Raw genomic sequence first — 57,671 nt, 5'->3', positions numbered from 1 at the left:
ACCACTCCCAGCGGCTCCTGAATCGTGCAGGCAAAGGTTTTAGGGTCAATCGCAGGAACGGTTTCGCCTGAGATCCGGTTAGCCTCTCCGCTGAAGTGCTTCAGAGCCTGAACCGTAGCCTCCACTTCCTTTCGGGCTGCCTCGATCGTTTTGCCGACTTCCTTCGTAATGATTTCTGCTAATTCCTCTTTTTCCTGCTGGATGAGAAAGATCAGTTTAAAAAGGATGTCCCCACGGCTGATTGGAGATGTATTTTTCCATTTGGGAAAAGCCCTCTTTGCACTCTCGATTGCTTTTTGCACATCAATCTCATTCGACTTCTGAAAGTAACCCAGTACCCCATCTGTATTGGCTGGATTCACACTCGGATACGTCTCCCCTGTCACAGAAGGAACCCATTCCCCGCCAATATAATTGTAAAAAGTTTCTGCACCAGCATTGACGACCTCAGTTTTCTGGCTATTAACCTCTGTACTCATCTAATCTCTCCTTATCATATCAAGTTTAGGTTATTATAATATTTAGAATATTCTATGTACATGTGCCAACAGCCAAATAACTCTTCCTTTCTTTGTGACTAGCACCAATTAGGGGTTTAAAAAGTCAAAGACCTGGAATGCAAGGACCACTGTGATCCAATCTTCATTCCGGGAAAAATCCAGCTGCAGCTCGCTCTCGATTTTTTTCAGCCGGTAGGCAAGGGTATTGGGATGAATATGCATCACTTCTGCTGTTTGTTTATGACTTTGATTATGTTCCAGAAAGGCTTGCATCGTTTTTAGGTATTCAGGCTCCATTTTTAAAAGAGAACCTAATTTATCGGAGACAAATTTGTTCAGCAAGCTGCGATCGGTGTTGAGCCACAGTCTTTCAGCACCAAGCTCAGAATAAGTGATAAAGGTTTTGTGCTGATGGCTTTTTGCAAATGATAAGGCTTCGGCAGCTTCCTGGTAGGTATCTGTCATATCTGTTAAAGCAACCTCTCTGCCCAAACCAATGACAGCTCTGTTCACTTTTCTCTGAATATCATCAGCTAGACAATGGTCATACTTTTTCCGTCCATTCATCATGAGTGCTATGATTTGGTTTGATTTCGCAAAAACAATCGGAGTTTCACAGTATTTCATGGTGATCTGCTCGATCGCTCGGATGAGTTTTTCTTTTTGAAGGATGGAGGCTTCATCCCATAGAAAACCAGACTTGCAGTCCACCATCATACAGGCGATGCTGCTTTTCTCATTCAAGCGGAACTTTTCCAGAATCCTTGGATCCAGACGTCCGCCATTGATCAAATCATGAAAGGCCTCTTCCCTTAGATACATCTCTTTTTCAAAAAGCGTATTCTGCCTGACAAACTCCAGTGACAAAGCCGTTGAAGCATGCTCAAGAGCGGCCTTCTGGATATTCGTCAAACGTTCAACTGGCTCATCCAGAAGGAAATATCCGAAAAGTTCGTTGGAGTTTATGATCGGAAAAGAACTGGATGGATTTATTGGTGACTCTGCAAAGATGACTGGGAAGCCCAAAATGTGACTGATGGTCTCCAGGATATACGAAGTCCCCCTTCCCTCCAGCAGAATCTTCGTGAATTTCCGGTGGATATCAAGTGATTGGCTCAGTTCCTCATTTTTTCGCCTTACTTCTTCGTAAAGCTTCGAGTTCATGATGGCAATAGCCGCCTGGTCTGCCACCACCTCCAGCACTTGAAAGTCAGCTTCAGTAAACTGTACATCCTTGTCGAAGTTATCCACCACAAGTACACCGATGCAATTCTCCTTATAAACCAATGGGACAACGATGCCGCTCTTCACTTCACGCCGATAGACTCCATTAAAAAAATGCATATAATTTATCTCAGACATACGGCTCATATGCTCCCTGAACTCATGTCCTGACGCAATGACGCCCTTTTTAGTCAGAAATACCTGTCCCGTCAAGGATTCACCAGGCTCAAACTTCACCTGGCTCATAAAGCCTGTCTCCACCCCAACCCCGCTGGAAAAATGTAATAATCCATTTTCCTTTAACGTGTAAAGAATGGTCGTATCAGCATGGTCTACTAAATCAAAGGCAGCTTGTACGAGCCGCTTCAGAATCTCCTCCAGTTCAAGAGACTGGGTTAAACTGCGATTTATTTCCAGAAGGCTTGAGATTTTGTCCTGCATGATGGTCATGGCTGCTCTCCTTTCTAATGAGGCTTCCAGCTTGGTGAAGTTCTCAAAGTCATTACAATCTCTTATTGCTGCAAATTATCTATTTTTCTGCGAAACTCCCACCCTTATTCCTTCTTTTCCTGACTTCATCCATTTTCCCGTAAAAACTATCCTCCAGGTCAATACCAAAGAAGTTATAGAATTTAATCAGATAGGCCAGGCAGTCTGCGAGTTCTTTGCCAAGCTCTTCTTTTACCTGATCACTAGCTAATTGAAAGGCCAGTTCTTCATCCATTCCTTCTTTTGTATAATCGCTGACAAGGTTAAAGGCCTTGCGCAGCTCTTCAGCAACCTCTGCAACTTCGGTTGTCAGCAGCATATAGTTATTTAAAAGGGAATCGCGGCTCCTGGCATAATTCTCACCGCTGATTTCCCAGCCCATCTCTTTTTGATACTTTCTCATAAAGCATTGCAATTCATTCAATCTATTAACACCTCTTCTGATATATTCGAGAAATTCCGGGTGGTGCCAGTCACCATTTATCTTTCTATTGTCCGGGCAAATACCGCCCCGGCAAGGAGTCCCCAAACGGGTGCGCTGATATGGAGAAAGCTCACGCCTGATAAGGTGACAATGAAGGCAGCGAGCGCGCTTAGCCGGTAGCGGTTTTCGGAGAAGCCCATTTGCAGGCTGGAATGCAGGACGCCGATCAGGGCGAACCCAGCCAGCAATGAAATGAATGCCTGCGGAAGCGACTGGATAAAGGGCACGATTTTCCAGGCAAAAATGCCGAAGACGATCGTAATCGCGCCTGAAACAACAGCTCCCATATACCGCTTTTCCTTAGGCCCTGAATCCGGTCCGGCACAGATGGCGCTCATCATGCCGGCGATATTGGCACACTGGCCGCCAAAGAAGCTGGTGATTACGGAGAAGAAGCCGCTTGATGAGACAATTTTACGGATAGGCGGCTTGAAATCCTCACTTTCAAGGGCCCCGATTCCCGGTGCAGCGTCATTGCTCAGTATCAGCATCGCGAGCGGCAGGGCAATCGTCACAAGACCCATCCAGCTGAATTCCGGCACTTGAATAGATGGCAGGAAATAAGCAATCTCTTTAGCCGGATTTAAATCAGCTGTCAAATACAATATCGCAAAGGCAATTGCGACGGCCGCGAGCACGGGCGGGAACTTCTTCACATATCTCGTAAAAAGCAGAAAACTGATTAAAGCCGCTCCTCCGACAACAGGCATTTCCTGGATGGCCGGTACGAGCTTCACGACATAGCCGGCAACCAATCCGCCAAGCATGGAGGCGATGACTTCTTTCGGCACCCAGCCAATGATTTTTGTAAACAGCCCTGAAATGCCGACCAGAAAAATCAGTAGCCCTGACATCACATAACCGCCGATCAGTTCCGGATACGAATATTGCGCAGTCACAGTCGCCAAAAAGGCCGCTCCAGTAATCGAATGCCCTCCTGTGATGGGAATCCTATATAGAAGCGGCAAGAGGATGCTGTATACACCCCCGAAAAAATAAACCGCAAACATCCAGTTAATCGTCTGCTGATCAGTAAATCCCCCTGCTGAGGCAGCCTGTAAAATGATCAGAGCCGGCCCCGTCATAACCAGTGTGCTTGCAATGATTCCAGATGAAATGTTTTCTGCTGTCAGATCCTTTATAAACGAACCCTTCTGTACTTCTTGACTGTATCCGCTATGCCTTTCCTTCGGCAAACCCATTTTTCCTGCCCCCGAATTCCGATTATTTTACTTACTATCATGATTTTAAATGAGTTAATTGTCAAACTATTTCGCATTCGGAAGTTTTGACAAAAAAAGACCTCCTAAGAGGCCCCTAACTCATTCCGATTAAAGTAGACATTTAATACTTGCTTCAGGGATTGATCGATCTGCACCCATTCATCCAGCTTATAGTTATTCAGCATTTTTGCCAGGTTTGGCTTAATGCCAATCAATTTGATGATGCTGCCGGTCATGAAGTTCAGCGTTTTAATCAGCTGGGTGAATTTCTCAATTCCTTTTCCTTCAATTTCCCCAACCGCTGTCAGATCAAAGAGAATTTCTTCAAATTCGCCGGCAAAAACGGCTTTCAGACAGCTTTCGGAAATAACGTTTATTTTATCTGCTGTTATATCCCCAAATAAAGGAATCATGCACAGCGTTTCCGACAGCGGAATAAACGGCCCGGACAGCTGATTCAAGCGGATGAGCACCTGCTCAAGCTCTTCTTTTTTCTCCAGAAGTTCAAAGTCGGTAGAGGACAGGCGCTGCTGCAGCTGCATCAGCTTATCCATCAATCCTTCATTAGAGCTGTCTTTTGGCAGAAATAGCATATTGGCAAAATCCTCGCTGTCCCATTGAATATGGACCTCAAATAAAGATAGCGATGTTTCCCTGGTCTTCATATTCAGTTCCAGTTTTACAGGATCCAATCTGGGATCCCAGCTGTATTGAATCAGCTTTTCAATGCTTTCCTCATCAATGATTCCTTTTAAATGCTCCTCGCTCAGGTCAAAGTGTTCCCATGCTAAGGTGGAGTAGCTTACTAGTTTTCCGTTCCTGTCAGCTTTTAAAAACGCAAGCGGAAGCGGCTGATCAAAATATTGCATTTTGCTGTCCTCCCGCTTCATAGTTTTGCAGCCATTCCTTTGTTTCCGGCAAATCCCTTAGAATGACTGTATGATCGGAGCAATAAGGAAGCAGGTCATACTTCCCTGCTAAACGCCCGCCAAGAAGAACAGCCGGCTTATGCGGCAGTTTGGCAAATGCTTCGGCGTATTCCTTCAGCTTCGGCAGATGATAGACAATGCTGACCGATAGACCGATTACACTCGGCTTCCAGTCTTTTGCCGTTTTCAGCGCATATTCCAAAGGCAGGCTCGGGCCAAAATACTTCGTCTCCCAGCCGTGCTCTTCAAAAAGGCTGTTGACCATTTTCAGGCCAATATAATGCTGTTCCCCATCCAGGCAGAGAAACATGGCTTTTTGGCTTGATTGTCTTTTTTCCCGCTGGTAAGTGAGTTTTGACAGCACAAAATCACAGGTAGCTGTTGCCAAATGTTCGTCTGCGACTGTGATCTGATTTGTCTCCCATAGGTGGCCAATGTGCTGCATCGCAGGTGTAATCAGATTTTGAAAAACTTCAAGGCGCGATAGCTGCGGATGCTTTTGAATGTTCTCCCAAACTTTCGCAGAATTGCCTTCCAGCAGCAGTGAAGCGAGTGTTTCAGCCTGTTTCATCTTACACTCCTCCCTTCACTGGTTCACCTTTCAAAACAGCAATGGATTCTGCAAGATAAAGATTAAATTTCTCTGTCTTTTCAGCAGTATCTGTATCATCAGCCAGCACAGCCTGAATGATTTCGAAATTGTCGATCAGATGCTGGGTCTTCATCCCGTGCTTATTTAAAATGCCAGCAAGCCAAACGGCATAATCAGTGAAAAAAGCAGATTGGTTCAGCTCATACGCTGTCTCGAGATGCTTCATATGATGATGGTTATCTTCGCGGCACTTCTCTTTTCCTTGTTCGCCAAACCGCTCCAGCAGGAATGGCTCGCGTTCATAGATTACTTCGGTAACACGGTTTACGATCTTTTCAAAATTCACTTAGCCACCACCTTGTATTGCGAAACCTTTGGAACCACTGCAGCCAGTTCCTGATCAGGATACTTTTTCTCTAAATCATGGATTCTCTTAAAATCCTCACTGCGAACCCAATTTAAATAGTTTTCTTTTGTATCAAAGATGAGCTGCACCGTCAATTCGCCAGGGCGCTTATCATTCTGCAGCAGCAGAAAATCGATAAACCCCTCCGCCTGATCGACCGACCGCGAGCGATTTTTATATATGCTAATGACTTCCTCCGACTTTTCATCGGGTACGTCAAATGTTGAAAAGACTGTATACATGAACTCTCCTCCAATCTTGGGAGTTTTCTGTTTTTTTCAGTATAACATACTGATTGGGGTTGTCATTTTGGAAGGGTTATGGGCAATGGTTGAAGTTTTTTTGTTTGCTGGAGGAATAACTGCAGTTTCTATATGAATCTTTTTTGTCATTATTTTGGACGATTAACTGCCATTTTCTCTCTTCCCCCCACTTTTCGTCTTTAATTTCCATCCCCTCTCTCTAAGCCTTAAGACTGATACCAAGATATGTCTCTGGCTCGTTATGGCTCTTGTTAATCCCGGTTAAGATAGAATCTGTAAGAATTGTTAAGTTTTACCTGTAAACAAGATCATATTTTGGCGAATTAGGTCGGATGAATTATTGGAAAATTATTTAAAAATTAGTTATTTGTACCTAATTCCCTCTGTATAATTAGGTCTTGGGTGCAAATTTCCATTATTAGGGAGCAAGGAGAATGTTTATGAAATTACTAAAAATGATTGTGCAGAGAAAGATTTTGGTCGCCCTTATGACGGTGCTGATTTTGGCCATCGGCAGCTTTTCCATTATCGAATTAGATAAGGAGCTGATGCCGCCGGTAACGATGGATGGTGCTTATGTTGAGGTCAGTGCCGGTGAAATGGCAGCTATTGAAGTGGAACGATCGATCACCAACCCCCTGGAGCAGCAAATCAGGGGGATTGAGGGAGTGGACTCGGTTGTCTCCACATCCGCAATTGGACGGAGCTCACTTCAAATTACGTTTGAACAGGGCCGGGGCGATGAACTTTTTAAAGAAGTAGAAACGGCTGCAAACGCCGCTAAAGGCGAGAATGCCGCGATCACGGATGTCACGTCTGGGCAGTATGGGACCACGCAAAGCTATGAATTCTATATGGATGTATCCGGCGGCAGTATGGAGGAGATGACCACTTTTGCCAAAAAGGTCCTTGAACCGCGCCTGGAAGCATTGCCGGAAGTCCGCGACGTATCGCTTGCAGGGGTTCAGGAGCACGAGGTAATCATTGAATTGGACCGCAGCAAATTGGCAGAAAAAGGGGTGGATTCTGCAGCTGTGATGGGTGCGATTCAGCAGGTTAACAGCGAAGCCACACTGGGAGAACTCAGCAGTGATGCCAATTCTCCTTCCCTCCGCTGGAATACGAAGCTTGAAAATGTGGAGGATGTACAGAATATTAAAATCCCATCACAAAATGGATTTGTTGATTTGAAAGATGTTGCAGATGTTCAATTTCAGCCGATTAAAAGTTCATCGTTCGTCTGGAAGAATGGCACGAAGGATTTTATTTTTGTCCAGGTTGGCCGTGCTGCAGGTGCCACACAAATTGACATGGCAGCTGCGGTCCGCGATGAAGTGAAAAACATCCGCGAAGACGGACTGGTGAAAGGCTTTGAACTGAACGAAATGGTGGCACAGGCAGATTATGTACAGGAATCAATTGAAGGTGTGACCGGCAACATTTTAATCGGCGGCGTCATTGCCATTGCCATTCTGCTGTTATTTTTAAGGAATGTAAGGGCCACCTTTATCATCGGCCTGTCAATCCCCACTTCCATCCTGCTGACGTTTACGGCGATGTGGGTTTTTGATTACAGCTTTAATATCCTGACCCTGATTGGGCTTGGCCTTGGGATCGGGATGATGGTGGATTCTTCGATTGTTATCATTGAATCCATCTATCGAAAGAAAGAACAGGGACTTGGCAAGCTTGAGTCCGTTTTGGAAGGAACGAAAGAGGTTTCATCAGCAGTTATTGCTTCGATGCTCACTACAATCGTGGTATTCCTGCCAATCGGCCTTATTGGCGGCGATGTGGGCACATTCATGATCATGCTGTCTGCTGTTGTAGCCATTACACTCATAAGTTCGGTTATTGTCTCATTTACTTTAATCCCTTCGCTTTCAGAAAAATTGCTGAAGCTGCGCAAGCCGAAGAAGGAGCGCAAAGAAGGGCCGATTATGCACCTTTATAGCCGGATTGTGGCCTGGACCATCCGGAAAAAGCGTTACAGTTTTGCGGTCATAGCGATTTTCTTCCTGATGTTTGCCGGCTCATTAACACTTGTGACGAAAATTCCAATGACAATTATGCCCGATATGTTTAACCGCTACACAGAGCTGATGGTTGACCTGGAAACAGGTATTTCGATTGAAGATAAAGAAGACATCGCTCAGGGGATTAATCAGAAACTTCAATCAATTGAAGATGTAGAATCCAATTATGTCATGGACACCGGCGGAATGTTCTATGCGATCATCAATATGACAAAAGGAGATGACATAACAAGAGAGCAAAAAGATGTCAATGAAGATATAATGAAACAGCTTCGAAGCCTATCGGATTCCCTCCCGGTTAAAAATGTCCAGAGTGCAATGTCGGCTGGCAGCGGATCACCGGTCCAGGTGAATATTACAGGCGAAGATTTCGCAGATCTGCAGAAGCTTACCGGTGATTTTTCTGAGGAGCTCGAAAAGATTGACGGCATCGTCGGTGTGACCAACACGATGGAGCGCACTTCAGAGGAGCAGGTTGTTGTTTTAAAAGAAGAAGCAATTGAAACGGCAGGCTTAACCCAGCTGCAAATCAGGCAGTTTATTGAGCAGACATTCATGGAAATGCCTGTCGGGGAAATGGCCATGAATGAAGAAAATGTACCGCTTGCCTTGAAATGGGCTGAGAAAACTGATTCCAGGTCAGATCTGCTGGATTTAAAAGTTCCAACTGCCCAGGGCGAGAAAGCATTATCTTCCTTCATTGAATTCAAGAGTGTAGATTCACCTAATGATATTTCCCATCATGACGGGGAGCGCTTCATCTCCATTTCGGCTGATATTGAAGGCAAGGACCTTGGTGCCGTAAACCGGGATGTCCAAAAGCTGATCAATGATTTTGAAGCCCCTGCTGGCTATAGTGTGGCAGCTGCCGGGGATCTTGAACAGCAGCAGGAATTAATCATGGATATGGTGTTTGTTTTAGCGATTGCGATTTTCCTTGTGTATTTGGTGATGGCGGTCCAATTTAACCACCTTGGCCATCCGCTGATCGTCATGTCTGTCATACCGATGACCATCATCGGCGTCATTCTCGGTTTGTTCCTCACGCAGATGGAGCTTAGTGTAATGTCAGGAATGGGAATTGTCATGCTGATAGGGATTGTGCTCAATAATGCCATTCTGCTGATTGACCGTACGAATCAGCTCCGCCTGGAAGGATTCTCTGTTGAAGAGGCACTTCTGGAAGCAGGCAAAAACCGGATCCGGCCGATATTCATGACTACTCTTACTACGGTTGGCGGAATGCTGCCCCTTGCCCTGGCATCGGGAACTTCCGGCAACTATCAGGCGCCGATGGCAATGGTCATAATTTCTGGCCTGCTGTTTGCGACCTTTATCACACTGCTGCTGATCCCGGCAGTTTACCGATTGTTCACCACATCCAGCCTCCGTTTTGGCTGGATGAAGAAAAAGCAAAAAAAGAAAAGCAGTGATGCTAAAGTGATTCCGGAGACGGTTAAGTAACATAGTTCCGCCCTCTCAAAAACCGAGGGGGCTTTTGCGGATTTTCAAGCACTATGGACAAGGGCTCTTTCCTTCTGTTTTTTCCTTCATATATTAGTAGGAGAGAAAGGAGTGAATCCCATGTGCCAATATTGTGTTGAAGAATATTACTACAAGAAAGTCTGCTGCAAAAAGAAGGACAAACATGAACATCACGGCTGCAGGAAATGCACGAGTGATTTTAAACCTCACTGTTCCTGTAAAAAATGCTCTGATGAGCATAAAAGATGTTCCTGCAAAAAATGCTCACCGGAAATTCATCATTGCCCTTGCAAGAAATGCTCATTCGAACACCGACATTTTTGCTGCTGTAAAAAATGTTCCCATAGCTCTGACTATTAATCCAGTAAAACAGCGGCCAGCTTTGCTGACCGCTTATTTTATTTTTTCAGCCGTACGCTTTAAGGACTGCATTAAAAGGCGTACGCCAAGAAAAAAGATGATAAAACCGATAAAGGAATAGGTGTGTTTCCAGTTAATAAGGACAAACATATTCAAAAAGCTGAATAACGGTTCAAAGATAAAAGCAAACAGGATTCCAAGGCCTACCGCTGCAGCTGCATAGCTTTTCCACGTGTTAAAATACTGATAAATAAGCATTCCCGAAATGGGTATCACCACAAAATCTGCAGGCACTAACGGCGGAATAAAGTAGAACAGCTTATCCGGATATCCCCACAAAAGAAAGTTTAATCCCACAACATCAAGAAAACAGGCGAAGATCGCACATAGCAGCCCGAAAGCAAGTATCTCAAAGAGCCGCCCCTTATCCACCAGCCTCCACCAAATAAAAAACGGCAAAATGCTGGCAGCCAGCAGCAGCCACCAATTAAAGCTGAACAAATCCTCCTTCAGCCAATGTTCAAGTGAAACATCTCTTAACTTTTCCCTAAGGTTTTGCTCATCTGTAAATGAAGGAATACGGCTCATCTCATCACCTGCCTGCCCGAGTTGGTATCATGTTATTCATCTTTCCCCATGCGATGAGTTACATACAGTAAGCCGATGGTTCTAGTGAAATATTGGGGGGTGGCGGGATTGCACAAATATTCTGCTGGTGGGCACAATTATGGTGGGGATGGCGCAATTGTTGATTGAAATGGCGTATATTTGGTTTGATGGCGCATTTACAGGTGTTGTTAACCCATTTTATAGGCGAACGGCGCAATCATGATGCAGAACAGCACAATGATCCACCAAAACAACGCAATCAGCAGCAGCAGCGGCGCATAAAGTTTTCACACAAAAAAGCAGCTGGCAGAGCCAGCCGCTTTCATTCCTATTTCTGTCCAGTATAAATGTTAATCGCATCTCTTAAAAACTCGGCCGCACCTGGGCGGATTTTATCATAATACGCTTTAAACCTTTCATCTGCCACATACATTTCTGCCAGGCCGGCGTGGGCCTCTTGGCTGTATTCACTCCAATAGAAAGTGATCCACTGCTTGTGCAGGTCGGCTGCTTTTTGTGCAAGCTCACCTGCCGGATCGCCAGTTTGCATGGCTTCGGCTAGAGTGGTGTTCACCTCTTCAGCCAGTTTTGTTACGGCCTCATGCTCCTCCTGGGTCATGTTCATGAGTTTGGCATTAGATTTTTCAACCGTTTCATCGCCATATTTCTCACGGATTTCTTTTCCGTATTGTTTTTCATTATCTTCAATCATTTTCTTTTTGAATCCTTCAAACTTCTCTTTGTCTGACATGGTCGTTCTCCCTTCAGCTGACGCTATGGTTTTTTCAACATTCGTAATAAGCAGATCGAGCTGCTTTCTTTTCTCAAGGAGTTTCTCGCGGTGCTCCTTCAGTGCGTCCGCAGCATCGAAAGCGGGTGCTGTGATAATTTCCTTAATTTGATCAAGGCAGATGCCAAGTTCTCTGTAAAACAGAATCTGCTGCAGACTGTCAACTTCCTGCTGACCATAAATCCGGTATCCTGACGAATTGGTTCTTGCCGGCTTAAGAATGCCAATTTCATCATAATACCTGAGGGTTCTCGAGCTGACCCCAGCCAGCTGCGCAAGCTTCTGCACTGTGTATTCCATGCGATAGGCCTCCTTTCAAGAAAAGCGGAAGCGCCTCCAGATGAACTTCAACTAAAAACCGCCACGTCCTGTGGCGAACGTTGAAGTCAGCACATCCTGTGCAAGCCCGACAGGCATAAGACGAATCACGCAGGAAACCTCCCAAAGCAAGCTTTGGTCGGGCGATGATCGCTGCCGAAGCTTTCCTTTCCTGATTTCTGGAGTGATTTGGCTTATGACCCCGAGGGGCTAGGCGCTGCAGCTAGACATTGAAAAATCTAGAAAGTACTTTCTGTTTATTACGATACACCTTTACGCAGCGTGAAGGTCAAACACTTTTGATAAAAAAATTAATCCAGCTTTTTAATCAGGAGAGCTGCGGTTGTCTTGGAAATTCTGCATCCTTCCAGATCCGCCTCCTTAATCAATCCCAGATCCACAGCAGATTTTATTTTCCCTTCGTCAGGCCGCTTTTGAATCAGGTCGAGAAGATTCAGCTCCTCCAGTTTGCTGACAGTCGGAGCGGGGTCGAATTTTTCTGTCCTTCTAATCTGCCTCTGCAATTTGTAGCTGTCAATCTTCACTTCTCCTTTTTCATTCTGTCCCACTGCTGTATCGAAATACTGGTGGAACATGTCTTTGAGTTTATCGAGTTCGGCTTCCAAATCCTTTTTCCTGCGGTTCAGCTCATCAAAACGGACCAGCATCTCTTTTGTAATCATGTGTGGATCGCCTCTTTTCTTGGATGATACTTCATCTTATTTTGGAAGCTGCGGTTTTATGCATCATTAAAGAACGTATGTTCTAATTCAAACACCAATGATTTGGTATAAAATGGAATTAACTAAGAGGGGACATGATGCTTTTAAACATTTTTTGGGGAATACTCGGACTATATGTATTACTATCTCTCCTGATCCTGCCGATGCAATACCGCTTTTTAATCGCTTTAAAAAAAGAAGAAGCCCAAAATAAAGCAAAGGGGAAAACACATGGAAAAATGTATGACAATATGAGAGCAGGCGAGCTGGTTCTACATGAGAACATTCAGGGAAACCCTGTCTTTTTTCTGGCTAATTTCCTGGCATCGATTATCTATCGGATTAAGCATTAACCGGTTTCACGGAAAAGTTAAATTTCGAAGTTATATTGAGATTTTTAAAGGATATATTTATTTTTTTTGTAAATCTTCGCGGTTCTGTGATTAAAATAGCCTGGCGTGCTTCCGCCAGGCATCTCTTTTTACTGCAATTCTTCCAGCGCAATTTTCTGATACGCTTTAAAAAAGGAATCACAAAACACATCCCACTCTTCAGCCGCTTCCATGGAGGCTTCGCTGACTTCCCCGCACACCGGGCGCTGCAGCAGATCTGTCAGCTGCTCGGCAAATCGATCAATCGTTTCCTGTGAAGCTCCTTCAAGCACATTCGCTACAAAATCAGCTGACGGATACCAGTCTGTCACTCTCTGAATATCGCGGTATATTTGCGTCAGCAGCAGATTGCGCGGGCCTTCCCACTGTTCATTGACGACAATATCGCGGAAAATGCGCGGCAGTGAAGAGAATTCCTCCATGACACCATGGCCAGCAAAGACGGAGATGGCATCGCGCAGCACCTCTGCTCCCTCGTTTGTTGCACAGATTTTCTGCAGAAGCACAAGCTCCCTAAGGTTAAACAGCTGCTTTCTCAGTTCAATTGGCTGATCAACCGGAATACCCGCATTCAGCGGCTGATCAAGAAACAGGAATTGATGATAGATTTTAAAAGCTCCTGCCGTTGTGCGGTGTGCGGCATCTTCAATTTTCTTCAGTGTTCTCACTGATAGCGGGTAATCTTTTACCTTTTTGCCAAAAACAGTCCGGAAATTGCCATAGAGACTGGCTTCACGTGCTGCTCGGAGCATGAATCCTGCGCAGGCAATGCCAATTTCAAGGCGGGATAGTGTTAGGACGATGCCGGCTGCAATGGCCACCCCTTTTCCTGCCGGCCCAACCGGGTAAGCAAGAGCCCCATTATACTGAAATTCCCCTGTCGGCAGCTCGGCCGTGCCCATTTTCCACTTGATCCGGTTGATTTCATACCCATTGCGCTTTTCTTTATCTTTATCTCCCGAAAGCCAGGAAGGAACGATGAATGTCGATACTTTATCAGTGCCTGAAATTTTCGCCGTGACCACCGAATAGTCGGCATGGGCAACCGAACAGAAAAATTTATTGCCGAAGAGGCGATAGTATTTTCCATCTGGAACAGCTTCAAGCACATTGGCCGGCAAATCCGATCCTCCCTGGATTTCTGTCATGAATTGGGCACCAATCGCAAAGTCCCCCTCCAGCCCCTCTTTCGTATGCTGTAAAATTTGCTCCAGCTCTGGAATATCTTCATTCGGATATTGTTCAAGGAGTGCAATTAATCCAATCGTGCATGTCAGCGGGCAGGCGACACCTGCTTCCCCCAGCTGATGAATCAGCATCCGCTTTGCAAAACTTTCCCAGGCTGGCATTTTGCTTGAAAAGAGACCTGCACCGAACACTTCTTTTTCCAGCTGATGCGTTTCCATTGGACGGACGACACGGTCAATGCGGTGATTGAAGGCATCAAAATGAAGCATAGACGGACGGGCTTCCGGCCTTGCCGCTCTTTCTGCAAGGGGGTTCCATCTGGAAGAAACAGCAGAAGAAAAATGCTGCAGTTCATTATGTATCTGTTCATATTTCGCGCCTGCATATTTCTTTAAGGCCTTTTGCAAAATTGGATCATTCTTATACCAATCCAGACTGCTGCGCTTCTCTAAAAACTCATCAAATGTGTATGAATTCTTTCCTCTTACCTTTTGGTCCTGGGAAGTTATCGTCATGGAAAAATCACTCCTTTTTTTAATTGACAAATACTAATTTTCAGAATTATTATAAAACTAGGTTAACGTTTACGTCAACTAGGAGGATGCATAATGACAGAAGAAAAAGTTTTTACCATCAGCGAGCTCGCGACGATGTTTGACATCAGCTCCAGGACGATCCGCTATTACGAGGAAATTGGAATGCTGTTTTCGGAAAATCGGGACAGCCTGACCAAGCAGCGCACCTATACGAATCGTGAGCGCCGCCGCCTTAAGATGATTCTGCGCGGAAAAAAGCTCGGCTTCAGCCTTCAGGAAATCAAGGAGATGATTGGTCTTTATGAATCAAATCCGGAAGGTGAAGCGGAAAAAAGCAGGATTATTGCCTTCGCTGACAGCAAGCTAAAGGAAATTGAAGAGCAGATCATGCAGCTGCAAATGCTGCGGGAAGACATTCTGACTTACAAAGAAAAGTATGAAAACAGCCGGGTGAAAACATAAAATTCATTTTAAAAGGGGCTGAGCTAAGTGGGAACAACGATTCACGGAGTATTGGAGAGAAACGCAAGGAAGTTTCCTGAAAAGGACGCCTTTATTACGGCGTCGAACCGCCTTACATACGGTGACATGAACCGCACATGCAACAGGCTCGCAAGATATCTTCAGGATGAAGGGGTCCGACACGGCGACCGGATTGCAGTGATGTCGCGCAATAATGAACACTTCTTTTTTGCTTTTTTTGCCTGCATGAAGATCGGCGCCATTCCGATGCCGATAAATATCCGTCTGACACCGAAGGAATTGGGGGCTATTTTTCAAAATGCGAGCGCTGCAGGGATTCTGTATGAGGATGAGCTTGCTGAAACGGTGACCTCGTTAAAAGAAAATTTGAATTACTATTTTTCGATTCAGGATGTTGTTGGGGCTTCAGCTCATTTTTCTGAAGGCAATCTACATGTGCCGATTGATTCGCGGGATGTCTGCGAGATTCTTTTTACATCCGGAACAACCGGTATGCCAAAGGGAGTTGTGTTTAACCATGAACGCATTCTTGCGATTGCCGCCGCGGTTTCGGTTAATTTCAGCTTGACCCATCGAGATTCCATGCTTACCCTGATGCCGCTCTCCCACTCTGCTCCACTGAATACATTTTTCATGAGCGGATTTTATTGCGGAGCAACCCATGTGATCAGCGACTTTACACCAAAAGGATTCCTGAACTGGATTCAGCAGGAAAAGACGACCTTCTCATTTGCGGCACCAGTCGCCTATTTGCTTGCGGCCAAGGATCCGGATTTAGCTTCTTATGATTTATCGAGCATGCGTGTTTTTGCGTATGGCGGCGGTCCGCTGGCACTGGCCTCCTATCACCATGTGAAAAAAGCATTCCAGAATGAAAATTTCTATCAGGTTTACGGGCTGACGGAAGCGGGCCCGAATGGAATTTTGCTATATCCGGAGGAGCATCTGGACAAGGCCGGAAGCATCGGCAAAAATCCGACTGTTAATATGGAAATCCGGGTCGTCCGGCCGGATGGCACTGATACGGATCCGAATGAATATGGCGAGATTCTCCTGACAGGTGACAGCCTCATGCTGGAGTATGACAATAACCTGGAAGAAACGAATGCCGCGATAAAGGATGGCTGGCTCTATACTGGCGACATTGCCTATCGGGATGAGGATGGCTACTTTTACATCGTCGACCGCAAAAAGGATGTCATCATTTCGGGCGGCGTCAACATTTATCCGCGTGAAGTCGAAGAAGTACTCGCAAAGCATGACGCGGTTTTGGAATCCTGTGTGGTCGGTGTGCCGCATGAAGATTGGGGCGAAACCGTTAAGGCTGTTGTCGTGCTTAAGGGAGATGCTTCAGAGGAGGAATTGCGCGCATTTGCCGCTGAACATCTGGCTGAGTTTAAATGTCCGCGGATTTATTCCTTTGTGGATGAACTGCCGCGGAATGCAAGCGGGAAGATTTTGAAGCAGCAGGTAAAGTTGGTGCATTCTTAATTGGAAGGGGGAAAGGCGCCTGGTTCTTTTTGTTTATGGAGGTTTTATAGCGACCGCTTTTCTGGCTCTGGTTTCTTTTTCGGCTTCATGAAGGCTTCAAATTATTTAATCTCAAGGTATAACAACGAAAAGGGAGATCCATTCTTAAAGAATAATCGGTAATCCGTGCTATTAACGACCAAATAAGGGATACAGCAGAAATATTAAAGCACTTCCCTCCAACTCAGTTGCCCTTTTTCGGGTTTATAATAAAAATAACAGGAATTCCCCCCTAAAAAAAGTATCTTAATAGTATAACCAAACAATCCAGGAGGCCACATGAAGTCAAGAACCGAAACCGAGATGATGAATCTGATTGTATCAACAGCCCGGGAAGATGAGCGGGTGCGCGCAGTTATTCTGAGTGGTTCGCGCGCGAATCCGAATGTGAGGAAGGATATTTTTCAGGATTACGATATTGTGTACGTAGTTAGGGAAATGGAGTCCTTTACCTGTGATCATAGCTGGGTGAATGTATTTGGTGAGCGGGTTATGATGCAGATGCCGGAGGAGAAGGTGCTGCCGCCTGCCGATGGGCATGGACGCTTCCCTTATCTGATGCAGTTTATGGACGGGAACCGGATTGATCTGACTTTGATTCCGGCTGAAAAGATAGATGAACTGCTGGAGCCCGACAGTCTGAGTGTGCTGCTTCTTGATAAGGATGGGCTGATTGGGTACCTGCCGCCAGCCAGTGATCGGGATTATCTTATCAAGAAACCGAGTGCGCAGGAATTTGCGGATCTCTGTAATGAATTTTGGTGGATCACGATGAATATCAGCAAAGGGATTTGGCGCAGGGAGCTTACTTACGCAATGTTTATGCATGAGCAGATTAACCGCCATGTGATGATTACAATGCTGGAATGGAAGGTCGGCATCACAGACGATTTTACAAAAAGCTCAGGCAAAGCAGGCAAGTATCTGCCCGATTTTCTTCCTGCCAAGGTATGGGAGCAGTTCAAATCCACCTATTCAGACGCCGATTTTAATCACATATGGGAAGCCCTCTTCACAATGTGCTCCCTTTTCAGAAATACAGCCGTCGAGGTCGCAGAAAAACTTGGCTTCGAGTACCCATTTGAAGATGATAAGCGTGTAACTGCATTTTTAAAGCATGTCCGAACCCTGCCTGCCGATGCATCATCCATCTATTAAAAAATCCCCTTCACAGGGGATTTTTCTAATTATTCTTTAACTCCAGCTGTTCGAACGCAGACCAGTTCACCATTTTTTCAAGAAGAATGGAGATCAGGACGCCCATCAAAAGCCCGTTGGATAGGAATGGCTGAATCAAAACCGGCAATTCCGCGAATACCGCAGCAGGTGTATTCATTAAACTGATGCCGATTAGAACGGGTGCGGCTAAACGGAAGATTGTGTCTGAGTTGAACACTTTTCCGCTTAAGCTGTTGAAAGCAGTCCCGAACAGCTGCAGGTACGCGACAAACAGCACGGCGTTTCCGACTGTTACCGGCATGCCGGCCAGCCATGAACCCAGGTGCGGGATCAGGCCAATGACCGTCAGGAGCGCGCCTCCAATGAAGAATGGTGTTCTCATCAATATCCTCGTGCTTTGCAGAAATCCGATCGATGAGGTGAATGGAGTATACGGCACGAGGCCAAACCCGCTTCCCATCACTGTAAATACTGCGGTGATAAAAATCGATCCGCGGTACTCGCGTTTCCCGGATTCTTTTTTAAATAAGCGGTCACTGGAGCTGATGGAAGCGACTGTGTTGCTCAGGTTCATCAGACTGGCAAAAAAGGCGACGGCTACAATTCCGATTTCGAGGTTAGGCTGTCCCAGCGGAAACAGCGTAAAGCTTAACTCTCCGGACGCTGTCCCCTGCATTGCTTGACCGGCAAACAGGAGATCATAGCCGATCCATCCTGCCAGCAACCCTATTAAAATAGAAAAATTGCTGATGACGGCGTTCCCTTTTAATTTTAATAAACTCACAAAAATGACGAGTGCAAAGGAATAAAGGGTGATGGGAACATCAATGGTGCCCTGTTCACTAACCTTCATCATGCCTTTAAAAAAGATAAAAATCAGCTGGAAGGTTAATAGGAACAGGTAAACGGACATCACCATAGGGCTGAATATCGATTTTAGCAGTGAGATGCCGTTGAAGGCTGCTAGAATTAGGGTAACAGCCGAAGCGAGCAGGACGCCTGTCGCAATTCCGCCCCCGATTTCCGTATAGCTCATGCCAAGGGACGATGCCGACAGGCCAAGGTTTAGGATGACTCCCCACAGCAAGCCGGAATGGCCTTCCATGAGCGGATAGCGATGCCCTTTCCAGCCTTGAAAAATGGTTGCCAGCCCCGTAAAGATAAGCGAGGCTCTCAGCATCATCGCAATCGTTTCTCCCGGCAGCCCGAAGACTGTTCCAACCGATATCGGGACCATCACAGTATTTGCAAAAATAAAAAATAGCCATTGAACAGAAGAAAATATCGTTACGGTACCAAACCGTTTATCCAAGGTATCAACACCGCTTTCTATTATTTCGTTTCTCTAAAAATAAACCAGCTATTATTATAGTACAAATCATGAAAAATATCTTTGGATTTTTCTTGAAGAAGGATGGAATTTGGGAGAAAGAGGAGCTGGAGTCTGGAATATCAGCGGCTGACCGATATAATAAGAAGCTGACGATAAAAGTGAAATTATGACCGATTTTAATTTTTAATTGACCGATATACTAGAGATGTTAACCGATGTGAAGGGCATGCAAAAGGACAAGCCCGCAAAAAATCCATTGCGGGCGCAGCTCCACGTTTACATAAACCCGGAAAACCACAGTCCTAGCGCGGTTCCGACGTAGTTCCCGATGATATAGCCTAGTGTTCCGACAACGAGTATCGGCCCGATCAGATCCTTCCAGCCTTTGGCGATGGCCATGGCGGCAGCGGTGGTCGGGCCGCCGACATTGGCATTGCTTGCCAAAAGGATTTCTTCGAGGTCATATTTTAATAGTTTGCCTGCTGTTAAAGATACGGTCAGGTTCACTACGACGATAATGAACACAAACACCAGCAGCAGAGGGGCATTTTCGATAATCAGCGGGATCGATGCGGGGATGCCGATTACGACAAAGAACAGGTATATCAGGAATGTGCCGATTTCCTGGCTTCCGTTAATAGACTCGAAGTATCTCGGAAACATGGCCAAAACCAGGAACGTCAGAGTGGTCAGCATCAAATACTTGTCTCCAAACAGCCCGTTTACGAGATTGATAAAAAAAGAAACGTCATCCCCTGAAGGAATGGCTGCGTCCAGGAATTCAGCGACTTTAAACGAAACTACCACCAGCAAAAAGGCTGTTCCGACGGATAACGCGATATCCTTTAAGGAGATGTCCTTTCGCTTCCAAAAGCTCTCCGCAAGTGTCTTCCCCTCTTCTCCTATACTACCGCTTTCCACCTGATCAACATGCGGCGTTTTAAACTGGCGCCGAAAAAAGCCAATGGCCGGTACCGTCATCAGAGCGACGAAGTAAATGGCCATCATTAAATTATCGGCGACAACTGCTGCTGATACCATTTCTCCTGGCGTCTCGAACTTTGCCGCCATGGCCGCGAAGTTTACCCCGCCGCCAATATAGGACGCGGTGAGCATCGCGCCCAGTTTATCAAGGACAGGTATATGATCTTTCAGCAAGAAGAAGCTGATGATTACCCCTGCCACTGTCCCGATGGAGCTGATCAGAAAGATAATCAGCAGCCGGCCGCTTTCCTGCCAGATTCTTTTAATCTTCACATGGAAAAGAAGCAATGGGATCGCAAGCGGAATGATAAAAGTCCAGACTGCATCATATACAGGCGATGCTGTCGGAATAATGCCGGTATTGGATAGAATAATGGCGCCAATCAGGGCAACAATCGCCCCTGAAATTTTTGCTGCCCAGCTGTATCGCTGCTCCAGATAGATGCTTGCCGATGCCCACACCACAATAATTCCCCATAGTGTTACATAATCATCGGCTTTAATAAGTGTCTGCTCCAATAGCATTTCCTCCTTTTTTACAGTGTCACTACTACTCATATTAGCCCTATCTCTTTTAAAATTCAAAATATTCAAACCACACGAAAATGATTCGACAAATTGGGCGGCGCCTGTCACCAAAAATTATTTTATATTTTTTTGAAGCCGAAAGTGCTGTTTCGTACGTCTAGATTGCAGACACTTTTTTAGAAGGAAGGTTATTGTGTGATTGAAGTTAGAGAATTAAGCCATGCTTTTGAGATTGGCAAAAAAGAAAAGAAGACGGTTATTCCTGTATTGGTGGATGTTTCTTTTTCGGTGGAAAAAGGCGAGATTGTCACGATTGTGGGCAGGAGCGGATCCGGGAAGTCAACGCTTTTGAATATCATCAGCGGTTTTATTAAGCCAAAGCATGGAGAGGTCTGGATTCATGGTGAAAAGGTCAGTGACTATAACGAAGGCAAATTCGCTGATTTCCGCCTGGCGTATCTCGGATTCATTTTCCAGAGTTTTCAGCTGATTCCAAGCATGACAGCTTACCAAAATGTTGAGCTCCCTCTCATTCTCAAAGGGATGACTGAAAAGGAAAGACAGCAGAAGACGGAAGAGACGTTAAAGCGGGTAGGCCTTATCGAATATAAAGATCATTATCCAAGTGAGCTTTCCGGCGGACAGCAGCAGCGCGTCAGCATCGCCCGGGCGCTTGTCGTGAATCCTCCCCTCATTCTCGCTGATGAACCGACAGGAAGCCTGGACAGCGAAACAGAAAACGAGCTGCTGCAGTTTATTCAAGAGCTGAACCGTGATCTGGGCATTACGTTTCTGATTATTACGCACGACGAAAAAGTGGCAGCAATCGGCCATAAGACAATTGAAATCACAGATGGAAGGGTTATGGAGGGTGTATTGGCATGAATTTAAAAGATCAATTCAGATTTGTAAGGCAAAATATGAAAAAGAATAAAACAAGGCTGTTTATGACGATTTTAGCCACAGCGATTGGATGTACCTTTCTGATTGTGCTGGCATCAGTCGGATTCGGGCTTCATAAATCGATCATCCAGGATGTAATGGAAGACAGCCTCGTAACGGAAATCCAGGTTCACGGCAAAGAAGCGGGTGAAGGGAATTTCCAGGGCATCAAAGATGAAGATATCCAACATTTTCGAGAAATCACAGGGGTAAAAGCAGTCACCCGCAGGCAATCTTTGCAGCAAAGCCCGATCTTTAAAACTGAGGATTATACCGCTCAATCAGAAGCCGTTTCAGCCTATTTTCCGGAAGAAGTGAAAGCAGGATTCGAGCTGTCTGAAGGAAGACTCCCAGAAAAAGAGAATGAAGTGGTGGTTGGCTCCTCCTTTGCGGATGGTCTGTCTCTGGAGCCGAAAGAAGGAGAAAACGCCTTTAATGAAGATGGTTCAATAAAAGAAGAATACGCCTACAAGGGTGAGTTAGTCGGAAAGACAATTGAAATGGAAGTTATCAAAATGGAGGATGGCAAAGAGATCAAGAAGTCCATTCCCCTGACCATAACCGGGGTTACGAAAAAGCCTTCTAAAGAATGGATGCAGATCCGCACGGTCTTCATTTCCGAAGATATCTTTAAGGAAGTGGAAGCATTCACCGGTACACCTGGCGGCAGTCCGGAGCAAGTGGAAGGAGCTTCCGGGGATACCGGCCGAATTTACGATAGGGTCAGCCTTTACGCTAAAGATGTTGAGGCTGTCACAGGCATCAATGACCAATTGAAAGACGGCAATTATATGGTTTATTCTATCGTGAACGAGATGAAGCAGATCAATATGGTTTTTACGATTCTAAAAATCGGCCTTCTCTTCATAGGAACCATTGCTTTGATCATTGCCTCCATCGGCATTTATAATACGATGACGATGGCTGTTACGGAGCGCGCCCCTGATATCGGCATCATGAAAGCGATCGGTGCCCATCCGAAAACGATTAAGCGGATCTTTGTCCTTGAAAGCAGCTATATCGGACTGCTTGGAGCCCTGTTTGGCACGATTGTTGCTTATGGAATAAGCTATGCGGTCAACCTGGCCCTTCCGCTCGTGCTGGAAAGGGTATTTGAGGAAGCCCCGCCTGAGGGCCTCATGCTTTCCTATATTCCATGGTCCCTTACTCTGATCAGTGTGGCGATTTGTCTGACTGTCACCATCTTCTCCGGCTGGCGTCCGGCCAAGAGAGCCACACAAGTCGATGTGCTGAAGGCGATGAGGCGGGAAGTTTAATAGATAAAACATCGCTGGTATAACCAACGATGTTTTTTATTATAGCTTGAATGCTTCTTCGCGAACCTTCTGCAAAAATTCCTCAACCACTTTCAGGTTGTTTTTGTCGCCGCCAAGCTTCAGCATGGCCCTTCCAACGAAGTTGACCCCTTTATTTTCCCCTTCATAAATAAACCTGGTGAGGGAGTCATCGATTTTAATCAGCGTAAATGCGAGGGTGATTTCAAAGGCCTTTCCCAATACAAAATGGATCTGCTTATGCTTTTTAACCTCTGAATCCTCATAAGCCAGTGTTTCGACAATATAGGTCTCCAGGCGCTTGCCTTCTCTGTAGGTTTGCCTGTGCTTTGCCCCTGTTTCATTTTCTCTTTTTTCAATCAGGGTATGCCCTTCGACCTTAGGCATGATTTTCTTTATGTGCTGGTCGGAAAACAAGCTCCACACCTTTTCAATATTCCTTTCAATCATGATTTCTTCTTTCCATTGAATCACGATTCTTCCTCCTTCCCCGATTCCAAAAAGGCATCGATTTCTTCCATTTGACCTTGAAGCTCCTCCACCTGCTTCTTGATCAGCTTTCTTTTTTGCATCAGCAATCCTTCCAGATTGGCGAATGATTCATCCTCCATCACGGAAATCATTTCCTGAATGGTGAAGCCTAATCTTCTTAGCTTTAGTAAAAGGATAGCCAAAAAGTAGCTGCCGTCATCGTAATACCGGTAATGATTAGCAGGGTCAATAAAAGCGGGCTCCAGCAGCTTCACTTCCGCGTAGTAACGCAATGTTTCCTTCGTTAACCCGGTCATTTCCGCAAACTCGCTAATCTTGTACATCGCTTCCTCCCTTATATCTTAAACTGTGGGGTGCACCACACGGTCAATGTGTTATTTTCAGTGTACATGAAAAAAGCCTTAAAGGCATTTTCCGTTAAGGCTCCTGGTCATTATGGGTTCAGCACAAATCTCAATGCATGCGGTCATAGATTGAGATCAGCTTTCCTGATGGATAAAAAGGGATTTCCTTTTTAGAAGGGAAGGCATTCTTCTCGATTTTAAGCCCGCCTGTACCGCTGTCGAGGAAGATATCGAAACGGAATATATACAGTTCAAGGGCTCGCGGAGAATCTGCTGTCATTTCAAAAGTGAACTCCGGCGGAATCCAATATCCCTTATTCTCCTTAATCCGAAAGCGGTCCTTTTCAATCGTTAAATCTCCCGTTCCGTTCACAACGGAAAGCAAAATATGCTGATTGGTAAACTGATGCTCCAGCTGCCACTGCATTTCTTCTTTTATGTATTCTATTTTTCTCAGCCTGAATATCAGGTCTTCTAATCCAAAGCAATCTGTATTCATCTCTAACAATCCTGTTTCATCCTATCAACAATGATAATCATTATCACTGTATAAAACAAGAGCATAAAAAAACATCGCCTTCTAGTGGCGATGCTTTCCTGGATTACCCATTTAAAAATAAGGTAGCTGTTACATATTTCTTTGTCAGCGACTTGTAATAGGCCGATAAAACAGTCAGTGAAGCCGTTACAAGAATATTGGAAACGATGTCTTTCTGCTGATCAGTAAAATCCTGAAAACTCTCCAATGTTTTCAATGCCTCTTTTTTAATGCATTGTTCTGTCTGATCGTACATGCTTTTTTCGGTACTATTGTGATGATGGGCTTTTTCAAAAATGGCCGCGTATGCAGCATAAAAAGGGATCGGCTCAATCAGGTCGTCTGAGCGGTCATCCAGATCATTAAAAAGGAGAGCAAGAATTTTACGGATCGAATTGAAATCAAGCGTCGCTTTCAGATCCTCCACGATAAAAAGCATGGCAGCCTGGTCGGCCGAATATTTCTTGCCGAGCTGCGGACTGCCAATCAGGTCCTTCACATCCCGCTTTACCCAATTTTGCACGGCAGTCGAAGATAGATGGGTAAATTCGATCTGGTTTCCCAGTGCGACGATTTCATTGATGGAAAAGCCGATTTTCTGCAAATCTGCCCGCAGCAATTTTTCAAATATAGCCGGCATTTTGGTATCCAGAAAAGCTTCCGTTGATATTCCTTTCTTTTCATGAGCGGCCGCCCATGCCTGCTGAAGGATTTGTTTGGGCGAATGCCCCCCTTCCCCCTTCAGCGACAGAAGGAAATCAGCCATGCTTTTCCTCGATAGCTGGAATAATTCCAAGATAATCAGCCCCTGCGTTCTCTTTTCGATGCTTTCATCCTAATAGTTTCAAGGATAACAGTCAACGTCTATTTCCTTACCGTCTAGTTTTTACTTGTCATTTCAATTGAAAAATTATATTATATAGTCAGATGACAAGTTCATATGAACTCAAAATAGATTAAAGGGTGAGGAAATGGGTAAACGTATATTTTACTTTTTATTGACGAACGTGCTGGTTCTATTGACGATCAGCATTATTTTCTCGCTGATTGGCGGAGGTAATTACATCAATGCCCAAGGCGGTATTAATTTTGGCTCATTGCTTGTGGTCAGTGCCGTGATTGGTTTCACTGGCTCCTTCATTTCCCTTTGGATGTCCCGCTGGATGGCCAAGAGAATGATGAATGTCCAGGTGCTGGATCCAAATAGTTCCCTTTCAGCAGCCGAACGTGACATCGTGGAAAAAGTTCATCGCCTATCAAGAGCAGCAGGTTTAACACATATGCCTGAAGTGGGAATCTACCATTCCCCTGAAGTGAACGCTTTTGCAACCGGTCCTTCGAAGAAACGCTCTCTTGTGGCGGTTTCAACTGGATTGCTGCAGGAAATGGATGACGATGCCATTGAAGGCGTCATCGCCCATGAAGTGGCACACATCGCGAACGGAGACATGGTCACCATGACCCTTCTTCAGGGGGTTGTCAACACATTCGTTGTCTTCCTTGCACGAATTGCAGCCTGGGTGGCATCCCGATTTGTCAGAGAAGAAATGGCGCCGATAGTACACTTTATAGCTGTAATCGTGTTCCAAATCGCCTTTTCAATCCTTGGAAGCCTTGTGGTCTTCGCCTACTCCCGCCACCGCGAGTTCCACGCCGACCGCGGAGGTGCAGATCTGGCAGGCAAGGACAAAATGACACATGCCCTGCAGATGCTGAAGGCCTACTCCAGCCGCATTAAGGGTGAAGAACAGACAGCAATCTCCACTTTAAAAATTAATAACAGAAGCAAAGCTTCGCTGTTCTCGACCCATCCTGATTTGGATGAGCGTATTAGACGTTTGAGTGCGAAGTAAGCAGAAAAGCGCAAGCTCCTGTCCATCCCCGACACCTCCGAGAGGGGAGGCCCCGGAGCTAGACATGTAAAAGGGTGCCCTGAAATGGGCACCCTTTTCATATTTTTTTCATCTCCAACTCTCTGAAAATTGTTTGCCCCCCCAATATCCGGGTAATCTTCTAATAGACAGCAGGAAAAGCATCGGTACTATGGCTGGGACGGTTTGTCCCGATGCAGCACCCTGGTAAATTAATTAACACGAGGAGAGGATATGAACATGAACGGTTTCCAGCGCATTGCACTTGTACTGACAATCATTGGAGCCATCAATTGGGGGCTGATTGGGTTTTTCCAATTTGATTTAGTTGCCAGCTTATTCGGAGGACAGGATGCAGTTTTATCAAGAGTAGTCTATGGTTTAGTGGGAATTGCCGGATTGATCAATCTAGGTCTCCTCTTTAAAGCGAGCCGTGAATATGAAAGAGAACCGGAATCAAGGCCTGTTCGGTAAAAGGAATGCCCCACACAATATGGCTGGAGGGGTTTCAATCAAACGTTTGATTAAACCGATAGACCAAAAAACGCTCACTTTCGTTGCCCTGGAGGACCACCTCTTTTATCAGCTCAAATGGGGTACTGTTTTCCAGATAAAAAATATAATCTTCTGAAGGGTAATATAAGATGATGTCCATTTTGCGCGGGTTCTCTTCCGCTGAGAGCAGGATGCTGTTGACGACTTTTATAAAAATCTGCACCGAAAACGGATTGAAAAAGTAAAAATGGCTGTCCTGCGGTGTTATTTCATACTCCTGAGCCAGGATGCACTGAAAGCTGATTCTGTCTTTTTCCCCTTGGTAAGTCTGCAGATTTTCCAGTGCCTCACGGTAAAAGGTTTCACTCATCTCGACGCCGGCAGCAGATGCCCGAAATGTATAGTGAATATAAAATGGCAGCCGGCCTTTGCCGCAGCCGAAATCCACCAGGCGATCACTGCTTCTTAGCCCGTATTCGCTGAACAGTTTTTCCAGGCCCTGATATGGAGTGGGCTCGTAGCGGTGGTAATGGAATGATTTATGGAAACCTTTTTGGTCACCGTTTGTATGAATGTTGAGCATTTCATCAAAATTTTTCATGCTGATCTCCTTTGCTGAAAAAAGGCCTGCCACCATCCAAAAAGGACAGCGACAGGCACGTAAATATCTGTTCTTAATTCGGTTCGATCACTAAATATTCCCGTAAGGTCTGCTGCAATGTTCCCTTTGTTTCTGCCTGGCTCTCGAATGTTACACCGGCGTGGATCATTTTACGGACAAGTTCAGCACGCAGGCCTGTAAGGACTGCATCGCATCCCATCATTTTGATGCCGCTCAGGATCTTTTTAAAGTGAACAATAACGTCAATTTCCATATCGGCTATTCCGGAAAGGTCCATAATTAAAGTTTGGATTTTAATGGATGAGATATCCATCAGAACTTTCTCTTCAATCGTCTGAATTCGGTAAGAATCAATCATGCCAATCAGCGGCAGTACAGCGACAGAAGTGCTGATCGGAATAATCGGCACCGACAAATGCTCAACCAGTTTGCGCTGTGATTTAAGCATTTCATCTTTATAATCAGAATAGCTGATGAAGAAGTTATTCAAAAATTGGTCAACATGATCATTGACTTCCTTTTCCATATTATAAAATTCATCACCTACGGTCTGCTGCCCTTTGACTTTGTCAAACTGGTATAAAAAGTACCACAGAGTGCGTCGGATGGCCTGTACCCATTCCAGCTTAAATGAAAGCGTCAGGGAATGCTCCGCCCAGGCAACGCCTTCCTGTCTGGCAAAAGCAATCAGCTCTTCTTCTTTGTTTTCAGCCACATATAAAGCCAATATCTCGGCATTTTTTAAAAGATCGATATTACCTCTTTGGAGGATTTCATTGATCTTGGAGGCCACATTCACAGCCTCGGATAATAATTTTCGCTGAAAATTCTCACGATTTGCGACAATAAATCCTGCTATATCCTTGGTTTCTTTGTAAGCTGCTTCCATTTTAAGCACCCGCCCCTTGGTTTATATATTATACACTTTCGTTTCTATCACGAAAAATCCTTCTCTTGAACTTAAATATTGAAGATATCATCCTCATCCTTCCGAACCCCTATCACTTAATACCCTTTCTATTTTGCCCATAAACCTCGAATTTGATTTTTTTAGTGAACCCTGTGCTCTAACAAGTAAAAAAGCGCCGGGATGGCGCTTTTTTCAAAAAATTCCCGATATACTTATAAACACAACAACAATCGTAGCAGGAACCAATACTTTCATCAGGATGCTCCAGGCTGTGTACATGGCTGGCGAAACATTGCTGCCGAGCATAAATTCCTCTTTTACAAGCTCTTTATCCATTCTTAAAGAAATAAACAGGGCAATCAGCAGGCAGCCTAGTGGAAGCAGGATGTTGCTGACAAGGTAGTCGGTTGCATCAAATATATTTTTCCCGAAAATGGTGAAATCCCCCAGCAGGCTGAACGACAGAGCAGCAGGAATCCCGGCGGCGAACATGACAATGCCGGAGATCCAGGAGATTTTTTTCCGGGAATGCTTTCCGTTTTCGATGAATGCAGAGACGATGATTTCCAGCATGCTGAACGATGACGTCAAGGTGGCAAATAAGAAAAGCAGCAGGAAGATCGCCAGGAACACTTCCCCTAATGGGATCTGTGAAAAGACGGCCGGCAGGACCATGAACAGCAGACCCGGGCCTTCCGCCGGTTCAAATCCGAATGCAAACACAACCGGGAAAATCGCCAATCCGGCCAAAACAGAGATAATAATGTTCATGATGACAACAGAGCCCGCTGAATTTGGGATGCTGACTTTTTTGTCCAGATACGAGCTGTAAGTGACCATACATGAGAAGCCGACAGCCAGTGCAAAGAATGACTGTCCCAATGCATAAAGGGCCGATTCCGCTGTGATTTTGCTGAAGTCCGGATTCAGGAAGAACTTGACTCCTTCCATCGCTCCATCCAGTGTCAGTGCGCGCACCACAAGCACAATAAAAAAGATAAATAATAGCGGCATCATATATTTGCTTGCAGCTTCTATCCCATTTTGGATTCCGAATGTGATGACCACAATGTTAATAAGCAGAAAAACTGCCAGCCCTATAAGAGTCCAGCTTGGCGTGGATGTGATCATGCCAAACAGTTCCGGATAGGCTGCACCAGGCGTGATGATTTGGCCGCCAATCGACAGGACTGTATAAATCAGCACCCAGCCCCCAACAACCGAATAAAAACTAAGCAGCAGGAAGCAGCCAACAACGCCAAGCTTGCCGGTAACGGTCCACGGACTGTTGGGCGCCAGTTTATAATAGGCAGACACCGCTTCTTTCTGTGCCCCGCGCCCGATAATAAATTCTGAAATGAGCATCGGAAGACCAATCAAAATCGTAAATGCGATAAACATCAGCAAAAAGGCGCCCCCGCCGCTCGTTCCGGCTACATACGGGAACTTCCAGATCGCCCCCAGGCCAATCGCAGCACCGGCAGAAGACATGATAAAGCCGAATTTAGAAGACCATTGTTCTCGATTTGTACTCATAGTACCCCCCTGTTTTCTTTTTTTATGTAAAGGCCCGATTCAGGAAGACTTTCGGACCCCGATTCCCCATTTAAATCCTAGATTACAGCTCCGTGCGAATATCCCAAAGTTCAGGGAAGAAGCGCTGATCCAATACTTTTTTCAAATAGCCGACGCCGGATGAACCGCCTGTTCCCATTTTAAAGCCGATGATCCGTTCCACCGTTTTCATATGGCGGAAGCGCCACTGCTGCAGCCAATCTTCGATATCCACAAGTTTTTCCGCAAGCTCGTATAACTCCCAGTACGTTTCAGGATTTTTATACACCGTCATCCAGGCTGCACGGACTGAATCATTTTCTTTGTATGTTCTGGTTACATCTCTGTTCAGAATGTCTTCATCAACCGGCAGGCCTGCTTTGTGAAGCGCGCGGATGGCTACATCGTATAGGCCTGGCTTTTCGAACGCTTCCGTTAACTTCGCATGCAGATCCGGATCTTTTTGGTAGATTTTCAGTACATGTTCGGTTTTATAGCCTAACGCAAATTCTACCATACGATACTGGTAGGATTGGAAGCCAGATGCCTGGCCGAGTGAATCGCGGAACTCCATATACTCGGACGGCGTTAATGTGGACAGCACATCCCATGCCTGAATAATCTGCGATTGCGTCTTCGAAACGCGCGCTAATCGCTTCTGTGCTGTGGATAAATCATTGTTTTCAATCGATTCGATGGCTGCACCCATTTCATGAAGAATCAGCTTCATCCACAGCTCGCTCACCTGGTGGATGACGATGAACAGCATCTCATCATGATGTCCGGAAAGCCTATTTTGTGCGGATAGGATTTTGTCGAGCTGCAGGTATTCTCCATATGTCATGTTGTTGGTGAAATCTGTATGTATGCTCTTTTCAGCGGTTGTCGCGTTTACGTCCTGGTGTTTTTCGTTGCTCATGTGGATTCCTCCTTGGAATTGGTTCTTGTCGTTCCTGATTCGGGCTGGTTCTGAGGCCCGGTACATCAGCGACTGACCGATATATCTGGAAAGTGACCGATATATTAGAAAATCTGACTGATATTGTTATGTGATTGACCGATATAAAAAAACTTTGACCGATATGTTACTTTTTTGGCCGATAAACCTGCTGCGGGTTGCAGTCGATCTTTATTTGGCCGGTAAATCCTGCAGTTTGGCCTGTATTTTAATAAAATTGGCTGGAATTTATACTGTTTTGGCCGTTATTTCCTTCAAAACGGCCGGTAAAGGCTAGTTCTGCTGGCTGCTGCGATTCCAGCAGGGCTGAAATTTAGCGTTGGCCGGTAAACCTGACCGTTTGGCCGTTAAATAGGCTAGTTTGACCGATAAGTCATCCATATTGGCCGATAAATTCGAATGTTTTGGCCGTTATCCAGCTTTAAATCGGCCGAATAACCGCCCGCACCGGGCTGCCGTCTCCTTCTTTTATTGGAAGCGGCAAGGCAATTAGCTCGTAATTTCCTTCTTCCACCTCATCCAGCATGATATTTTCCAGAATATGAATGCCATTTCGATATAAAGCATGGTGTGTTTCCATCTCTTTGCTGTCGAGCGCATCGACGGATGGGACATCTACTCCGAGCAGACGCACACCTTTACTGCCGAGGTAGTCCGCCATATCCACGGTCAGTTCAGGGATCCGATTCGGAAACACTTCCGAATTATTCGGAAGCGCGGTCCTGAGCAGGACACGTGCCACGCCTTCGAGATCAAATCGGTTCAGAACTTCCGAATCAACCGTTTCATAGGCAGATACATCAATCACACGCGCCGGCCCGATATACAGCTCGATGTCCAGGTCTAAGATCTTTTCGCCCTCGTCATTAAAATGGAATGGCGCATCGACATGTGTGCCGGTATGCAGGCTGGTCGTAATCCTGCCAATATTGACAGAGCCGGTTTGTTCTTTTGTAAAAGCTGTTTCATAACTGAATGGCGTATCTCCTGGCCAGTGGGCAATGCTATTAGTCAGCGGCTGTGAAATATCGATCCAACCTTTTTTCATCATGCTACGACTCCCCGTTTATTTTCGAATTGCTTGTATTTTTCTTCTTCCATAATGCCTTTAAGGATTTGAACTGTTTTCCAGACATCTTCAAACGTATTGTACAGCGCCACCGGTGCCAGACGGATTCCGTTTGGGGCACGGAAATCCGGGATAACTCCTTCTGCCTTCAGCGCCTTGCAGATCCTTGCTGCTTCCTGGTGCTCGAGATAAATATGGCCGCCTCGCTTCTTTTCATCAAGCGGGTTGCGCAGGATAAATCCGTGTCCGTCAAGCTCATGCTGAATTAGTTCAATCATATAGCCAGTCAGTTTAAGAGATTTTTCACGGATTCTTTCAAGGCCAGCTTCATTAAATATGCTGAGTGATCCAATAATTGGTGCCATGCTAAAGATATTCGGTGTTCCAATCTGATATGCGCCTGCATCCTCTGCTGCTGTCAGCACATGTTCCATATCGAACTGCTTATCCTTGCGGGAGCTGAACCAGCCGGCAAGTCCCGGGACCTGGCCAAAATGGCGCTTGTTCACAAATAATCCGCCTGTTGATCCTGGTCCTCCATTCAGATGCTTATAGTTGCACCAGAACGCGAAATCCACATCCCAATCACTCAGAGAATGCGGGACGGATCCAACCGAATGACATAGGTCAAAGCCGATCTCAATCCCGCGCTTATGTGCTTCTGCAGTCAGATACTCCATATCCAGGACCTGGCCGCTTCGGTATAAAACACCCGGCAGGACAATCAGCGCGATTTCGTCTGTCATCGCCGCGACAATGTCTTCTTCCCTCAGCGTATGGCCATCCGCGCTTTTCACCTGGACTAGATGATCATCAGGATCATAGCCCTTCAGCTTGACTTGGCTTTGCAGCGCATAAATATCGCTTGGAAAATTCAATTCATCAGCCAGTATCTTCGTTCTTTTTCCTTCCGGCTTATAAAAGGTCGAGACAAGCTGGTGCAGGTTAACGGTAGTGGAACCGCTTACAATCACTTCTCTCGGATTTGCTCCCACGATTGGCGCCAATTCTTTTCCTAGTTTTTCAGATAGATAGAACCAGGGATTGTCCCCTTCTGTCCAGCCGTCAATAGCATGGTGCTTCCAGGAATCCAGCAGATCAAGGAGTGACTTTTCCGCACGCTTTGAAAGCAGTCCAAGTGAATTGCCATCCAGATAAATTCCGTCTTCTTTTATATAAAACTCTTCCCGGTAGGACAGGTCACTGCCAGTATCCAGTCCGATTGCATACTCTCTTGTAAAATCCATAGATTTCCAACCTTTCAGAATATTTATTATTTACGAAAATTATATTGTTTGATTGACACTATGTCAATGATATAATGTCAGTATAGTTGCCAGAAAATGAACAAAGGAATGAAATAAATGAAGAACCCGATAGATCATTTGCCGGCAAGGCAGCAGCAGGCCCTGAAAACACGCCAAAGGCTTCTCCAGGCCGGAAAAGAAGTTTTTCTCGAAAGCGGCTTCCAGAAAGCAACCATCTCCCAAGTAATCAAAAAAGCAAAAACTGGCTACGGAACGGCGTACGTCTATTTTAAAAATAAGGATGAGCTTTTCATTACCTTAATGGAAGATCTCATGAACCAATTTTACGAAGTGGCAGAGATGCCCTTTAAGCCGCAGGCCAAAGAAGAGGCCTATGAAAATATTAAGAATCAGGTCAGGCTGTTCCTGCAGCTGGCTTTGGACGAGCGGGACATGATGAAGGTCGTAAAAGAGGCAATCGGCGTCTCACCTGAGATAGAGGGTAAATGGTATAGAATCCGCGAACGCTTCATCGAGCGGATTTCAGTCGATATCCGCTATGCCCAGGCGCAAAAGCTCGCCAAAGAGCACCTCGATCCGGCCCTCACCGCGAGATGCTGGTTTTATTCGAATGAGATGTTCATGTGGGAGCTGGTGATGAATGAGGAGAAGTATCAGATGGATGACGTGATTGTGAATCTGACGAGCATGTATACGGGCGGGCTGTACGAATAAAGAATCATGTGCCACTTTTTCATTTTACGATCCAACTTTGCTTTATTTAATTGCCACTCTTCGATTATAGGGGCCACTTCCATTCCAGTGTCTTTTTTAAAGTCAAAAAAGGTGCCTTCTCCGTCAGGAAAAGGCATCTTTTTTCAATTCGAAACAAGCTCAGGTTCATTCGCTGTTACCGTAATACTCCCTTTCGAAAGCTTCACAACCACATCCGAATCTCCCGCAATGTCGGGATCGTGCGTAACAACGATCACGCATTTCCCTTCTTCGTGGGCCAGTGCCCGTAAAAGCCCGACAATCTCCAAGGCCGTCTCTTCGTCCAGGTTGCCGGTCGGTTCGTCCGCCACAATGAGCTCGGCGTCACAGCACAAAGCCCGGGCAATGGACACACGCTGCTGCTGGCCGCCGCTTAAAGTAAGCACTTTTTGCCGGGCCTGGATTTCAGAAATCCCGACCCGCTTCAGCATCTCCACAGCAACCGCCTTTTTATTTTTCGCAGTAGAACCTGTAATTTCCATCGCCGTTAATACATTCTGAAGAGCCGTCATATACGGAAGCAGATTATAAGATTGAAAAACAATCGAGACATATTTGTTCCGGAACCGCGTAAGCCCGATTTTTCGGATATCCTTTCCTTCGTAAAGAACTTCTCCTCCTTTCGGAACATCCAGGGCACTGGCCAGAGCAAGAAATGTCGTTTTCCCGGATCCGGACGGCCCGATTATACTGTAAAAATTCCCTTTTTCGAAACTCACATTTATATTTTTCAAGATATCGTGTTTTTTATTTTCGTGTTTATACCAGTAGCTGATATCTTTAAATTCCAGCAATGAATTCATTTTTCCATCTCCTTTTAATCCTGCTTGCTTAGAATGGCTTTTGGCTGAAGGCGCAATACGGATAAGGAAGGCAATAATGCCGACAATGCCGCAATCACGAGGCCTATTAGCGCAAGGAATCCAAGATCTTCCCCCGTCACCTGGACATTCATTTCATCTACCCTCTCCACTGATTCCTGAGCCTGCATCATTTCCGGTCCAAAGCCGCCCATGCCCCTTCCTCTGAAGGATTCCGGTGTATTCGTCTGTTCTGCTGATGCCAATTCCTGATCCAGGAGCTGGTCGCCAAGCTGGCTCGCCACCACATTGCCGCTCGCTGTGGCTATGCCGAGCGATAAAACAGCCACGACTAAAATTTCCGCTATAAACTGGCCTGCGAGCTTCCACCTTTTTTCCCCGATCGCCAGCAGGACGCCCATTTCATACTTCCGCTCACGGATCGACATCATAACGATCAGACCCAATATGACCGCTCCGGCAATGGTCACCAAGTACACAATATTTTTCGAAAATCCGGCTACATTCTCAATCGGGCCGACCATCTGCTGATAAATCTGGTCATCGGCATCAAGCTTGAACGTTTCGAAATCGATGCTGCTCTCTGCTTTTGCCTGATCGATAAAGCTCTGCATATCGGCAGGATCATCTATGTAGTAGATGGCGCTATCGATTGTATTTTCATAGTCAGATCCCTTTAGTGCTGCAGCAGCAGTGTATGGAACGTACAGCTTGTTATAAGGGTTCAGTGCTGTAAAATCCATCGCCTGATCAGATCCGGCAGAACCTGTTTGATAGATTCCGATCACTTCAAGCTCCATTTCAGCCGTTTCATCACGCGGGTTCGTGACGGTAATCTTATCGCCAACTCCCAGCTCGTTTTCTTCCGCCAATGTCTGTTCAATCAGCGTGACATTTTTACCGATATGCTCCTCTGTGATTCCGGTTCCTTCAACAATCGAGGAGGTTCCATCCATAAACTCCGCAACCGAGTCTGTAAATGCAACCCCCTGCAGGCTCACATCCCCCTGCATCATTCCGCCCGGCATGCCTCTCCCAGGCTCCTGCCCTTCACTGCTTTCCTCAGATGTGTCAGAGGCAGCCGAGTCACTTTCAATCGGATCAAAACCGGAGGCAAGCCCAGTGGTGGATGAGTAGAAATTATAGCCTTTTATCTGGTCATAAGAAGCCAGTTCCTCTGCAGCATCAAGCGGGACAGGCACTGACTGGAAACGTACCCGCTCCCCTCCGCTTCCCTGCTCGGACATCGCCTGTTCTCTCAGTTTTTCCATATCTGCCTGCAGGGTGACATCCGCCCCCAGCTTCTGGCGAGCAAGATCTCCCGACTTTTCGGCGGCTGTCTGGATCGATAGTCCAGCCAGCACTAATACACAAATCAGGGTAAATACGAAGATCTGCAGAATGCTTTTCCCTTTTCTGGCCTTCACGCTTAAAAACGCTCGTTTTAAAAAATTCATCTTAAAATTCCCCTCAGCCCTCTAAATAATTCCTAATCTCATACTCTTCAAATTTCTCTTCCAGCCATGCTGTGTATTCAGTCTGCATCTCTGTTTCAAATAATGTATTTCTAACCTCTTCTTTCACATCTTCATAAACTGCTTCTTTGGCTTCCTGCTTTTCTGCTACCCTGATGACATGATAGCCATATTCCGTTTTAACGGGTTTACTGATTTTGCCAGGCTCGAGTGCGAAGGCAACTTCCTCAAATTCTTCGACCATGTCTCCCCTCCCGAAAAAGCCGAGGTCTCCGCCAGCATCTTTGTTGCTTTCATCGGTCGAGTATTCAGCCGCCAGCTCTGCAAAATCGCCGCCATCATCCAGTTTCCCGATGACTTCCTTTGCTGTTTCCTCATCCTCTACTAAAATATGGCTCGCTGATACTTGTTCCTCCTGGGCAAAGCTTTCTTTGTTTTCGTCAAAATAGGTTTTCATATCTTCTTCTGAAATCTTAATCCTTGGTTCCAGAAGCTTCTTCGTTGCGAGGTAGGATTCGATATCCTCCTCAAAATCAGCCATCGAGAGGCCGTTTGATTCGAGCGTCTGCTTTAAAGCATCCTCCCCACCGTATGACTCTGCATATACAGCCTTTTCCTCATCTATTTCTTCCTGTGTCACTTTCACATTTTCCTTCTTCGCTTCCTGATCAATCACTTTCTCGGTGATCAGCGAATCGAGAAGCTCCTGCCCGTACTGGTCAACGAGACGCTCATGCAGCTCATCCCTGCTGATTTCTTCCCCGTTTACGGTCGCAGCAGCATCATCCTCCTTTATTGTAAAAAAGATGGCTGCCGCTGCTCCGATTGTTAATACACTGCCTAAAATCCAATAGAAAACTTTCTTATTCTTCATCCTATTCCCATCTCCTAATTCGCTTTCTGATTGCTTGTCAGCGTGACTTCCGCCGTTTTCAATTCGCCCCCGCGGTAAAATTCGATTTTCACCTTATCGCCAATCGAAAAACCGCTGTATAAATGCTTGCGCAAATCTCCGGAATTCGTAATTTGCTTTCCGCCAATGCTGACCAGAATGTCCTCTACCTGAAGTCCGGCTTTGGCAGCGGCCGAATCCGGATCCACATTCGCCACAATCGCTCCGCTAGTCACCCCATCAGGAAGATTGCGCAAATATTGAGGCGGCACTTCATCAAAGCTTGCCAATCCAACGCCAAGATACGGTCGGATCACTTGTCCATTTTTAATCAGCTGATCAATCAGTGTTTTGACTTCGTTGCTTGGGATTGCAAACCCAAGGCCTTCCACTCCGCTATCCGCGATTTTCAGACTGTTGATCCCGACCAGCTGGCCGGCTGTATTCATCAATGCGCCGCCGCTGTTGCCCGGGTTAATCGCTGCATCGGTTTGAATAACATTCAAGTTCCATTCCCCTGCAGAAGTGCTCACTTCAATCGAGCGGTCCACTGCACTCACAATACCCTGTGTCACCGTTCTCGATAAATCCAGGCCAAGCGGATTGCCGATCGCCAGCACCTGATCGCCGGCTCTCAGCTTGGAAGAATCGCCAAACGTCATGGCTGCAGCGTCTACTTCCCCTTTGATTTTCAGCACCGCAATGTCTGTCAGGGCATCGGTTCCAATCAATTCTGCAGTTGCCTTCTCCCCATCATGCAATGTCACCTGAATCTCACTCGCACTTTCAATCACATGGTTATTGGTCACAATGTACGCCGCATCATCAGTCTTTTTAAAAATAACCCCCGAACCCGTGCCGCTTTCTGAAGCTTCACTCGACTGGCTGAACGGATTATTGTTTTGCTGCTGCATATTCACAACGCCGACAATCGCTTTCGATGCCTGCTCAATGGTATCCGCCAGGGAATTGGATGAGGAGGATACTGGCGTCACATCGAGATTGGATGAGCTTTCAGCTTGTCCAGCTTCTTCTGGAACTTTTGCCTGCGGCGTATCATCCTGGAAATACGGAACGGCTGTCAGCGTAAGCGCCGAACCTAGCACACCAGCCGCCACTGTTGACAGGAACCCTTTCCATACCGGTTTTTTCGCCGTCCGATTTTCCGTTCTGCTTTCTTCGTTAAACTCTGTCATGATTAAAACACTTCCTTCTTATCTATTTTGAATTTGAAATAGTTTTCGTTTGCCTTACAAGTCATACTTTAAAGGCCCAATGTGTCAGGAGAATGTCAAAGGGGATTTTTTTTCAAAAAAGACCCCATCCTCCATAATAAGAAAGGATTCCCCCCCCCTCGAAAATCAGGTGCCCTTAAAGTCACTGACGGCTGCCTGTATCAAAAGGTAAGGAACCCGATTCCACAAAAAAATGCCCAGAGAAAATTTCTCTGCGCATGTCATGAATCCTTTTCAATCCCAAATCGTACTATAATTTAACTAACTAAAAAGTGAGGTGCGGAGAATGTTTATTAGACTTTTTGATAAATCTGGCCGCACAGGGAAAATCGCCATTCTAGCAAGTACCATCCTTTTATTAATAGGCGGGTTGACTGCACTTTTCTAGGATGGACTCCCCCCTATTTTCAAGCTTTTCAGGATGGATTTAGGCACTGTCCGCAAATAAGCTTCTTTTATCAAGCCTTCTGCCTCAACCCAATCTAATTTATGATCACCTAGAATCGAGGTCCAGCCATGCTGCCCAATATAGGGTGTCTTAAAAAAACGGCTGCCTTCCTGCACTAAAAATTCCTGTGTTTCTTTCGATGTTTTCATAGCAATGGACGGAATGCCCTCTTCGTTTTCTCCCAAAATAACAAAAGGCTTATCTTTTATCCTAAATGAAGTATGGCCAAACTTATCTATATGCTCGGCGGTTTCAGGAAAACCAATGGCAATCTCCCTTATCTTTGTCAGAATCTCTATGCTTTTTTGTGATTTTAATTGTTTATGGATCATTTTAAATCTCCCTTGTCTATTCTTTAATGACAATATTCAACACTATACTTAGAAATCCTTGTCTAAAAAAGAAAGTTTCTGTCTGTTATGACAGCTTTTTGCCAAAACCTTTTTTCAAAACTTCATTCATTTCTCACATTCCCCTTTTAAGATATGAAAAGAAGATGGACGAAGAGGAGCTTTGATGACATGGAAATGGTTAAAGAAACGACTGATATACAGAAACCGCCGCAGACTAACACATCTCTTTACAGAACGGTTTGGAGATGGCACTTTTATGCGGGCATTATTTTTGCGCCATTTCTCTTTATTCTGGCGGTAACCGGAGCAATCTATTTATTTAAGCCGCAAATCGAGGCAGTCCTTTATCAGGACTACTACGATGTGACCCCTCAAGGTGAAAAGATTCCCGCTTCCCAGCAAATTGAAGAAGTGAAGAAGCTTTATCCGGATGCAGCAGTGACGGTGTACCGTCCCGGGGAAAGCGCAAATCGTTCCAGTGAAGTCGGAATTGCGAATAACGATGAATCACTTACTATTTTTATCAATCCTTATACAGGTGAGTCCCTCGGGGAATTAAACAGCGAAGACCGGATTATGGATAAAATCGAAGAGTTTCATGGGGAACTGATGGCCGGCACGCTGGGAGATCGGATCGTTGAGCTGGCGGCCTGCTGGGCAGTCGTGCTCATTGTAACGGGACTGTATTTATGGTTTCCGAAGAAAAGGCCTGGCATGGGCGGCGTCCTTTTTCCGCGTCTGAATAGAGGGAAAAAGATTTTCAGAAGAGATTTACATGCCGTTCCTGCCTTTTGGGTCACAGCGGGGATGCTCTTTTTAATCATGACTGGACTTCCGTGGTCCGGATTCTGGGGCACCAATTTTCAGTCTATGGCAACCAATACCGGGCAAGGTTATCCTCCTTCTGTCTGGGTTGGAAGCGGACCACAATCAACCATCCAAACAAAAGACATTGCCGATGTTCCATGGGCTGCCGAAAATCTGGACGTGCCTGCGTCAGACCTTCAGGGATTTATTCCTCTTTCGATTGATGATGTGGTTTCTGCTGCAGAACGGGAAGGCGTCCATCCTAGCTATTCAATTTATATTCCACAGGATAAAACGGGAGTGTATACAATTTCAGCCTTCCCGCCAAAAGCGCAGGATGAAATTACGATGCATGTCGATCAGTATACTGGTGCGGTTTTAACAGATTACCGCTATGACCATTACGGGTGGATCGGGAAATTGGTAGCGTGGGGAATTACGCTTCATAAGGGGACACAATTTGGTCTGATTAACCAATTAATCAGTTTATTCATCTGCCTCGGCATCATCCTTGTGGCGGTAGGCGGATATTATCTGTGGCTCAAACGCAAGCCCCAAAAAGATATGGGCGCACCCAAAACAGCTGGGTTTAACAGCACAAAGGGATTCTTCCTTCTGTTAATTGCCATGGGAGTCCTCTTCCCATTAGTCGGCTTATCGGTCATCGCTGTTTTGATGATTGACTTAACCTTGATCCGGAGAATCCCTGCGTTAAAGAGGTTTCTGAATGCGTAAGTTTAGGATAAGGGAGTCTATTGCCGTGAAAAAATATATCTTTATGATCCTGCTGCTGTCTTTCCTGAGTGCATGTTCACTTGATAAGAATGCAGCAGAGCTTTACAAACAGGAAACTCCGCTGAAACTGGAAATACAAACACCTGACACTTTTACAGCTGGAGAACGGGAAACAATTAAAGCCACTCTCACACAGGACGGCAAACCGGCTGTTCATGCTGATTTTGTTCATTTCGAAATTTGGAAGCTGGACGGCACTGTCCAATATGGGATGGAGGAAGCAGTCAATGAGGGCAGCGGTGTCTACAGCATCAGCAAGGATTTTGACAAGGATGGCCTTTACTATGTAAAAGTACACGCCCAGCAAGGCGACAGCCTGATTATGCCGCAAAAGCAGTTTATTGTGGGAGAGCTGTCGAAAAGCGACATGGAATTCCTGCAAGAAGGAACAGGCAAGCAGGAAGCTGTGCAGGGGCATCATCATTAAGGAAAGATGAATAAATATGAAAACAAAAGGGCAGAAGTGACAGTAAAGGCTGTCACTTCTGCCCTTTAAAAATAATTATAAAGGCACTGCTATCCAATCAATTAATCTACAACCGGAAACCACCCCGGAGTGTTTACAATTGCCTGCCAGAGCGGATCTGGGATGACCAGCTTTTCCTGATCCTTCTTGGATAAAGTGGTGGCAATTTCAGACTCTTTTCCTTCCTGCACCTTCTGCACCCAATCCGGCTCCATAATCAGTTCCCGGCCAAGGGCGACCATGGCCACTCCCGTTTCCAGTGCATTTACAGCTTCATCAGGAGTATGGATTGACCCTACTCCGATAAGCGGCAGGCGGTTATTCATTTTTTCTAACAGATGCTGAATTCTGGGCTTAGATTCATCAGCCCCTCGTCTCGGTTTGGACCAGAAGTCCATCAGGGAGACATGAAGGTAGTCCAGCCCTTTATCTGACAGCACATCGACCAATTGAAGAGTATCTTCCATGGTGATTCCTGGCTCAGTAGGCTCTTCCGGAGAAAAACGGTACCCGACAATGAATGGCTCTTTCGCATGTTCTTTTACCGCTTTTTGGACTGCGTCTACCACAGCAAGAGGGAATGTCATGCGCTTTTCAAGGCTGCCTCCGAATCGGTCCTCACGGTGATTCGAATGCGGAGAAAAGAACTGCTGAATTAAATAGCCATTGGCTCCATGAATTTCAACGCCATCATACCCTGCCTGGATGGCCCGGCGGGTGGTCTCGCCGAAAGCAGCAATGATGTCCTCCACTTCCTTTTCCGTCAGTGCTCTTGGCGTGTTGCCGCTTCCTTCAGATGCAACCGAACTGGCACTGACTGTTTCCCCATTTGGAACGAGCTCTGGGGGGCATTCCCTCCCGCCATGAAAGATCTGGAGTACTGCTTTGGCACCCTGCTCTTTAATGCTGGCTGCCAGCCTCGAAAGACTTGGAATCATCCCATCGTGATCGCCGCCGAATTCACCATGAAATCCCTTTCCGTTGGCTGTCACATTTGTACAAGCCGTAATCACCATTCCTGCCCCTTTGGAGCGGCGTACGTAATAATCGATCTCGGCATCTGACACCGTTCCATCCGGGTGGGATGAGAAATTAGTCATCGGAGCCAGGACCACTCTGTTTTTTAACTCCGCATTATTTTTTAACTGAAGAGATTCTAATAGCGGTTTATAGCTTGGATTCACAAAAAAACACTCCTTTTTATAACCTTTCAAACCTAGTGTGTTATATATTCCTTCTGTTTACGCATCGTAAACTGCGCAAAATGACCATTGCCCTGCAGGAGGGCAGCGAAAGATTACTGTAATGTTATATGTTACAGTTTAGGAAGTCAATTATTTGAATCGCAAGCTCTTTCTGCCAGGGACAGAGGGACGAATTTGTCCCTCCGCTCCAAATAATATCCGTTAGCCTGTCTCCTTGTCCCAGTACGATATTTTTTCGATAACTACATCCAGCTGGCCGCTTGGGATAATCAGGGATGTTTGTTCACCCATATTTTTTAACAGAAGCTGCCGGCCAACCGGGGACAAGAATGAAATGCAGCCATTATCAGGGTCAGACTGGTCGGGCAGGCAGATATGATAATCCTCCCGGTCATCCTCCCCGTCGAATAACACAGTTACTTTCGTTCCAATCAATACTTTTCGCAAAGGGGGTTCTGCTGGTGCTTGATTACAAAGTGCAATGTATTGCTCCACTTCATTTACATAAACACTAAGGAAGTCCTTTTTCCGCTCCTTGAGCGGAGTGGAAGATAAATATAGGCTATTCAGATCCTGATAGTTCTCATCAATAAACGTCAGCTGCTTAATAAAGTACTCTTTTTCTGTAAGTGCCTCAAGACTATGGTTCATAGTAGATAACCCCCCTGCTGGGATCAAACACCTTGCAAAACTTCAATTCTACTGTCATTTCCATGCACCATCCTTCTTTTGAATATATAAAAAGCAGACCTTTCCCGTTTACAAAGAAAGGTCTACTATATATTTACAACATAGCATATATGCACCTGAAAAGCCAGTTGACTTGTGGATCATAGGCAGGCTCCCGGAGAATTCCTTCGAGGAGTGTAGTATTAAATTCAACCATTTGTAAATCCGCAAAAAAACCAATCCTTCTCCCCTATTACTTCTCCTTTTTGTATTATTTTTACTTTTTATCTCAGACGATTTCGGCAAAAAAAAAAGCGCTCCTGCTTTTACAGGAACGCGTTTTGCACATGCTGGAATTTAGGTGCCGGGTTCGTACTCCTTACTCGGATTTTTCCTTCTCGTGTCCGAAGGTCCGCTAACTTCGGACTATTCGCCTGGGATTTTCACCTAACCTGTCCGAAGGAGAACCAGCTTCGAACTCCTCCCGGATTTTCTCAGATTCCTGTCCTAAGGACCACCTTCTATTGTCCGAACAGAAAAAAAGGGACAGGTGTCCTCTCCCTCTTTTCAAAAATCGCTCTTGCTACACGTTTCCTTATCCCTATTGAATAGTTTCACAATTATTAAGCAATCTAAACTGTGTATGGGAGGTGAAGATATTGTCACGTGAGAACGGCAAGTCAGAAAAGCAAGCAGCGAAATCCTCAGTTGATAATCGTCAAGGTTCAGGTTCAGAATACGAAAGAGAACGTGCTGGGAAAGTAGAAGGGTACGGTCAGCCATACCCTGATAATGGAGCTAAAAATTAATTCTGGTAAGAGTGAATTAGACTTTAATTCACTCTTTTTGCTTTATAAACGAGCCTTCCAATCATTAGGCCTGGTACCAGTTGATAACAGAATTGAAATCTTATTAATGGATTAATGATGCTCTCAAATCAGTAATGCCATGTTCCAAATAGCCCTTGAGGCAAGTCAGCATATAGATCCAGCCTTCTTTTTGCCCCAGCATTTTGCTTACGGCTTCAGGGTCACTTTCGTCAAGACCGGATTCGTACACCTCAACGATTGTACTCAAATGATCCGGCTCATTCAGTGTAATGGCAACAACTGTTTCTTCATTCGTTTCTCCGCCCCATGAAAACACGATTTTCTTGTTTTCCTCAATTTCTAATACATTTAAAATGCCTTCTGCATTATATTCATCATATTTCACTGTAATAGACTTGCCTTGCTGCCATCTTTCGGAACTTGATGAGAACCAGAAATGACCGATTTTAACTGGGTCTATTATGGCATCAAACACCTCACTGGCTGGCTTATTTATTTTAAGTTTAGCAGTTATTTGAGTATCCACAAAAACTCAACTCTCTTTCAGGGTATTTCATACTTCTTTTATTATAACCTGCACTCTTTTATTTGAAATGATACTTTAATTAGGCTTCTATATAGCCTTTACCACTTTGGCTGCCTTCTCTGCAGGTTTTTTCCATACCAGTGTCAACCCAATCCCCAATGCCAGTATGACGGTTGCAAAATAGTATGGGTAGTTAATATCGATATCAAACATCATCCCTCCTATAATTGGTCCGCTGATATTCGCCAGGCTTGTAAACATAGAGTTCATGCCGCCCACAAAGCCTTGTTCATTACCTGCGATATTGGAAAGATAGGAAGTGACAGCCGGACGGAATAAGTCGAATCCTACAAACACAATGAAGGTTACAAGTAAAATCGCGAAGTAGGAATGAACAACAGTCATTAAGAACACAAGCAGGCTGGATAGTATTAAGCTGTAGCGGATCAGTTTGATTTCGCCCCAAATCCGGGTCAGGCGGTCAAACAGGAGGATTTGCGATATTGCTCCGAATATGGCTCCTCCCGTGATCACAATGGCGATATCTGATGGTTTAAAAGCAAACTTGTGATCCACAAATAAGCTAAAGAATGATTCAAAAGCGGCCAGTCCAAATGAGGCAATGAAAATCAAAATAAAGGCCAGGAGATATTTTGGCTCCATCACGCGTCGGAAGCCGCTTCTGCCCTCTGCAGCCCCTTCTTCATTCTCTTCTACACTGCGTTCAGGCTCAGATAATAGAATCATCGAAAGCATAGCTGCCAGTGCACCCAGTGCCCCTGCAAAGAAAAATGGGACGCGTGTTCCAAATTCCGCTAAAAATCCGCCGATGCCGGGACCGATAATAAATCCCGTACTAATGGCTGCTGACATATACCCGAGTGCCTTTGGCCGGGTATCCGTCGTCGTGATATCCGCGATAAAGGCTGTCACGGCCGGCATAATAAAGGCTGCACTAATTCCGCCCAAGATCCGGGAAACGAATAACAGCTCGATCTCTTGGCCGATCCCGAATAAAAACTCCGATAAACCGAAAATAAAAAGGCCCGTAACAATCATGATTTTCCTGCCCCATTTATCGGCTGCTCTCCCTGCAAACGGGGAAACAATAAGCTGGGCCAATGCAAATGCGGCTGTTAAATACCCGATTGTTGTGCCCGTTATGCCCAATTCATTCATCAATGTAGGCAGGACAGGAATGACCAATCCAATTCCCAGAAAGGCTATGAATAAATTCGTCAATAATAACCCTAAAGTGATTTTTTGTGTCTTCATCTATATCATGCTCCTTACAAAACAGTCAAACTTGATTTATTTATACGTTTTATCCTAGTGTATATAGTAACTATATAGTCAAGGGCAGTGATGTAAAAAATGAGTAAAAAAGATGGCAAATATTTAACGACTGGTGAATTCGCAAAGCTTTGCAAGGTTAACAAGCAGACAATCTTTTATTACGATCAAATCGGGATTTTGTCCCCGGTAAAGAAAAATGAAAAAGGCTACCGCTATTATTCCATTCACCAATTAGAGTTATTTTTTGTGATTGATTTATTAAAGGATCTTGGCATGTCGCTTAACGATATTCAGCAGTATATGCAAAATAAATCGCCCGAAAGCTTTTTAACCATCATGTACCGGAAAAAAGAAGAGATTGTGAAAAAACGGCAGGAAATCGAAATGAAGGAGAAAATGATCGAGGCCAAAATCGGATTAATGGAAGAAGCTTCTCAGCTGGATTTTAATCGAATTACGCTTCAGCCATTGCCGGAAGCAACCCTCTATCTGAGCAGGAACATCCAAAATATATCTAATGAAGAATTTGTGGAGGTCATCTCGGATTTTATTAATGAATTGCAGATATCACAGCTTGATTCAGGGTATCCCATTGGGTCTATTACGAAGAGGGAGCAGGTCCTGAAAGGGGAATTCTCCAATTACAGCTATTTGTATATCGAGCAGCCTAACCCAAAGGAAGGACATCCGTATTTTCGGGCAGTAAAAGGGGATTTCCTTATTGGCTATCATGTTGGAAGCGAAAAAACAATCAGCCATACATATAAGCGGCTTTTCTCAGAGATGGAGAGGCTGCATTTAACCTTAGGGGAGCATGTTTTTGAAGAATACATTTATGATACCGTTGTACATAATAATAAGGAGCATTACGTCACTAAAATTATGATGCAGGTTGACAGGGGATAGGATTTCTGCCGCTCTTTATCAAAGCATGTTAGGAAAATTCGCAATAATATGATACACTTTGTTTACCATTTGATTTACTGTGTACATGTGCCCTGCTCATCCGTGAGCGGGGTTCCTTATTTTCAAGAACAAAGGGCTATGCGCTGGACCTGGAAACAGATCATTTTCCCAAAGGAATATCACATCGATATATTTTTCCTAAACATAAAAAAGCAGGCCCATAAAGAGCCTGCCCTGAGGTTTTTTAATTAAGCTTTGCGCACGTTAGCTGCTTGAGCTCCACGCTGACCTTGCTCAACATCGAAAGTCACTTCTTGACCTTCTTCTAAAGATTTATAACCTTCGCCTTGGATAGCTGAGAAATGAACGAATACGTCTTCTCCACCTTCGCGTTCGATGAATCCGAAGCCTTTTTCACTGTTAAACCATTTTACTTTACCATTTTCCATTTTTGTTGCCTCCTTGTGCGTATAAACACACATTGTGTTACTATCCTTGCTCTCAGTGATCATCAAGACGTAAAGTTATACTCAAACTATCCTTTACACCGAACAAAAATAATTCTTATTTAGATTAACACTTTTCTGAATTATATGCAAGAAAACACACAAAGAAAAACATCATTTCTCCATTCGAGCATGCACAAACTCCGAAAATAACATAAAAAAACTGCTAATTCATAGCAGTCATTGATAGTGCCTTAAGAAGTAATAGAATATCCTGATGAATGCTGTTGCGTACTTGATCATCGCTACAGTTGTATAAATCAGCCTGTAAACGTCCAAGTTCTCTAATGAATAGTAAGTTTTCTTCCTTACTAAGCATAGTGTATTCGCTCCTTTTTACATAGGAAAGACACTATGTCGTTTCAGGGTAACACTATTGCATTCTATTTACAATCAATCAACAGAGCTTAAGAATTAAGAATTTCTCCTTTCGCTTGTGAACCCTTTTTAATATCAATGTATGATAAACTGAAATGGCAGGCATAAAATGTCAAAATTCATTGGGGTGCAAATTTGGAAAGTATACATTTAAAAGAAGTCCATGAAATTCAAGACCTTACTAAGGGACATGTATTATATTTTTCCAAGAAGCAGGATCAATATATTTCAAATGTCATGGAATTTGTTCTTTCCGGCTTAGAACGTAATGAATACTCCATTATTATAGAAAATGACCGAATGACTCCATTGATTAAGAAAAGTCTCACAGAGAAGTTGAATAATAACTGCCTGGAAAAAGTAATGTTCGTCAATAATTATGACTTCTATTATGCCAAGGGGGACTTTAGAGTTAATTCTATTTTCGATTATCTTCCGAACTTAATTGAAGGTTATTCAGAACAGGATTTAGCTGTCCGGAGCTGGGCTCATGTCGAATGGCGTGATGAACCGGAAGTAAGTAAAAAATTATCGGTATCTGAAAAAGAAGCTGATCTAATCGTTGCCAAAACAAAACTTCTATCTGTTTGTGCCTATGATTCAGAAAGGGTTAGTCATGAATTAAAAGAAAGGCTTCTATTTTGCCATAACTTTCTTATAAATGAATGAGTGAAGCAACAAAAAATGCAGACAGGCTTTACTGTAAATAAAATTAGTCTCACCTTTAATAAGTGAGACTAATTTGGTTCCCAATGCCCCCCCTCAAAAACCTGCTCTGTTGGCAGTTCATTTTAGTTTCTCTATTTAGTAAAAACGAGGTATTTTTGCCCGATATAGTTAGTTGATGTGTAAATGCCTGCTCCTAAAAGAACCGCCATTTCTTCCGGCGAAACATTATGCCCAAAAAAAGTAAAAGTCTGTAAATACCCTGCAGCCATGCCGCTTATGGAATAAGAAAGAATATAGCACAGAAACAGAATAAGAATAAAGCGCACCGCACTGCTTTGAAGGCTGGCCCTGCTCCTGAAGGTGAACGTTCTGTTCAGAAAATAACTGACCGCTGCCCCCATACTGTTTCCCAGAAATGTAGCAGTCCAATACGGAAGCCCCGCCAAATCCAGCAGCATAAATATCATGGAAAGCCCAACAATTGTATTGCCTATTCCCACAAGCAAAAATCGAATAAAGGTATTAGTTCGTTTCAGATAATGTTCCAAAAGGAATGTCCGCGTGCTCATCATCAAGGTCTCCGTCCGTGATCAAATGGCGGGAAATCGGCAGATTAAACGCATCTATCTCAATTGAGAATTTAGGTCTGCGTTTTGTTTCTTTATAGATCTTCCCGATATATTCCCCCACCAGGCCAATGGCTGTCAGCTGAAGTCCCCCCAGCATCCAAATCGAAGTGATCAACGAGGTCCAGCCGGTTTCGGTTTCACCAAAATAGCGCAATCCAAGAAAGTAGAGGCCAAATAAAAAGCTAATACAAAAAGAGCCGATGCCCAATGCCAATACCATTCGGATCGGCGTAACGGAAAAGGAAGTAATGCCTTCAAAGGAAAAGGCCAGCATCTTTTTCAGCGGATACTTTGTTTCCCCGGCAAGACGCTCTTTGCGGTCATAATAAACATTGGCCGTTTTAAAGCCCAGCAAAGGCACAATTCCGCGCAAAAAAAGATTGGTTTCCTCATAGCGCTGCAGTTCTTCCAAAGCACGCTTGCTCATCAGGCGGAAATCTGCATGATTATAGATTAGATCGACACCCATTTTCTTCATTATTTTATAAAATCCCTGTGCAGTGTTTCTTTTGAAAAACGTATCACGGTCCCTCTTTTTTCTTACTCCATAGACAATGTCATATCCTTCGCGGAATTTCAGGATAAACTCCCGGATCACGGCAATATCATCCTGAAGATCGGCATCGATAGACACCGTGCAATCCGAAACCTTTCCTGCAGCTGTTAAGCCTGCAAGCAGAGCATTCTGGTGTCCTGCATTTTTGGCAAGCTTCAGCCCCCGCACTTTGGGATTATTCAGGCTCTGCTTATAAATGATCTGCCAGGTCCGGTCCCTGCTTCCATCATCGACAAACAGAATTTTGCTTTTATCAGAAACAAGATCATCACCCAACATTCCTTCAAGCAGCCCATTCAGCTGATGAATTGTATCCGGCAGTACCGCCTCTTCGTTATAGCAAGGAACTACGATGGTGAGTACTGGGTTGGTCATTCTTAATTCCTCCTGCTTATATGGCTTTATAAAGGTAGATTTTCCACACAGATCTTTTTGATACAAAAACCTTCTCCAGCCGAAGCAGATTATCTTCCGCATTGTCGATCGGGACGGATGAAAAAAGATAGGAACCGCCCATGGCCTTAAAGGCTTCTGTATTTAACTCAAGATTCTTCAGCCTTTTTTTCGTCCGCTTTTTGAACATATAATGCTTGCCAAGCTCGTCCGTGAAGAGATAGCATCTTCCGCCCCATTCATCAAAATAAATGCGGAGTGTTTTATTTTTTTCCAGCTCTTTCTCAATGATTTTCCGAAACTGATATTTGTATGTTAAGGGGTAGAAATTATTATACGAGTCTAGCGTGTAGAAGCCATTATACTGGGCAATGGCCGGATGAAGCCCGATGCTTGCCACCCGGTAATCCTCCTGCGGAAGCCCAATGTATTCTTTAATAGCCGAGAACTGCTCTTCTGCGTAAAATTGCTTGACCGTTGGCTTATCCTGAAAAAGAATTTCCTCGTTAAAAAAAGAAACGGCCATGACCTGTGCCAGCACAAAAATCGGAACCAGCCGCCTCCAGAACGGCCCATGAGACCAAATGATTTTCAAGGTCAGCGCGAAAAGCACATAGATAACCAGCGGCCTTAAAAAGTGATACCTGGCAAAATTGAAAGTATCAAGAACATGAAAACGCTCTGTCAGCGGCAGCCACCCTTTATAAAACCAGAAGGCATACCATGCTGATAGGGCAAAGTTAAGAAAGAACAGGAACAAAAACACCTTGTCCTTCTTCCCCTTTTTCTGCCTTAGCGTCATAAAAAGGGCTACAAACATAAGCGGGAGAATGACCAGAGTATGCATCGAGGCTGCGTGGTGGTGCCCCAGAGCAAAGTTCTTGAATGTCAGCCTGACGCAATGCCAGAAAGTGAGCCTCGCATGAAAGTACTCATCCCGGCTGTTTGGCTCATCGTCAAAAAGAAAGGAATAAACGAGTCTGTATTCCACGATGAAAAAAATCCCTGTCATATAAACAATCGATAAAAGAAATGGCCAATTCCATGCCTTTTTCCTGATGACATCCGTCAGCCAGAAGATCCCCATTGCACTCAGAAAAAAGAAAAATCCAAGGACAATGCTCGCATATAAAGGCAATAGGGTTAATACAAGGACATTTTTCCACGACCTTTCCCCCTGCCTGATATTTAATAAGGCCCACAGAGCAAGCGGCATCCCAAGCGTGCTCAGCATACCGGAAGGCCAGAATGGCGTGAAAGCAAAAGCAAGGGCTGTCCCAATCGTAATGGGCGCCCATTTTTCTTCTTTAAGAAAGTGCTTTTTCAAAAGCAAATACATACCGATAAAAGCAAACACCCTTGTGATCGTCTGGCTGAGTGCATAAGCAATCATCGGCGGAAAAAGGGCATACAGCCAAACAATTAATGTAAATTCCGAGCCAAACGCATTGCGGGACAAATTTCCGTTCATAACTTGCGGAATGACAGCGTCAATCGGTCCTGTCAGCTGTCCGCTTTCAGCAAGAACTTTATACCATGCCAGATTGCTGTCAAGATTATCATGAACGCGGATATGCGCGTCTTCACCTAATATGTACAGGGGGGATACAAAAAGGGCCAGTGCAATTATGGCCAGAATAAGGAGATTTTTCTCGGCTGTATTTTTTTTCAAAAGCAATCTCTACACCTCTGGGTTCAAGATTATTTACAATTTTAGGGTTCACGTACTGGAGCAAAATATTCAGGAAGGGATAATACAACCTTCCTCCGACATAAAAATAGAGTGGAAAGGGGGGAATTTTATGATTAAAAAAGCGGTCATTCCTGCAGCAGGCCTCGGGACCCGTTTCCTGCCTGCCACAAAGGCACAGCCCAAGGAAATGCTCCCCATTGTCGACAAGCCCGCCATTCAATACATTGTGGAGGAAGCCATCGCTTCCGGGATTGAAGATATCATCATTATAACCGGGAGAAACAAACGGGCGATTGAAGACCATTTTGATAAGTCGGTTGAAATGGAGCTGCTGCTGCAGAAAAGCGGAAAGCTTGAAATGCTTGAGGAAGTGCGCGAAATAACCAATCTGGCTGATATCCATTATGTCAGGCAAAAGGAGCCGCTCGGATTGGGGCACGCCATTTTATGCGCCAGAAAATTCATTGGCAAGGAGCCGTTTGCTGTCCTCCTTGGCGATGATATCATTGACGGGGAACCTCCTGCCATGCTGCAAATGATTGAGCAGTATAGCCAAACGGGGGCCAGCATCCTCGGATGCAGTGAAGTTCCTCTGTCCGAAGTAAATAAATATGGAATTGTCGGCTATTCAGAACAGAGAGGACTATTATATAAAGTGGATAACCTCGTTGAAAAACCCCCTGCTGAGAAGGCGCCTTCAGCTCATGCCATTATTGGCCGCTATATCTTAACACCGGCTATCTTTGATATGCTTGAAAACGGAAGCCCCGACAGCAAAGGCGAACTGCAGCTGACAGATGCCCTCCATGCTTTGCTTCGCCGGGAAAACATTTATTCGTATCTGATTCAGGGCAGCCGTTATGATATTGGAGATAAATTCGGCTTTCTTAAAGCCTCGATTGATTATGCCCTGCAAAGACCTGAGCTGAGGGAAAAGCTTTCACTATACTTAAAGCAAGCTCGCTTTTGATTTGTGATATCCGTCAGGATGGGACCTGTGCCAGCTCCAGGCATCCTCGACGATCTGACGGATACTTGTTTTTTGCGGCTTCCATTTCAGCAGTGACCTTGCTTTTTCTGATGAAGCAACAAGTTCTGCCGGGTCCCCAGACCTGCGGGGAGCAATCGTAACTTTAAAATATCTGTTTGTTACCTCTGCTGCGGTTTCAATCACTTCTTTAACAGAGATCCCTTTGCTGCCTCCCAGATTAAAGACATTGCTTTCCCCTCCATCTTCCAGGTAGCGGAGTGCCAGCAGATGGGCTTCAGCCAAATCCTCTACATGAATATAGTCCCTTATGCAGGTACCATCCTTTGTTGGATAGTCATCTCCAAAAATGGAGACAGATTTTCTTTTTCCAAGTGCCGCCTGCAGGATAATCGGGATCAGGTGTGTCTCGTTCTGATGGTCTTCGCCAATTTCCCCTGAAGCTTTTGCCCCTGCTGCATTAAAATAACGGAGCGACACGAACCTTGCTCCTGATGCCTGCGCCCACCAGTGGAGCATTCGTTCAATGGCAAGCTTCGTCTCGCCATACGGGCTTGCAGGCTCGAGCGGCGCGTCTTCCCGTATAGGCTGGCTTTTTGCCTCACCATATACAGCTGCAGTTGACGAAAACACGAGCTGTTTAACCTTATGCGCGTCCAAAACTTTTAGAAGGCTAAGAGAACCAAGTACATTATTATCATAGTAATTGAGCGGATTTTTCATCGATGCCCCTACCAGGGATGATGCCGCAAAATGAAAGACTGCCTCTATTCGTTCGCTGCAAAAGACACTATTCAGAAAATCCTGCGATCTGATATCCCCCTCATAGAAAGCTGCCTTCGGATGAACCGCCTGCCTGTGGCCCGCAGCCAAATGATCAACTACCACTGTTTCATACCCTTTTCGTATTAGAAGATCTACTATATGTGAACCAATATAACCTGCTCCACCTGTAACCAAGATTGCCATTCCATCACTCCTGTATAGATTTACTTTCCCTTTTCTATATGCAGGTGTGAGGTTGAGTATGATAAAACTGCGGAGTCCTCATTCCCCGAATGAGTACCAGGTTCGGCTCTCCTGTTCGGATTTCTTCTTCTCCTGTCTAAAGCAGCTCTAAGTTCGGACAACACCACGCTGATCTCTCCTCCCCTTGTCCGAAGTTGCTCTAAGTTCGGACAACATATCGCGGAATTCTACTCCTCCTGTCCGAAGTTGCATCAGGTTCGGACTCCTCAGACCAGTTCTCTTCATTTCCTGTCCTAAGCAACCCCGGATTCAGACAGCATCTCCAAGTTTTCTCCCTCTCATGTCCGAATCAGCACCAGGTTTACTCAATTCCACTCTCCTCTGTATTAAAAAAGGACCAGATTTAGTCTGGCCCCCTCAATTCTTTATTAAATTTAAATCGACGCCTTTATCTGCTTCGTATAGAAAAAGCGCACAATAAAGAAGTAAACAACCTGAATGGCTAGGAAAACACTCAGAACAGCTACTGATTCCTTAAATAGGTTAAAGTAGAACAAGTTCGATAACGCTGTCAGAGCTACAGCACCATGGATGAGAGCGACGAGGATCGGTGCGAAAAACAAAACCATAGTCTGTCTGTTTAAAACCTTTTTCAGCTCTTTCTCGGTTAACCCCATCTTGGAAATCGATCTGAATTTTTGTTTATCTTCATCCAGGTCCATGTAGAGCCTGAAGTACAGGAAGCTTCCGGCTGATACGAAAAAGACAATCCCGATAAACAGACCGACAAATAATATGGGCCCGTAGCCTTTCATAATTTCATATATTTCGTAGTCTACTGATGTAATTTCATATCTTGGCAGTTCCTTGTACAGCTTTTCAGAGGCAGCCATTACCCTTTCCTCTCCATCTGTTGCCTGCCAGGCGTAATAGCTTTCCTGAAACTCTGGTTCAGGAAGCTTTTGATAGTCTTCATCTGACACGATAAAATAGGAATCTGTTGCCGGCAGTGCTTTCGAGTGAATGACTTCCTTCGGCTTCAAAACGGTGCCGGAATTCAGTGTAATAGTTTCATTCAGGAGTTCCTTCGTTTGCCCGAAGTTGGTCCCTTCAAACTCCACTGTCATTACTTGCCCGTCTTTTAAGTCAATCGGATCTTCGTCAATGAGCGCTGCAAAGCCGTTAAAATCGGATTGACTAGCAATCAGAATGCTATCCCCGCCAACTTCAAAGTAGCGTAAAACAGTATTCTCCGAATCCGCTTCAATCTTTTCTTCTTTTAACGTTTGATTGATAAACTCAACATTCTTCACTTCATTTTCTTCAGATGTTTTATAGGAAAACGTTGTGGCATTGACATTTTTTATGTTTGAAGTAAGCACGGTTTGAAATCCGAATAAAGAGCCAATTGCACTGAACGCAACTGTTGAAACCATTGCAACCATGAAGAAGGTTCGCGCATTATCCTTCATGCGAAAGGCCAAATCTGAAAACAGCAGCATATTGGTTTTAAACCAGAAAACACGTTCATTTTTCTTTAATCTTCTAATAATATAAACACTTAATTGCGTAAATAACAGGTAGGTGCCAATGCAGACAACGATGATCACCGGCACCATTGCCACTACAACGACTAACCCTTTTGCGATTAGTGCAACAGCATATCCCGCTCCTAATAAAAGGATAGCCAGCATCGTTAAGAAAAGATTCGCTTTTGGCTCACCCTTTGACATTTTATTTCCCTTAATTAATTCAATCAGCTTTTTGCTGCGCAGAACATACGTTACAAATAAGGAGATAAAGAAAAATAAAATAATAAAAGAAATGAAGGTGATCAGGATGGCCTTCACTGGGAAATAAAAAGACAGTGCCCGCTCAATAATCAGCACATTTTCAGCCAGCAGCAATATCGCCTTTGCAAACACAACGCCAAGGAGGATTCCGCTTAGGGTTGCCAGTAAGCCAATCAGCATATTTTCCAAAAACACCATGAGACGGATCTGTTTCATGGACATGCCCTGGATCATTAATAACCCAAACTCTTTTTTCCGGGATTGCAGAAAAGAGCTCATCGAATATAAAACAAAAAAGAACGAAAACACGTAGATAATGCCTGCTGCTGCATTCATACCCTTCGTTACAGTTGAATTCATGCCATCGCCGCTTAATGCAGGATGATTCGCAAAAATCGAAAAGGTAAAGAAGACCATGACCGTAAATAAACTGCTGAGGAAGTAGGCTGCATATAAGCGTTTGTTCCGTATAACGTTATTAAACGCGAACTGACGAAAGGTCATGTGCATCCCCTCCAAGCAAAGAAAGTGTATCAATGATCTTCTGGAAAAAGGCCTGGCGGTTATCACCGCGGTGTATCTCTGAATAGAATTTTCCGTCCCGGATGAAGATGACCCTGTTGCAATAGCTCGCTGCCTGGGCATCATGTGTGACGAGCATCATGGTTGTCTTCTCAGTCTTATTAATCGATTCAAGCATTTCCATAACATCCTTGGAAGACTTGGAATCCAGATTTCCTGTAGGTTCATCCGCCAGCAGCAGTTTCGGCGTATGAATCATCGCTCTTGCCACAGCAGCTCTTTGCGCCTGTCCTCCTGATATTTCATACGTCCGCTTTTTCATAATGCCTATAATCCCCAGTTTTTCAGCAATTTCGTATGCCTTGTCTTTCATTTCCTTCACTTTTTTCCCGTCCAATGTTAGCGGCAGGACTATATTTTCTTCAACCGTCAAGGTATGAAGCAGGTTGAAGTCCTGGAAGACAAATCCTAATTCACGGCGGCGGAATTGGGCCAATGCCTCTTTTTTTAAGACATGGGGATTTCTTTCATTTATCAGGATTTCACCTGTTGTCGGTTCATCAATGGTGGCAATCATGTTCAGCAGTGTCGTTTTTCCGCTTCCCGAAGGACCCATGATTCCGACGAACTCACCTTCATCAATAGTTAAGTTAATATCCGTTAACGCACGATAGGCGATTTTTCCTTCATAAATCTTGCTTACTTGCTTCACTTTTAGCATCACAAGTTCTCCTTTCACCTTCAGTTGACTTGTGATCAGTATATCTTCTAGACCCATTTCAAAAAAATCGATTTTTCTTTCACTTACCTTACAAGCCTGTAAGGTTCTGCGTTTTTCCAAAAATCAGCCGGAAAAGAGACCCTTCCCCCATCTTGGATTCCAGTTCAATGCGATGGCCAAGATGATCGGCTGCCTCCTTCGTCAAGTACAGCCCCATACCTGTGGATTCCATGAATTTCCGTCCATTTTCACCCGTAAAAAAAGGTTCAAACACACGGCGCTTGTCCGCTTCCGGAATCCCGGCGCCAAAGTCCTTCACTTCTAAGACAGCTTCTCCGTCTTTTTCTAAAATGGAAATATCAATTCGATTGCTCTTCCCTCTGGAATACTTGACCGCATTATTGATCAGCTGAGAAAGCATAAAAAACAGCCATTTCTCATCTGTCTCCACGATCATGTCCTGCTTTTCCTGCAGGAGATTCGGATACACCCCGTTCCGAATATAAAACCGTTTGTTTTCGCCATTCACTTCATGAATGATTTTGGACAAGTGTACAGGTTTGATATGAAAATCCTGTTCAATTGTACGGAGTCTCGCCATATAGAGGATGGTGTTCAAGCCCGTTTTCATCCGGTCCGTCTCTTCACGAATACTGGAGGAGTCAGGTTCATCCAAGTTTTGCGCAATCAGTTCAATGACAGAAAGCGGTGTTTTCATCTGATGGACCCATTGATCCATAAACTTCAGATGCTCCTCCTGCCTGGATTCCAGCTCTTTGATTCTTGTCTGATAATGCCTGTACTGATCCTTCAGCAGATGATCAAGCGCTTGTGAAACCGGTGAGTTTTCTGTTGTTTGAAAGGAATCGTCAAGGGAAGCAAGTTCCTCTGTCAGCCTCTTATAAAACTTGCGGCGGCTAAAATAGTGGTATGCCAGGTAGGCCGTGAGAAAGAATAGTCCAAGAAAGATGCCATAGAGGGCTGGTAATAGATGACGATAGCCATCCAGCCAATAGATAGCCAGAATTATAAAAAATTGAACGATCTGTACAGCGATTAGTAACGCATGCTCTTTAAAGAATAGTTTCATTTCTCTTCAGCCTTTCACCAGGTAACGACCAAACGATAGCCTGCGCCTCTCACTGTTTCGACCGCTCCTGAAAGCCCGATTGCCTCAAATTTCTTTCGTACCCTCGCCATATTTACATTCAGCGTATTTTCATCCACATAGACCTGTTCATCCCAAAGTTTTTCCAGCAAATCTTCACGCCCGGCCACACGCGGGTACCGCTCCAGTAAATTCTCAATAATATCCGCTTCTTTTTTGGACAGCGGAACGGTTTTATCACCGAAACACAACTCCAGCCTTTCCGGAAACAGCTTCAATCCCTCTGCCTCCAGAACTCGTTCCTGGGCCTGTGATGCATACTCCCCAT

Annotated in this window: 59 protein-coding genes (2 of these 59 cut by a window edge); 17 read left to right on the top strand and 42 right to left on the bottom strand. The window is 44.9% G+C overall.

The genetic code is table 11. The features are described from left to right. From DFO72_RS16120 to DFO72_RS16085, 8 genes are all read right to left on the bottom strand, one after another. Positions 1-479 carry the beginning of an aldehyde dehydrogenase family protein gene (locus DFO72_RS16120; RefSeq protein ID WP_113882974.1) on the bottom strand. The gene continues 1,018 nt to the left of window position 1, outside the view, so only the first 479 of its 1,497 coding nucleotides appear in the window; the start codon lies at positions 477-479; its stop codon lies beyond the left edge, outside the window. 108 nt (positions 480-587) lie between these two features. Beyond that, a complete protein-coding gene (locus DFO72_RS16115; RefSeq protein WP_113882973.1) occupies positions 588-2,174 on the bottom strand; it encodes a helix-turn-helix domain-containing protein in 1,587 nt (528 codons plus the stop codon). A gap of 79 nt (positions 2,175-2,253) precedes the next feature. After that, positions 2,254-2,637, bottom strand: coding sequence for a MazG nucleotide pyrophosphohydrolase domain-containing protein (locus tag DFO72_RS16110; RefSeq protein WP_113882972.1), 384 nt, complete (start codon positions 2,635-2,637; stop codon positions 2,254-2,256). Positions 2,638-2,693: 56 nt separating this feature from the next. Beyond that, positions 2,694-3,899, bottom strand: a complete 1,206-nt coding sequence (locus tag DFO72_RS16105; protein ID WP_113882971.1) for a benzoate/H(+) symporter BenE family transporter — start codon at positions 3,897-3,899, stop codon at positions 2,694-2,696. 104 nt (positions 3,900-4,003) lie between these two features. Further along, positions 4,004-4,789 (bottom strand): STAS domain-containing protein, encoded by a 786-nt coding sequence (locus DFO72_RS16100; RefSeq protein WP_113882970.1) that lies wholly within the window; start codon positions 4,787-4,789, stop codon positions 4,004-4,006. After that, a complete protein-coding gene (locus DFO72_RS16095; protein WP_113882969.1) occupies positions 4,776-5,420 on the bottom strand; it encodes a cobalamin B12-binding domain-containing protein in 645 nt (214 codons plus the stop codon). The genes DFO72_RS16100 and DFO72_RS16095 overlap by 14 nt, the downstream gene beginning before the upstream one ends. 1 nt (position 5,421) lies before the next feature. Next, positions 5,422-5,787 carry a hypothetical protein gene (locus DFO72_RS16090; RefSeq protein WP_113882968.1) on the bottom strand — a complete coding sequence of 122 codons (366 nt, stop codon included), beginning with the start codon at positions 5,785-5,787 and terminating at the stop codon, positions 5,422-5,424. Further along, positions 5,784-6,089 carry an antibiotic biosynthesis monooxygenase family protein gene (locus tag DFO72_RS16085; protein ID WP_113882967.1) on the bottom strand — a complete coding sequence of 102 codons (306 nt, stop codon included), beginning with the start codon at positions 6,087-6,089 and terminating at the stop codon, positions 5,784-5,786. Before DFO72_RS16085 ends, DFO72_RS16090 begins: the two co-directional genes overlap by 4 nt. 461 nt (positions 6,090-6,550) lie before the next feature. On the opposite strand from DFO72_RS16085, the gene DFO72_RS16080 reads away from it, so the two are divergent. Then, entirely contained in the window at positions 6,551-9,610 is a 3,060-nt protein-coding gene (locus tag DFO72_RS16080) for an efflux RND transporter permease subunit (protein ID WP_113882966.1), read from the top strand. 414 nt (positions 9,611-10,024) lie between these two features. Here the strand turns inward: DFO72_RS16080 and DFO72_RS16075 are convergent, their stop codons facing one another. Then, positions 10,025-10,579 carry a CBO0543 family protein gene (locus DFO72_RS16075; protein WP_113882965.1) on the bottom strand — a complete coding sequence of 185 codons (555 nt, stop codon included), beginning with the start codon at positions 10,577-10,579 and terminating at the stop codon, positions 10,025-10,027. A 164-nt stretch (positions 10,580-10,743) separates the two neighbouring features. Here DFO72_RS16075 and DFO72_RS29530 point away from each other — a divergent pair, with 164 nt between their 5' ends. Continuing rightward, complete coding sequence (locus tag DFO72_RS29530; protein WP_166672504.1) at positions 10,744-10,947, top strand: hypothetical protein; 204 nt, start codon at positions 10,744-10,746, stop codon at positions 10,945-10,947. Here the strand turns inward: DFO72_RS29530 and DFO72_RS16070 are convergent. Together DFO72_RS16070 and DFO72_RS16065 are read right to left on the bottom strand one after the other, a co-directional pair. Beyond that, entirely contained in the window at positions 10,929-11,690 is a 762-nt protein-coding gene (locus tag DFO72_RS16070) for a MerR family transcriptional regulator (protein ID WP_113882964.1), read from the bottom strand. The two genes, DFO72_RS29530 and DFO72_RS16070, sit on opposite strands and share 19 nt — an antisense overlap. A gap of 329 nt (positions 11,691-12,019) precedes the next feature. Continuing rightward, positions 12,020-12,391, bottom strand: coding sequence for a hypothetical protein (locus DFO72_RS16065; protein WP_009335095.1), 372 nt, complete (start codon positions 12,389-12,391; stop codon positions 12,020-12,022). Between the two features lie 134 nt (positions 12,392-12,525). Between DFO72_RS16065 and DFO72_RS16060 the strand changes: the two genes are divergently transcribed. Further along, positions 12,526-12,783 carry a DUF3949 domain-containing protein gene (locus tag DFO72_RS16060; RefSeq protein ID WP_113882963.1) on the top strand — a complete coding sequence of 86 codons (258 nt, stop codon included), beginning with the start codon at positions 12,526-12,528 and terminating at the stop codon, positions 12,781-12,783. Positions 12,784-12,911: 128 nt separating this feature from the next. Here the strand turns inward: DFO72_RS16060 and DFO72_RS16055 are convergent, their stop codons facing one another. Continuing rightward, positions 12,912-14,525, bottom strand: coding sequence for an acyl-CoA dehydrogenase family protein (locus tag DFO72_RS16055; protein ID WP_113882962.1), 1,614 nt, complete (start codon positions 14,523-14,525; stop codon positions 12,912-12,914). Positions 14,526-14,618: 93 nt separating this feature from the next. On the opposite strand from DFO72_RS16055, the gene DFO72_RS16050 reads away from it, so the two are divergent. From DFO72_RS16050 to DFO72_RS16040, 3 genes are all read left to right on the top strand, one after another. After that, complete coding sequence (locus tag DFO72_RS16050) at positions 14,619-15,008, top strand: MerR family DNA-binding protein (RefSeq protein ID WP_113882961.1); 390 nt, start codon at positions 14,619-14,621, stop codon at positions 15,006-15,008. Positions 15,009-15,035: 27 nt separating this feature from the next. Further along, positions 15,036-16,520, top strand: a complete 1,485-nt coding sequence (locus DFO72_RS16045) for a class I adenylate-forming enzyme family protein (RefSeq protein WP_113882960.1) — start codon at positions 15,036-15,038, stop codon at positions 16,518-16,520. A 318-nt stretch (positions 16,521-16,838) separates the two neighbouring features. After that, entirely contained in the window at positions 16,839-17,717 is an 879-nt protein-coding gene (locus DFO72_RS16040) for an aminoglycoside 6-adenylyltransferase (protein ID WP_113882959.1), read from the top strand. A 25-nt stretch (positions 17,718-17,742) separates the two neighbouring features. Here the strand turns inward: DFO72_RS16040 and DFO72_RS16035 are convergent, their stop codons facing one another. Next, positions 17,743-19,050 (bottom strand): uracil/xanthine transporter, encoded by a 1,308-nt coding sequence (locus DFO72_RS16035; RefSeq protein ID WP_113882958.1) that lies wholly within the window; start codon positions 19,048-19,050, stop codon positions 17,743-17,745. A gap of 297 nt (positions 19,051-19,347) precedes the next feature. Continuing rightward, complete coding sequence (locus DFO72_RS16030; protein ID WP_113882957.1) at positions 19,348-20,574, bottom strand: DUF819 domain-containing protein; 1,227 nt, start codon at positions 20,572-20,574, stop codon at positions 19,348-19,350. A 204-nt stretch (positions 20,575-20,778) separates the two neighbouring features. Between DFO72_RS16030 and DFO72_RS16025 the strand changes: the two genes are divergently transcribed. Both DFO72_RS16025 and DFO72_RS16020 read left to right on the top strand, forming a co-directional pair. After that, complete coding sequence (locus DFO72_RS16025) at positions 20,779-21,468, top strand: ABC transporter ATP-binding protein (RefSeq protein WP_113882956.1); 690 nt, start codon at positions 20,779-20,781, stop codon at positions 21,466-21,468. Further along, positions 21,465-22,802, top strand: coding sequence for an ABC transporter permease (locus tag DFO72_RS16020; protein WP_113882955.1), 1,338 nt, complete (start codon positions 21,465-21,467; stop codon positions 22,800-22,802). Before DFO72_RS16025 ends, DFO72_RS16020 begins: the two co-directional genes overlap by 4 nt. A 39-nt stretch (positions 22,803-22,841) precedes the next feature. On the opposite strand, the gene DFO72_RS16015 is transcribed toward DFO72_RS16020, so the two are convergent. From DFO72_RS16015 to DFO72_RS16000, 4 genes are all read right to left on the bottom strand, one after another. Continuing rightward, complete coding sequence (locus tag DFO72_RS16015; protein WP_113882954.1) at positions 22,842-23,294, bottom strand: SRPBCC family protein; 453 nt, start codon at positions 23,292-23,294, stop codon at positions 22,842-22,844. Next, on the bottom strand, positions 23,291-23,635 hold the full coding sequence (locus DFO72_RS16010) for a MerR family transcriptional regulator (protein ID WP_113882953.1): 345 nt from the start codon (positions 23,633-23,635) through the stop codon (positions 23,291-23,293). Before DFO72_RS16010 ends, DFO72_RS16015 begins: the two co-directional genes overlap by 4 nt. Positions 23,636-23,765: 130 nt before the next feature. After that, positions 23,766-24,155, bottom strand: coding sequence for an AraC family ligand binding domain-containing protein (locus DFO72_RS16005; protein WP_243856196.1), 390 nt, complete (start codon positions 24,153-24,155; stop codon positions 23,766-23,768). Between the two features lie 103 nt (positions 24,156-24,258). Continuing rightward, the gene (locus DFO72_RS16000) at positions 24,259-24,990 is read right to left on the bottom strand and encodes a DUF1836 domain-containing protein (RefSeq protein WP_113882951.1); all 732 of its coding nucleotides are present in this window, start codon (positions 24,988-24,990) and stop codon (positions 24,259-24,261) included. A gap of 175 nt (positions 24,991-25,165) precedes the next feature. Between DFO72_RS16000 and htpX the strand changes: the two genes are divergently transcribed. Then, positions 25,166-26,047: a protease HtpX gene (htpX, locus tag DFO72_RS15995; protein WP_113882950.1), complete on the top strand. Its 882-nt coding sequence runs from the start codon at positions 25,166-25,168 to the stop codon at positions 26,045-26,047. Between the two features lie 258 nt (positions 26,048-26,305). Further along, complete coding sequence (locus DFO72_RS15990) at positions 26,306-26,539, top strand: DUF378 domain-containing protein (RefSeq protein WP_113882949.1); 234 nt, start codon at positions 26,306-26,308, stop codon at positions 26,537-26,539. Between the two features lie 34 nt (positions 26,540-26,573). Here the strand turns inward: DFO72_RS15990 and DFO72_RS15985 are convergent, their stop codons facing one another. From DFO72_RS15985 to kynU, 6 genes are all read right to left on the bottom strand, one after another. Beyond that, positions 26,574-27,167 carry an SAM-dependent methyltransferase gene (locus tag DFO72_RS15985; protein ID WP_181782325.1) on the bottom strand — a complete coding sequence of 198 codons (594 nt, stop codon included), beginning with the start codon at positions 27,165-27,167 and terminating at the stop codon, positions 26,574-26,576. Positions 27,168-27,234: 67 nt separating this feature from the next. Further along, positions 27,235-28,071, bottom strand: a complete 837-nt coding sequence (locus DFO72_RS15980; RefSeq protein WP_113882947.1) for an STAS domain-containing protein — start codon at positions 28,069-28,071, stop codon at positions 27,235-27,237. Between the two features lie 213 nt (positions 28,072-28,284). Further along, the gene (locus DFO72_RS15975) at positions 28,285-29,628 is read right to left on the bottom strand and encodes a sodium-dependent transporter (RefSeq protein ID WP_113882946.1); all 1,344 of its coding nucleotides are present in this window, start codon (positions 29,626-29,628) and stop codon (positions 28,285-28,287) included. Positions 29,629-29,710: 82 nt separating this feature from the next. Continuing rightward, complete coding sequence (gene kynA / locus DFO72_RS15970) at positions 29,711-30,565, bottom strand: tryptophan 2,3-dioxygenase (RefSeq protein ID WP_113882945.1); 855 nt, start codon at positions 30,563-30,565, stop codon at positions 29,711-29,713. Between the two features lie 460 nt (positions 30,566-31,025). Further along, positions 31,026-31,655 (bottom strand): arylformamidase, encoded by a 630-nt coding sequence (kynB, locus tag DFO72_RS15965; RefSeq protein WP_113882944.1) that lies wholly within the window; start codon positions 31,653-31,655, stop codon positions 31,026-31,028. After that, positions 31,652-32,920, bottom strand: coding sequence for a kynureninase (gene kynU, locus DFO72_RS15960; RefSeq protein WP_113882943.1), 1,269 nt, complete (start codon positions 32,918-32,920; stop codon positions 31,652-31,654). Before kynU ends, kynB begins: the two co-directional genes overlap by 4 nt. 117 nt (positions 32,921-33,037) lie before the next feature. Between kynU and DFO72_RS15955 the strand changes: the two genes are divergently transcribed. After that, positions 33,038-33,655, top strand: coding sequence for a TetR/AcrR family transcriptional regulator (locus DFO72_RS15955; protein ID WP_113882942.1), 618 nt, complete (start codon positions 33,038-33,040; stop codon positions 33,653-33,655). 143 nt (positions 33,656-33,798) lie between these two features. Here DFO72_RS15955 and DFO72_RS15950 read toward each other — a convergent pair whose 3' ends face one another. The 5 genes from DFO72_RS15950 to DFO72_RS15930 all read right to left on the bottom strand — a co-directional run bounded on the left by DFO72_RS15950 (position 33,799) and on the right by DFO72_RS15930 (position 38,897). After that, positions 33,799-34,497 (bottom strand): ABC transporter ATP-binding protein, encoded by a 699-nt coding sequence (locus tag DFO72_RS15950; protein ID WP_113882941.1) that lies wholly within the window; start codon positions 34,495-34,497, stop codon positions 33,799-33,801. Between the two features lie 14 nt (positions 34,498-34,511). After that, a complete protein-coding gene (locus DFO72_RS15945; protein WP_113882940.1) occupies positions 34,512-35,972 on the bottom strand; it encodes an ABC transporter permease in 1,461 nt (486 codons plus the stop codon). Positions 35,973-35,985: 13 nt separating this feature from the next. After that, positions 35,986-36,864, bottom strand: a complete 879-nt coding sequence (locus DFO72_RS15940; RefSeq protein WP_113882939.1) for a peptidylprolyl isomerase — start codon at positions 36,862-36,864, stop codon at positions 35,986-35,988. Positions 36,865-36,878: 14 nt separating this feature from the next. After that, entirely contained in the window at positions 36,879-38,078 is a 1,200-nt protein-coding gene (locus DFO72_RS15935; protein WP_113882938.1) for a S1C family serine protease, read from the bottom strand. 423 nt (positions 38,079-38,501) lie between these two features. Then, positions 38,502-38,897, bottom strand: a complete 396-nt coding sequence (locus tag DFO72_RS15930) for an MmcQ/YjbR family DNA-binding protein (RefSeq protein WP_113882937.1) — start codon at positions 38,895-38,897, stop codon at positions 38,502-38,504. A 189-nt stretch (positions 38,898-39,086) separates the two neighbouring features. On the opposite strand from DFO72_RS15930, the gene DFO72_RS15925 reads away from it, so the two are divergent. Together DFO72_RS15925 and DFO72_RS15920 are read left to right on the top strand one after the other, a co-directional pair. Further along, positions 39,087-40,460, top strand: a complete 1,374-nt coding sequence (locus DFO72_RS15925) for a PepSY-associated TM helix domain-containing protein (RefSeq protein WP_113882936.1) — start codon at positions 39,087-39,089, stop codon at positions 40,458-40,460. A gap of 25 nt (positions 40,461-40,485) precedes the next feature. Beyond that, the gene (locus DFO72_RS15920) at positions 40,486-40,947 is read left to right on the top strand and encodes a FixH family protein (RefSeq protein ID WP_113883226.1); all 462 of its coding nucleotides are present in this window, start codon (positions 40,486-40,488) and stop codon (positions 40,945-40,947) included. Between the two features lie 101 nt (positions 40,948-41,048). Here DFO72_RS15920 and DFO72_RS15915 read toward each other — a convergent pair whose 3' ends face one another. Together DFO72_RS15915 and DFO72_RS15910 are read right to left on the bottom strand one after the other, a co-directional pair. Then, entirely contained in the window at positions 41,049-42,170 is a 1,122-nt protein-coding gene (locus DFO72_RS15915) for an NADH-dependent flavin oxidoreductase (RefSeq protein ID WP_113882935.1), read from the bottom strand. Positions 42,171-42,392: 222 nt separating this feature from the next. After that, a complete protein-coding gene (locus tag DFO72_RS15910; protein ID WP_113882934.1) occupies positions 42,393-42,842 on the bottom strand; it encodes a GreA/GreB family elongation factor in 450 nt (149 codons plus the stop codon). Positions 42,843-43,519: 677 nt separating this feature from the next. Between DFO72_RS15910 and DFO72_RS29525 the strand changes: the two genes are divergently transcribed. Further along, a complete protein-coding gene (locus tag DFO72_RS29525) occupies positions 43,520-43,669 on the top strand; it encodes a hypothetical protein (RefSeq protein ID WP_166672503.1) in 150 nt (49 codons plus the stop codon). A gap of 103 nt (positions 43,670-43,772) precedes the next feature. Here DFO72_RS29525 and DFO72_RS15905 read toward each other — a convergent pair whose 3' ends face one another. Together DFO72_RS15905 and norA are read right to left on the bottom strand one after the other, a co-directional pair. After that, the gene (locus DFO72_RS15905; RefSeq protein ID WP_113882933.1) at positions 43,773-44,216 is read right to left on the bottom strand and encodes an SRPBCC family protein; all 444 of its coding nucleotides are present in this window, start codon (positions 44,214-44,216) and stop codon (positions 43,773-43,775) included. Positions 44,217-44,303: 87 nt separating this feature from the next. After that, on the bottom strand, positions 44,304-45,491 hold the full coding sequence (gene norA, locus DFO72_RS15900; RefSeq protein ID WP_113882932.1) for a multidrug efflux MFS transporter NorA: 1,188 nt from the start codon (positions 45,489-45,491) through the stop codon (positions 44,304-44,306). Between the two features lie 99 nt (positions 45,492-45,590). On the opposite strand from norA, the gene DFO72_RS15895 reads away from it, so the two are divergent. Beyond that, the gene (locus tag DFO72_RS15895; protein ID WP_113882931.1) at positions 45,591-46,418 is read left to right on the top strand and encodes a MerR family transcriptional regulator; all 828 of its coding nucleotides are present in this window, start codon (positions 45,591-45,593) and stop codon (positions 46,416-46,418) included. Positions 46,419-46,666: 248 nt separating this feature from the next. Here the strand turns inward: DFO72_RS15895 and DFO72_RS15890 are convergent, their stop codons facing one another. Then, a complete protein-coding gene (locus DFO72_RS15890) occupies positions 46,667-46,867 on the bottom strand; it encodes a cold-shock protein (protein WP_009335135.1) in 201 nt (66 codons plus the stop codon). 570 nt (positions 46,868-47,437) lie between these two features. Here DFO72_RS15890 and DFO72_RS15885 point away from each other — a divergent pair. Then, complete coding sequence (locus DFO72_RS15885; RefSeq protein ID WP_113882930.1) at positions 47,438-47,971, top strand: MEDS domain-containing protein; 534 nt, start codon at positions 47,438-47,440, stop codon at positions 47,969-47,971. Positions 47,972-48,102: 131 nt separating this feature from the next. Here DFO72_RS15885 and DFO72_RS15880 read toward each other — a convergent pair whose 3' ends face one another. Genes DFO72_RS15880 through DFO72_RS15870 form a run of 3 tightly spaced genes read right to left on the bottom strand, consistent with a single transcriptional unit; the run spans position 48,103 to position 51,221 of the window. Continuing rightward, positions 48,103-48,519, bottom strand: a complete 417-nt coding sequence (locus DFO72_RS15880; RefSeq protein ID WP_243856182.1) for a GtrA family protein — start codon at positions 48,517-48,519, stop codon at positions 48,103-48,105. Further along, positions 48,494-49,531, bottom strand: a complete 1,038-nt coding sequence (locus DFO72_RS15875) for a glycosyltransferase family 2 protein (protein ID WP_113882928.1) — start codon at positions 49,529-49,531, stop codon at positions 48,494-48,496. Before DFO72_RS15875 ends, DFO72_RS15880 begins: the two co-directional genes overlap by 26 nt. Positions 49,532-49,547: 16 nt before the next feature. Beyond that, on the bottom strand, positions 49,548-51,221 hold the full coding sequence (locus tag DFO72_RS15870; protein WP_395858183.1) for a DUF6044 family protein: 1,674 nt from the start codon (positions 51,219-51,221) through the stop codon (positions 49,548-49,550). Positions 51,222-51,351: 130 nt separating this feature from the next. Between DFO72_RS15870 and galU the strand changes: the two genes are divergently transcribed. After that, positions 51,352-52,212 (top strand): UTP--glucose-1-phosphate uridylyltransferase GalU, encoded by an 861-nt coding sequence (gene galU / locus DFO72_RS15865; RefSeq protein WP_113882926.1) that lies wholly within the window; start codon positions 51,352-51,354, stop codon positions 52,210-52,212. On the opposite strand, the gene galE is transcribed toward galU, so the two are convergent. The 5 genes from galE to DFO72_RS15840 all read right to left on the bottom strand — a co-directional run. Continuing rightward, positions 52,192-53,199 (bottom strand): UDP-glucose 4-epimerase GalE, encoded by a 1,008-nt coding sequence (galE, locus tag DFO72_RS15860; RefSeq protein ID WP_113882925.1) that lies wholly within the window; start codon positions 53,197-53,199, stop codon positions 52,192-52,194. The genes galU and galE overlap by 21 nt on opposite strands. Before the next feature lie 434 nt (positions 53,200-53,633). Continuing rightward, positions 53,634-55,496: an ABC transporter permease gene (locus DFO72_RS15855; protein WP_113882924.1), complete on the bottom strand. Its 1,863-nt coding sequence runs from the start codon at positions 55,494-55,496 to the stop codon at positions 53,634-53,636. After that, positions 55,471-56,235, bottom strand: coding sequence for an ABC transporter ATP-binding protein (locus DFO72_RS15850; RefSeq protein WP_113883225.1), 765 nt, complete (start codon positions 56,233-56,235; stop codon positions 55,471-55,473). Before DFO72_RS15850 ends, DFO72_RS15855 begins: the two co-directional genes overlap by 26 nt. Positions 56,236-56,323: 88 nt before the next feature. Continuing rightward, positions 56,324-57,325: a sensor histidine kinase gene (locus DFO72_RS15845; RefSeq protein WP_113882923.1), complete on the bottom strand. Its 1,002-nt coding sequence runs from the start codon at positions 57,323-57,325 to the stop codon at positions 56,324-56,326. A 14-nt stretch (positions 57,326-57,339) separates the two neighbouring features. After that, a protein-coding gene (locus DFO72_RS15840) for a response regulator transcription factor (RefSeq protein WP_113882922.1) crosses the window boundary here: on the bottom strand, positions 57,340-57,671 show its 3' portion. It continues 358 nt past the right edge of the window; the window shows 332 of its 690 coding nt (coding positions 359-690); the start codon falls outside the window, past its right edge; its stop codon occupies positions 57,340-57,342.

The organism is Cytobacillus oceanisediminis (genome assembly GCF_004366035.1).
In the GTDB taxonomy this organism is placed as follows: domain Bacteria; phylum Bacillota; class Bacilli; order Bacillales; family Cytobacillaceae; genus Cytobacillus; species Cytobacillus oceanisediminis_C.
The sequence above is the reverse complement of the archived record's forward strand: the minus strand, read 5'-3'. Positions and strand labels throughout refer to the sequence as shown.

Bases quoted from the DNA above. Each gene is read 5' to 3' on its own strand.
- DFO72_RS16115 (WP_113882973.1), bottom strand. From the start codon at position 2,174: ATGACCATCATGCAGGACAAAATCTCAAGCCTTCTGGAAATAAATCGC.
- DFO72_RS16105 (WP_113882971.1), bottom strand. From the start codon at position 3,899: ATGGGTTTGCCGAAGGAAAGGCATAGCGGATACAGTCAAGAAGTACAG.
- DFO72_RS16100 (WP_113882970.1), bottom strand. From the start codon at position 4,789: ATGCAATATTTTGATCAGCCGCTTCCGCTTGCGTTTTTAAAAGCTGAC.
- DFO72_RS16095 (WP_113882969.1), bottom strand. From the start codon at position 5,420: ATGAAACAGGCTGAAACACTCGCTTCACTGCTGCTGGAAGGCAATTCT.
- DFO72_RS16085 (WP_113882967.1), bottom strand. From the start codon at position 6,089: ATGTATACAGTCTTTTCAACATTTGACGTACCCGATGAAAAGTCGGAG.
- DFO72_RS16080 (WP_113882966.1), top strand. From the start codon at position 6,551: ATGAAATTACTAAAAATGATTGTGCAGAGAAAGATTTTGGTCGCCCTT.
- DFO72_RS16075 (WP_113882965.1), bottom strand. From the start codon at position 10,579: ATGAGCCGTATTCCTTCATTTACAGATGAGCAAAACCTTAGGGAAAAG.
- DFO72_RS16070 (WP_113882964.1), bottom strand. From the start codon at position 11,690: ATGGAATACACAGTGCAGAAGCTTGCGCAGCTGGCTGGGGTCAGCTCG.
- DFO72_RS16065 (WP_009335095.1), bottom strand. From the start codon at position 12,391: ATGATTACAAAAGAGATGCTGGTCCGTTTTGATGAGCTGAACCGCAGG.
- DFO72_RS16060 (WP_113882963.1), top strand. From the start codon at position 12,526: ATGATGCTTTTAAACATTTTTTGGGGAATACTCGGACTATATGTATTA.
- DFO72_RS16055 (WP_113882962.1), bottom strand. From the start codon at position 14,525: ATGACGATAACTTCCCAGGACCAAAAGGTAAGAGGAAAGAATTCATAC.
- DFO72_RS16050 (WP_113882961.1), top strand. From the start codon at position 14,619: ATGACAGAAGAAAAAGTTTTTACCATCAGCGAGCTCGCGACGATGTTT.
- DFO72_RS16040 (WP_113882959.1), top strand. From the start codon at position 16,839: ATGAAGTCAAGAACCGAAACCGAGATGATGAATCTGATTGTATCAACA.
- DFO72_RS16020 (WP_113882955.1), top strand. From the start codon at position 21,465: ATGAATTTAAAAGATCAATTCAGATTTGTAAGGCAAAATATGAAAAAG.
- DFO72_RS16010 (WP_113882953.1), bottom strand. From the start codon at position 23,635: ATGTACAAGATTAGCGAGTTTGCGGAAATGACCGGGTTAACGAAGGAA.
- DFO72_RS16005 (WP_243856196.1), bottom strand. From the start codon at position 24,155: ATGAATACAGATTGCTTTGGATTAGAAGACCTGATATTCAGGCTGAGA.
- htpX (WP_113882950.1), top strand. From the start codon at position 25,166: ATGGGTAAACGTATATTTTACTTTTTATTGACGAACGTGCTGGTTCTA.
- DFO72_RS15990 (WP_113882949.1), top strand. From the start codon at position 26,306: ATGAACGGTTTCCAGCGCATTGCACTTGTACTGACAATCATTGGAGCC.
- DFO72_RS15980 (WP_113882947.1), bottom strand. From the start codon at position 28,071: ATGGAAGCAGCTTACAAAGAAACCAAGGATATAGCAGGATTTATTGTC.
- DFO72_RS15975 (WP_113882946.1), bottom strand. From the start codon at position 29,628: ATGAGTACAAATCGAGAACAATGGTCTTCTAAATTCGGCTTTATCATG.
- kynA (WP_113882945.1), bottom strand. From the start codon at position 30,565: ATGAGCAACGAAAAACACCAGGACGTAAACGCGACAACCGCTGAAAAG.
- kynB (WP_113882944.1), bottom strand. From the start codon at position 31,655: ATGATGAAAAAAGGTTGGATCGATATTTCACAGCCGCTGACTAATAGC.
- kynU (WP_113882943.1), bottom strand. From the start codon at position 32,920: ATGGATTTTACAAGAGAGTATGCAATCGGACTGGATACTGGCAGTGAC.
- DFO72_RS15955 (WP_113882942.1), top strand. From the start codon at position 33,038: ATGAAGAACCCGATAGATCATTTGCCGGCAAGGCAGCAGCAGGCCCTG.
- DFO72_RS15950 (WP_113882941.1), bottom strand. From the start codon at position 34,497: ATGAATTCATTGCTGGAATTTAAAGATATCAGCTACTGGTATAAACAC.
- DFO72_RS15945 (WP_113882940.1), bottom strand. From the start codon at position 35,972: ATGAATTTTTTAAAACGAGCGTTTTTAAGCGTGAAGGCCAGAAAAGGG.
- DFO72_RS15940 (WP_113882939.1), bottom strand. From the start codon at position 36,864: ATGAAGAATAAGAAAGTTTTCTATTGGATTTTAGGCAGTGTATTAACA.
- DFO72_RS15935 (WP_113882938.1), bottom strand. From the start codon at position 38,078: ATGACAGAGTTTAACGAAGAAAGCAGAACGGAAAATCGGACGGCGAAA.
- DFO72_RS15930 (WP_113882937.1), bottom strand. From the start codon at position 38,897: ATGATCCATAAACAATTAAAATCACAAAAAAGCATAGAGATTCTGACA.
- DFO72_RS15925 (WP_113882936.1), top strand. From the start codon at position 39,087: ATGGAAATGGTTAAAGAAACGACTGATATACAGAAACCGCCGCAGACT.
- DFO72_RS15910 (WP_113882934.1), bottom strand. From the start codon at position 42,842: ATGAACCATAGTCTTGAGGCACTTACAGAAAAAGAGTACTTTATTAAG.
- norA (WP_113882932.1), bottom strand. From the start codon at position 45,491: ATGAAGACACAAAAAATCACTTTAGGGTTATTATTGACGAATTTATTC.
- DFO72_RS15895 (WP_113882931.1), top strand. From the start codon at position 45,591: ATGAGTAAAAAAGATGGCAAATATTTAACGACTGGTGAATTCGCAAAG.
- DFO72_RS15890 (WP_009335135.1), bottom strand. From the start codon at position 46,867: ATGGAAAATGGTAAAGTAAAATGGTTTAACAGTGAAAAAGGCTTCGGA.
- DFO72_RS15875 (WP_113882928.1), bottom strand. From the start codon at position 49,531: ATGACCAACCCAGTACTCACCATCGTAGTTCCTTGCTATAACGAAGAG.
- galU (WP_113882926.1), top strand. From the start codon at position 51,352: ATGATTAAAAAAGCGGTCATTCCTGCAGCAGGCCTCGGGACCCGTTTC.
- galE (WP_113882925.1), bottom strand. From the start codon at position 53,199: ATGGCAATCTTGGTTACAGGTGGAGCAGGTTATATTGGTTCACATATA.
- DFO72_RS15855 (WP_113882924.1), bottom strand. From the start codon at position 55,496: ATGACCTTTCGTCAGTTCGCGTTTAATAACGTTATACGGAACAAACGC.
- DFO72_RS15850 (WP_113883225.1), bottom strand. From the start codon at position 56,235: ATGCTAAAAGTGAAGCAAGTAAGCAAGATTTATGAAGGAAAAATCGCC.
- DFO72_RS15845 (WP_113882923.1), bottom strand. From the start codon at position 57,325: ATGAAACTATTCTTTAAAGAGCATGCGTTACTAATCGCTGTACAGATC.